Source organism: Nocardia sp. NPDC057440, from assembly GCF_042802915.1.
GTDB lineage: Bacteria > Actinomycetota > Actinomycetes > Mycobacteriales > Mycobacteriaceae > Nocardia.
In genome coordinates this window covers 128,322-185,830 of the sequence record NZ_JBHVDF010000010.1, presented here as the reverse complement: position 1 = coordinate 185,830, position 57,509 = coordinate 128,322, and the positions used below count along the sequence as shown (strand labels likewise).

Genomic DNA, 57,509 nt, shown 5'->3' with positions numbered 1-57,509 from the left:
GCGGCGATCGAGGCCAGCTGATCACCGGTGGTGCCAGGCGCGGCATCGGGCGTCGCCTTGCCGGGCGAGCCGGGGAACAGCGGGGCGCCGGGGTTGCGCGTCGGATCGCCGAACAGCGCGACCGCAGCCACCTTCTCGGCAGGCAATACCCCGCGCCCCTGGCCGATCTCCTGCGCGAACATCGATGCGACATGGGCGCCCTGGGAATACCCCACCACCGCGAACCGGGTGTCTCCGCACCGCTCGGCGACCGTCGCGGCCATGCTCCGCAACCTGGTCAGCCCGCCGGCGACGGACTCCGAATACGGCACCGCGCCACCGGCGGTCGCGCCGCCGAATCCGGATTCGTAAGGCACGTAGGCGCGATCGACCAGTCCGGGATCAGGAGCCTTCGCCAGCATCGGCCGGAAGACCGTCGACAGCATCCCGGTGTCGGTGGTCGGTGCCGCGTCGGGCGAGGATTCCCCCGTGCCCTGAATTCCCAACGCGTACAGCGCGGGGCAGCGATCGATCGGCACAGTCGTCGAGGGTCCTGCGGGATCAGACGGCGCCGCGGCCGCCGCGCCGGTCGTAGCGGTCGCCACAGCAACGGTGAACGCGACCAGCATTCCCGAGGTTCGTGCCGAGTACTTTGCCATAGCGATCCGCAATCATCCGTGTTGCCGCAGCCATCCTCAACGCCATGAAACGCACTAAACCGTAACAGAATCCGGCAAACATCGCTGAGCCCGCGAAAAGTTTCCGGGAACCGCCGGACGATCCCGGACACGGCGTGGCGTGGCGTGCCGGACCCGCCGACAACTTTCCGATCATGATCAGTCGAGGGCAATCCGGCGGCGACCCCCGCGGAGTCGAATCGTCAACCCGGACTTCGTATTCCGGCGAGCACCCGGCCCGCGCGAACGCTTGTGCCCGAAAAATAGCCAGGTCACCGGGGCAAACCCGGTGACCTGCAGCGATGTTCAGCTATCTTGACGAATACCGGTCACTCAAGTGGCCGAGGTGACGCGGTAGACGTCGTACACACCTTCCACATTGCGCACCACATTGAGCAGGTGGCCCAGATGCTTCGGATCGCCCATCTCGAAGGTGAACTTGCTGATCGCGACCCGATCGCCGTGCGTCGCCACCGAGGCGGACAGAATGTTCACCTTCTCATCGGCGAGCACCTTGGTCACATCCGACAGCAGACGGGTGCGATCGAGCGCCTCGATCTGGATGGCCACCAAGAACACCGACGACGGCGACGGCGCCCATTCCACGTCGATGATCCGCTCGGCCTGCTCGCGCAGCGAACCGGCATTGGTGCAGTCGGTGCGGTGCACACTGACCGCGCCGCCGCGGGTCACAAACCCCATGATCTCGTCGCCGGGCACCGGAGTGCAGCACTTGGCCAGCTTGGCCACCGTGCCGGGTGCGCCGGGAATCAGCACACCGGCATCGCCGGTAACGCGCTGCCTGCTGGGCGTGGTCGACGGGGTGGAGCGCTCCGCGAGCTCGTTCTCCACGTCGCCGATGCCGCCGAGCTGTGCCATCAGCCGCTGCACGACGTGATGCGCGGACACCTGGTGCTCGCCGACAGCGGTGTAGAGCATCGAGATGTCGGTGTAGTGCAGCTCGTGCGCGACCGCGGTCATCGCGTCCACGCTCATCAACCGCTGCAACGGCAGCCCGACCCGGCGAACTTCCTTGCCGATCTGCTCCTTGCCGCTCTCCAGCGCCTCCTCGCGGCGTTCCTTCGCGAACCACTGCCGAATCTTGGCCTTGGCGCGCGGGGACACCACAAAGTTCTGCCAGTCGCGGCTCGGTCCCGCGTTCTGCGCCTTCGAGGTGAACACCTCGACGACCTCGCCGTTCTCCAGCTGCCGTTCCAGTGCGACGAGCCTGCCGTTCACCCGCGCGCCGATGCACTTGTGCCCGACCTCGGTGTGCACCGCGTACGCGAAATCGACCGGCGTCGACTTCTGCGGCAGCGTGATCACATCACCCTTCGGTGTGAACACGAAGATCTCCGGCGACTTCAGATCGAAGCGCAGCGACTCCAGGAACTCGGCCGGGTCTGCGGCCTCCCGCTGCCAGTCGAGTAGCTGGCGCATCCACGCCATGTCGTCGACCTCGGTGGAGTCGTTGGAGTGTTTACCGCGTGTCTCCTTGTAGCGCCAGTGCGCGGCGATGCCGAACTCGGCGGTACGGTGCATGTCCTGAGTGCGGATCTGCACTTCCAGCGGCTTGCCGTCCGGTCCGACCACCGTAGTGTGCAGCGACTGATAGACGCCGTAGCGCGGCTGGGCGATGTAGTCCTTGAACCGGCCCGCCATCGGCTGCCACAGCGAGTGCACGACGCCGACCGCGGCATAGCAGTCGCGGACCTCGTCGCACAGGATGCGGATACCGACCAGGTCGTGGATGTCGTCGAAGTCCTTACCCTTGACGATCATCTTCTGGTAGATCGACCAGTAGTGCTTGGGCCTGCCCTCGACGATCGCATTGATCCGGGAGGCGGCCAGGGTGTTGACGATCTCCGCGCGCACCCGTGCCAGGTAGGTGTCACGCGAGGGCGCCCGGTCGGCGACCAGTCGCACAATCTCGTCGTACTTCTTCGGGTGCAGGATCGCGAACGCGAGGTCCTCCAGCTCCCACTTGACCGTGGCCATGCCGAGGCGATGTGCCAGCGGCGCGATCACCTCCAGGGTTTCCTTCGCCTTCTTCGCCTGCTTCTCCGGCGGCAGGAAACGCATGGTGCGCATGTTGTGCAGCCGGTCGGCCACCTTGATCACCAGCACACGCGGATCCCGCGCCATCGCGATGATCATCTTGCGGATCGTCTCGGCCTCCGCCGCGGCGCCGAGATTGACCTTGTCCAGCTTGGTGACACCGTCCACCAGATGCGCGACTTCGGTACCGAAATCCGTGGTCAGCTGCTCGAGCGAATACCCGGTGTCCTCGACCGTGTCGTGCAACAGCGCCGCGACCAGCGTGGTCGTGTCCATACCGAGCTCGGCCAGAATGTTGGCGACCGCGAGCGGATGGGTGATATACGGGTCGCCGGACTTGCGGAACTGATGCGCGTGCCGCTCGTCGGCGACATCGAACGCGCGCTGCAGCAGCGTGAGGTTCGCCTTCGGATACAGCTCCCGATGCACGCTGGCCAACGGCTCGAGCACCGGCTTGACCGCCGCGATACCGCGCTGGCCGGTCATCCGCCGGGCCAACCGCGCGCGAACCCGCCGCGACGCCGATGTGGGCACCGCCGCCGACGTTCCCGGCTGCCGCGCGGGAGCCGAATTACCGGCCGCAGGCGGCGCGGCGGGAGTGGCCGGTGTTGCCTTTCCCCCTGGGGCGGACGAGGCACCCTTCGTCGGCGAGGCCACCGCCGATTGCTCGACATTCGCCTCGCCTAGATGCTGAGTCATGCCACCACCTCTCCACGCCGCGGTCGGACCACCCTATCCGACCGCTGCAACCGCCCTCATCAACTGTAGTCCCGCCTCGACTCGTCCGTCCGTTTCGCGATTAGCGGGACAGTTTTCCTGTCACCCGCGGGGACCCGGGCTCGATTCCATCGGATAGCCGTGCGGGCAAATCGGCTGTGTGGGTGGCGCGGAATGCCGAGCGGAACCTCGCGACCTCCGCGGTGACGATCCGACCCGTACAACAGTTCAACCACCCCCGGATAATCCCAGCGTAGGTGGTGCAATCACATCTCCAAGAGCTGGTTGCGCGCCTCGATCGCACCGTATGGCGGCATCTGCACCGTCGGCGCCGACCTCGGTGCTGCTGTGGCATCGGTGCGCCGACATCGCGGTGAGCGGCGGCCGCCGCTTGATCGGATCGTGAGCCGCCTCGAGGGCTAGCGCACTCCTTGCGGCGCGAGGACCTCGACTACCCCGACTTCACCGCGTGGGCGCGCGAGCATGGAGCGCCCGTCGGAGCCAGGGTCGGGTGGCGCGCCGAGCAGGTCGAGCACGGTGGGGGTGATGTCGACCAGCGAGTAGCGGGTGTCGGTGGCGCCTGCTGGGAAATCTGGGCCGCGGGCGATCACGAAATTCGTTGTTTCATCAGGTGATTGGCCACCGTGACCACCCTCCGGCAGGTGCCCGTGGTCGGCGGTGACCAAGATCGTCCACGCCTCGGCCGGCTTCGCCCGCGCCCGCGCGTCGACGGCGGCGGCGATTCGGCCGACCAGCACATCGATGCGTGTGACGGCGTTGAGGTATTCCTGTGACGCGCCGCCGTGGCTATGGCCCGCCCGATCGACCTGATCGAGGTGGGTGAAGAGGAAATCGGGTCCGAAGCGGGTGATGGCGGTGACGACGGCATCGGCGGTGACGACATCGATGGTGGATTCGTCGGCGTCGTTCGGGACGGGTTGGGTGGAAACGACCACGTCGGCGCGCGGGTTGCCGCTCGCGGCCATGGTGGCGATCTGATCCCAGGTGGCGATCGAGTGGGTTTTCAATGCGGGGTTGGCGCGCGCGAGTTGCGTGAACACGGTCGGATACTTCGCGAACGGAGTGGCATCGAATTGGTTGTTCCTGATGCCGTGCTTGCGGTCCCACACTCCGGTCAACACGGTGGCCCACGAGGGGCCGGAGATGGTGATGTGCGGCGCTATGGACGTCCGGCTCAGCGCCCCTTCCGCGCTCAGCTGCAACAGATTCGGCGCCTGCACCTGCTGAATCTTCTTGTACATCAACCCGTCGAGCCCGATCAGCACGACTTTGCGCACGCGACCATCGGCGCGCGCCGTCCCGGCCGGCGTGGCGACCGGCAGGGCCGCGGCCGCCGCGACGGCAACCGCACCCGACAGCAACCGCCTACGGCTCACGGCGCCGCCCCACTGATGCCGACTCGCGCCATGCTCGGGAGGCGGCCTTCCGATGTCGCGTCGGACAACCGCGCGGTGGGGACATTCGGCTCCACAACGCCCCGCGAGCGCCCCGTCCACGACCGGCCCGACGACCGCGCCCCACCGGTGCCCGTGGCCGTCGGCGGCCGACGACACTGGGTCCATGGCCCGCTCGCTGCGTTCGCTCACAGTTCGAACCATGCGGGCCCGCGCGGCCTACCGGAAGGCCGCCGCGCCACTGTTCACAGACGTTTCATCGGTCACGCCACCGCGCGTTGCCTCGCTGAACGACCGCTGAACATTCCAGAGCCGACAGCTATTCCACCTGTTCACAGTGGTTAACCCGGATGAGGTGCGCGGGACACCGATTGACACCCGGCTGGTCATGTGGCTGGCTGACGGATATGCAGTACAGCGGGAATCGCAGCATCCGAGTCGCGGCTGTCGCAGACCTGCACATGCGCGACTCGGTATTCGGGGTGTTCCGTCCCGACTTCACCCGCCTGGCCGAGCGCGCGGATGTGCTGTTGCTGGCCGGCGACCTCACCGAGAGCGGCACCGTTCGCGAAGCCGATCTGCTCTGCGCCGAAATCGCCGCTCTCCCGGTGCCTGTCGTCGCGGTGCTCGGCAACCACGACCACGACCACAAGCTGGGCTACCGCATCGCCGCGATGCTCACCGCCGCCGGCATCCACCTGCTCGACGGCGACGCTGTCACCCTGGACCTGGCGGGCTCTCGACTCGGCATCGCCGGGGTGATGGGCGGCAGCGGCGGATTCCCCCGCTACCCCGGCACACCCGACGAAGGCACTCTCGAACACCAAGCCCGCATGCGCCGCGGCCCCCTCGACGCTCTCCGCCTGCGCCAGGCACTCGACACCCTCACCTGCGAAACCCGAATCGCTCTCATGCATTTCGCCCCCGTCATCGACACCCTGGTCGGCGAGCCACGAAAGATCTACCCGGGCCTCGGCTGCCACGATCTGGCCGAAGCCGTAGACGCGGGACGCGCCGTCCTGGCGATCCACGGCCATGCGCACGGCGGCACCGAATTCGGCCGCACCGCAGGCGGTGTCCCGGTCCGTAACGTCTCCTACCCCGTCATCGGCCGCAGCTACGTCGTCTACGACGTCGCGCCGACGTAGCGGCCGATTCCGGCAACCGACCCGACGGGCAACAGCGCGCCGGTCGGCGTATCCCAGCGAAGCGAGTCAGCGGCTGCGGCATGGCCGGGCCGGTAGGTTCGCGCCATGACCGTCGTCAAGTCGCTGCTGTTGTTCACTCTCGCCGCGATTGCCGAAATCGGCGGCGCCTGGCTCGTCTGGCAGGGGTGGCGGGAACACCGCGGCGTCTTCTGGATCGCGGCAGGCGTCCTCGCCCTCGGCGCGTACGGTTTCGTCGCAACCTTCCAGCCGGACCCCAACTTCGGGCGCATCCTCGCCGCATACGGCGGCGTCTTCGTCGCGGGCTCCCTTGCCTGGGGCATGATCGTCGACAAATTCCACCCCGGCCGCTGGGATTATGTGGGCGCAATCATCTGCCTGATCGGCGTGGCAATCATCATGTACGCGCCGCGCGGCTAGCCCAGCCACACGCAATCGAAATCCTTTGAGCCGCGGCCACTTCCACTTCCTTGCGGTCTGTAAGGCGCCACTTCCGGAAACCCCCGATAGTGCCCCGATCGTTCCAAATGAATAGATGCGCATATCCAAGTAGCACAATGTGATCTGAGTTCATCAGCGGCATCAACATTTGAGCAAACCTGCAGCCATCGGAGACTCGCCCGACAACCGCCGCGGCGGAATGGGCGGCACATGACTGCGGCAGAACGCAACCATGTGCCGGTCAGGCAGCCATCGATCGGCGGGCGGGGCTATGCGGTCGAGGTGAACGCCCAGACGGTGGCGGGGCGGCCGGTGGCTTTGACACGGCGGCGTTCGGTGGTGCGATGCAGGCCGGGGAAGGCCGCGAGGGTGCGGTTCAGGTTTGCCGGGTCCGGCTTGGTGCCCTGCAGGGTGGTACTGAGCGCAACGGCGCGGGTGGCGGGGAATTCGTCACCCGTGAGGGCACGGGTGAACGGAATGTCCTTCCAGAGCAGGCGGGCCAGCAAGCCCTGTGCGGCGTCGACGATCCGATTGTGGTCGAAGGCGAGCTGGGGCACAGCGTCGAACGACACCCACTGTGCCGGACCCTCGTGCGGGCCGACCACTGCCCACATCGCGATCGACAGGGTGGGGCCGCGTGGGTCGCGGTTCGGCTCGTCGAAGGTGACCAACTGCCCCACCGCCCCGATCGCGGCCTCGGACACACCCAACTTGGCTTGCACCGCCCGCCGCGCTGCCGCAACCAACCGCTCCCCCCGCCCCAGCAACACTCCAGGCAACGCCAACTCCCCGGTGAACGGCTCGAGCTCACGCGGCGCGACCCCGATCGTGACCCCCGCGTCCGCACCCCAGAATCGCAACGCCACCACATCCACCGAAACCACAGATTGCTCCACGCCGACCTATCCTGCCCCAGTCTCCGCACACGATCACGCCGGAGGGCCCGCCCGCCGAACGGGACAGGCGAACGCAGGCCGCACGACATCGGCCACCGCCGTGGACCGCCGCCGCACGGGTCGGCATTCATGCGATCGGCGACGGTGGAGTCGGGCGGTGTGCGTCGTAACGGATCCGACGTGCCGACAGAGCTGCGCATCGACACGACGACGGTCACCGCGTCGAACTCGCCGAGGTCTCTGGTGCCCGCAGCGCACGCAGTGGCATCCGATCGGTGCGATCGGGGCCGTCGGCAGTGAGCACGACGGGGGTGCCGAGTTGGCGTTCGAGCCAGGGCACCGGATCGGTCGGCATGGCGGCCAGTTCCGGGATCGCGGTGGTCAGGAGGTCGGTGAGGTGTTGCTGATGGTCGAGATCCTGCCAGGTACCCGGCGCGAGGTGGTCGACGATGCCGGTGGGGGTTGTGTATCCGGTTGCGGCATAGCGCGTTCCGGGCGCGTCCAGGTGGGTGACGACCAGCCCGTCGATACCGCCGGAGACCGCGATGGCGTAGCGGAGCAGGATCGGGTCGAAATGGCCGAGCCGGAAGGGTCCCTGGTAGGGGCCGGTCGTGTTGTGTTGCTCAGGGATCGCGAGGGTGGGGTCCGCCGTCGGCAGCGGGCCCGCACCGTGGCGGGTCAGGTAGGTGCGGGTCACGCCGAGCACATAGCCCTCGGCGCCGATGCCTGCGAGCATGGCGCGGGCATTACGTGGTTCGACGGTCGACCACGTGGTGTGGGGGTGGAAGCCGCGCCACTCGTCGAGCAGGACGCCTTGGGCGCCTTCGAAGATCAATCGCCCCTGTCGCGCGAAGCGTGCGAGGTGGGCGTCGTCGACGATCCGCACCGCGGCGGCGAACTCCCGATACATGTCGACAAGGTCGGCGATCGGCTCGAACCGGTGTCCGCTCGGCGCGATCAGCGACCCGTAGTGCGCGGCCAACGCCTGCAGCTTGTCGCGAAGTAGACGGGGGCGCAAGCAATCCGACACCGTCGGCGCGTTGTGTTCGAGCGCATACGAGGCCGTCTCCCCGATACCACGTCCGCACGAACCGTGCCGCGAGGAACCCCGCGCGTCCTCGCGAGCACGGTTGGCGGCGATGTGAATGGGCGTGGTGAGCAGCGCCCGCCCGTCCACGAACAGCAGCGAGAGCGGGTCCGGCACGCCGAGCGCCGCCAACCGCCGCGCCTCCCCCGCCAGCGCGATCGGCTCGACGAGCACGTGCCGCGACAGCAGCGTCGGCACACCCGCGAACGTCCCGGACCCGAACTGCGCGAAGGCGTGATGCGGCCCTTCGGCCACCACGTTGTGCGCCGCCTGCGCCCCACCGTTGAACCGCACCACCGCCGCCACATCCAACTCGGCATTCGGCGAACACAACCAGTCGACCGTCGCTCCCTTGCCCGCATCCCCGAACCCGAGGTCGACCACAATGATGTGCTCCTGAGCCATGCTGCACCCCTTCATGATTCGTCCCTTCGGTGACCGAGCGGCGACAACCTGTGCGCATGCGGCAGTCAGGCAGGCGATGCCGGGCACCACGGTGAGGCAGGCCGCGGCGGCGATGACCCGCTCGAACCGACTGCCTCAGTCGCGACCGCTGGGCAGCGCTCGAATACCGGGACTATTGGTGCCGAGCGCTTTTCCCACCGAGGCCGCTGCGGCGGTCGAGCCCACGTCCCGGAGGTCGGCCAGACCGGTGGGCAGGTCGACGCGGTCTTCTTCCAAGCCGATGGTGAGTGCGATGAGTTCGCAGACGGCGCGGGGATCGTCGAGCTTCAGGAAGTTCTGGCCGAGTAGGTCGCGCCAGTGGCCGGCGATTTCCTGGTCGTCGAAGTAGCTGGATCGGTTCGGCAGGATGTAGTAGATGTGCCAGCGTTCGGCGAGATCACGGTAGATGGATTCCACCGAAATGTCTCGGCGCACATGGTCACCGATGACTTCGCGAATATGCCTGCACGCCAGCTTCGGTTTGTTGAGTTCGTCGCCGATCAGAAAAAGGTAGCCGCGTTTTCGCCGCTTCTCCCAGGCATCGGTGACGATGTGGGTTGCCATGAAATATGCTGCCAGTTCGTAGCTTTCGGATTTCTGCCCACCACCACCGCCTTCCAGGAACACCGCGCGCAGCTGCTCGTCCATCCGATTGTCCGATTCGAACTGGCCGATCTGCAGCGGAACCCGATCACTATCGGCGTCACCGATGGCGCCGAACAGTAGTTGCGGATCCTCCGCATAGCCTTTGCGCCGCAATAGCCCGTGCAGTGTGCCGAGCTTGTCCTGCATGATGATCGGCACCTGCCCCATCGACCCGGTGACGTCGAACAATACCGCGATGGGCAGCGAGTTTCCGTGCTCGGCCGAATCCCGGCATTCCCGCACGTCGACCCCCAGCGGATCGAGGTCGGGGTGCGCGCGCCATCTCGTGGACGGTTCGCCGCGCATGGCTGCGGTATATCCGAAATCGTCGAGCCCCCGGCCGGCACGGTAGGTCTTCGCAGCACGGTAGGCGGTGTCGTCCCAATGTCCGTATCCCATGTCGTTCACTTCCTCTCGTGAGGTTGTTTTAGTGTATTCGACCAAAACAATCGTCGTCAAGAGCGCTTCTTACCGAACTGACCTCCATCGAGCAGACCGAAAAGTCGTCGAGGCACTGGCCTACGCTGACGGTGCGCGATGATCGGTTCCGACACCGGCCTCTACGCCCGTTTCCTCGACGAAACCGTCGCCAAAGAGATGTTCCCCAGCATCGACATGGTCACCGCGGGCCTGCTGTTCCCCACCGGTCGCGCCGAGCGGGCCTCCGGCGGCTTCCGTCTGACCGGCCGCTGGCAGTTCGGCAGCGGCATCACCCACGCCGACTGGGTGGTCTCCGGCGCGTTCATCCAACGCGATGGTCAGCCCGAACGCGACGCGGCCGGCGCACCCGATTCGCGCCCGTTCATGGTGCCGCGCGCCCAGGTCGAGGTCATCGATACCTGGCACACCACCGGTCTCGCGGGTAGCGGCAGCTGCGACTACACCATCACCGACATCTTCGTGCCCGAAGAGCACACGCTCGAATTCGCCACCGTCCGTGGGGAAACGGGCCCGCTCTCGCAGCCCGAGGTGCACATGCGCAATATGCCCGCGGTGCCGCTCGGCTTCGCGCGCGCCGCCTTGGATTACGCCAGGGCCGAGTCCGTCACGAAGGCCGACGACTACCGCCTGCAGGTCACCATCTCCGAATGTGAGGCCGATTTCCACGCCACCCGCGCGGGTGTCTATGCCGCGATGCGGCGGCAGTGGGAAATCTTGTCCACCGGCGGCACTCTCGACGCCCTCACTCCCGACGAGCGCGCGGCCCTTCCGCTGTCGCGACTGCACGCCTTCCACACCGAGCGCTCGATCGTCCAGCGCCTCTACGAACTGCGCCAGACCGCATCGATCTATCGTCCTTCGCCGCTGGATCGCTGGCTGCGCGACACCAACACCATGTGCCAGCACATCGTCGCCCAGGACCGGATCCTGCAGTCGGCGGGCGCCCACCTGATGGTCGGGGCCCCTGGCTTCGAACTCTGTCTCGGTCTCGTGCGTTAGCCCGCTGCCGCGACCACTCAGGTCTTATGGAGCGTCGACGCGATCGGGGTAGAACGCGATGTGGTTCTTGATCTCGGCGACAGCCGGGTACGGCGACTCGTACGCCCATCCCGCGTCGACGCTCTGTGCGCCGTCGACCGAAACGGTGAAGTAGCTCGCGTCACCCTTGTAGGGGCAGTACGTGGAGGTGTCGGTGCGCTCGAGCACCGATTCCTCGGCATCGGCCAACGGCAGGTAATAGACCGGCGGGTACGACGCTTCCTGCAGAAGCAGTGCATTCTGCGTGTCGATGACCACCTGACCGTGTACTCGAACGACAATCCGCTCCGGGTGCGGCGTCACGGTGATCGGATGATCCGGGCCCGGCTGCAGAACAGGTCTCGTCATGGTTACTACAACCGACTCCACCGATTGTTCTATTCCGACCCGCGCCGGGGGTTCACACGGCTCGACGCTCAGTCCTCATGGCCGCGCGGTCGCGCTGTTCCTCGAGTTCGAGGACCTCCTTGCCGAGCTTGTCCTGGAAGGCGCGAGTTCGTCGCGCAGCTGTTCGCCGTGTGGCGTGAAGTCGGTCCGATCGAAGACGGTCCAGATGCGCAGCACCGGAGTGACGACCTCTTCCGGGCCGGCAAGGGCCCCAGTCAGCTTCGCGCTGGAGCCGGTCCCTCAAATGGGCGAATAGCGCAGGGAACGCCACGTTTCGATCGCCCAGTTGATCTCCGCGTCGGGGACGCTGATGGTGACAAGGAGCAGTTCGCCGTTGCGGTGGCTGGCGATGCCCTGGACACCGGCTTCGTCGGTGTCACTGGAGGGCAACCACCAGCCGTCGCCGGGCCCGCCGAGTACCGGCTCGCCGCGGTGGCCTTCGGTCGCGTTCGCACCGTACTGCAACATGGCCGCGGGTGGTGGACCGGTCTTTTCGTCGTCCACCCGGAGCACGGTGATGTCGATCTGACGCTCGCCGTCCCATGCCCACCAGCGATCACCATCCCAGCCGTAGGTGAAATCGCCTGGTATACGCAAACTCCAGCCGGGCAGCAGCGAAGTGAACACCGGGCGGCGCCGATATCCAGGACGTGCCCCGAGATCGAGGGTTGCGCGTTCCGCCAGGTCCGCGGGCGCATCGTCGACGACCGGTTCCAGTGTGCCGAGCAGTCCGCGCAGCTCGTGCCAGGCCGCCCACGGCAATTCGAGTGCGTGGTCGAGCCGACTCGCCTCGGCGAGCAGAGTGTCGGCCTGACGCAATGCCGGTGCGTCGTCCTCGTCGGTGGGAACCCGCCAGCGCACGTCGTTCCACATGATGCCGAGTGCGGTGTCGCGGAAGGTTCGCGCCGTCCAGCCGTCCTCCCACCAGGGGAAGAATCGAACGGCGGCGGCTCGGTCGCCATCGGCGACGGCTCGGAACCAGTCGACGTCGCGCGGTCCGAGCCAGGTCGCGGCCAGGCCCTCATAATCGAATTGGTCACTGCCGAGGGACAATCCGAGCGACACCACGTTGCCTTCGATCGGTACCTGGGTGAGCACGGTGTGCGCGAGCGTCCGAATCCACGTCAGATAGTCCCGCTCGACCTCCGCGCGGTTATCCGCAAGCCCGAGCGGATCATCGGTCCCCTCGTCCCAGACGATGTCGAACTCCCTGCCCATATCGTGCAGGACGGCGGCGACGTGCCGGTGATAGCCGGGTCCGGCAGGCGCACACCCCGCGGTCACCACCACCTGACCGTGGGCCGCCCGCAGATCGACCGGTTCGGCCGCGGGATGCAACACGGCGAGCAATCGGTCGCCGGACACCTCGACCGGATTGCGGAACGGCGCCGACGTCGAGGTCCAATCTATCCGCGCATCCGCGGGCCCGGTCCGCAACCACCGCTCGACCCGTTGCAGAAAGTCTTCAGTGGGCGCGCGGCACACCCCCGCGACACTCAGCTCGATTCCCATGGATACATCCTTGTGTCCGCGGTCCAACGCCGAAAGTCGGGACGGCACACCGGGGCTCCACCACCACCGATCAGCCGGGGAGTGAGCGGAACATGGCGCAGGCAGAGGTCGAGCCGGAACACCGTCATGTCCGGCTCGACGTAGAGGGGGGCTGGAGGTAGTCGCCGATGAGCATGGTGCCCGAGGCGCGGTGGGCGCCGGGGCCCTGCCGCCAGTGGACGTTGTCGGCGGTCAAAGGGGTGTGGCAGTTGGTGCAGGTGACGACGCCGGAGGTGGTTCGGCCGCAGTCGTCGTGCACGACCAGCGCGGGGGGTCCTTCGGGGGCGAGCCATTTGTCGCCCCAGGTGATGAGCATGGTCAGGACCGGATAGAGGTCGCGGCCCTGATCGGTGAGCACGTACTCGTAGCGGACCGGATTCGATTGGTATGCGCGGGTTTCGACGATGCCGTGCTGCTGGAGGGTTTCCAGGCGGGCAGTGAGGACGTTGGTGGCGATGCCGAGGTCGCGGCGGATGTCTTCGAATCGGTTCAGGCCGACGAACAGGTCGCGCAGGATCAGTGGCGTCCACCGCTCACCGACCACGTCGAGGGTGCGCGCGATCGAGCAGACGATGTCGGACATGGCAGCCTTGGGCACCCGACCATCCTAGTCCATTGCTTTTTGCAAGCGACTCGGGAAGGATTCGCCTCGACCAACACCACGCACAAGAGGAGAACGAGGCCATGACAGATGCAGTGCCCCAGTTCCGCACAGCGACCGAGTCTGCCGACATCGACGCGCTGATGGAAACCCTCGCACCCGACGCCGAGCTGACCTCCCCGATCTCCGGGCGGCTGGTGTTCGGCGGGCAGGATGATCTTCGGATCCTGTTGACCACGGTGTACCGCAGTATCTCCATGATGCGGTGGACCGATCAGATCGGCGACGGCACGCACCGAGTCCTGTTGGGAGAGGCTTACATCGGGCCGTTCCGGATGACCGAGGCGATGGTCATCGAACTCGACGAGGATGGCCGCATCCGCAAGCTGAGCCCGCACATCCGCCCGTGGCCCGCACTCACCTTCCTCGCGGTGAAGCTGGGACCCCGGCTCATCCGGTACCCCGGCGTCATGCGGCGAGCCTCCGGCGCGCGCCCGCACACCCCTTGATGCGCGACACCCGCAGGGCACTGCGGGTGCGCGACACCGAGGAGCGCGCGGCGCTGCGCGGCCGCGCCCCAGGCCGCCGCATCAGCGGACCAGGGTCTCGACCAGGCCGTCAGCGGTGAGTTCCACACGACGGGTCACTCCGATGTCATCGAGGAACCGCGGGTCGTGGCTCACCACGATCAGCGCGCCCTCGAAACTCGCGAGCGCCTGAGTCAGATGCTCCAGGCTCGGCAGGTCGAGGTTGTTGGTCGGCTCGTCGAGCAGCAACAACTTCGGCGCCGGGTCGGCCAGCAGCAGCATGGCCAGCGCGGCACGCAAGCGTTCACCACCGGACAGTGCCGAGGCGGCGACATCGGCGTCGGCGCCCCGGAACAGGAACCGCGCCAACTGAGCCCGGATCTGCTCCGCCGACGCGTGCGGCGCCGCCGCCGCCACGTTCTCGAATACCGAGCGCTGCTCGTCGAAGACGTCGAGACGTTGCGGCAGCATCCGCCACGCGATCTTCGGCGATTCCTCGACGATCCGGTGCAGCAACGTGGTTTTGCCGACACCGTTACGGCCGGTGAGCGCGATGCGCTCCGGGCCGGTGACCCGCAGCGTCACCTTCGGTCCACACGCCAGCCCGACCTCGTCGAGGTCGATCACGTCCTGTCCCGGATACAACCGGGTGTCGGGCAGATCGACACGGATCTCCCTGTCGTCGCGCAACAACTCCTGCGCCTGCTGGAGCTGTTCCCTTGCGGTATCGACCTTTTCGATGTGGTTGTTGCGCAGTTTGCCCGCCGACACCTGCGCTTGCCGCTTCCGCTCGCCCATCACGATTTTCGGTTCGCGCTTGTTGTCCCACATCTTCTGCCCATAGCGCTGTCGACGATCCAGTTTGATCCGCGCCTCCACGAGTTCGCGTGCCTGCTTACGCACATCGCTGCGCGCATCGCGGATCGCCGCTCGCGCGGCCTGCTGTTCAGCCTCGATGATCCGCTCGTACTCGCTGAAATTTCCTCCGAACAAGCGCAATTCGCCCTGCCGCAGCTCGACGATCGAGGTCATCCGATCCAGCAGCTCACGATCGTGGCTCACGGTGAGCACCGTGCCGGAGAACTGGGCGACCACGGCGTAAAGTCGCTGTCTGGCAACATGATCCAGATTGTTCGTCGGTTCGTCCAGCAACAGCACATCGGGCTCGCGCAGCAGCTGTGCCACCAGTCCCAGCAGTACCGTTTCGCCGCCGGACAGGGTTTCCAGTCGGCGATCGAGCTGCTCGGTCGAATCGGCCAGATAGTGCAGACCGAGCCGGCCGAGCAGCGCGACAGCGCTCTCCTCGACGTCCCACTGGCCGCCGACGATCTCGAAGTCGGCGTCGGATGCCATGCCGGATTCGATGCGGTGCAGGGCTTTTCGCGTATCGGCGATGCCGAGCACTTCGTCCACCCGCTGGCCGTCGCCGAGCCCGAGATCCTGCCGCAGATAACCCAGGCGACCGGAGACCGTGATCGAGCCGCGCACCGTCGGCAGTTCATCGGCGATCAGCCGCAACAGTGTCGATTTGCCGACACCGTTGCTGCCGACCAGACCGAGGTGACCCGGACCGAGCACAGCGTCGAGCCCATCGAAGACGGGCGTACCGTCGGGCCACGCGAAAGTGAGATCGGAAATAGAAAGATTGGTCATGTGCCTACCCAGAGGTTGCAACGGAATGCGACGCGCGAGACGCGGGCCGCCCGAGTGGCTACCTCATGAGAGCAACGGCATGACTCCGATCAACGGGAATAAGACTCGTCCAGATTAAGCAAACCCGCACCGATCGCGCCAGTGATATTTGGATCACATCTTCTCCCGCAGGTCTGCCGGCCTGCCACGAGCGCCCGTGCGCGCAGTCGGTCGAGTGCTGGATCGACCCCGCTACTCCCTCGTCCACGGCTACGACGGGTCGGCTCCTCGGAGCGATCATCGCGCGGCAGAACCGCCGCGGCCGGGCACGAGGAAACCGCGCACCATCAGCTCGGAAGGCTGATGATGCGCGGCATTCTCCCGGCCGACGCCGCAGCGACGTCCTGACCGATTCCTCCGAATGACTAGACGCGAACCACCGAGGTCAGCGGGTAGTCGCCCTGCCGCTCACGCCCGCCGAGGAAGCCGAGCTCGAGGACCACCGCGGCGGCGACGACTTCGGCCCCCGCCTCAGCGAAGAGGGCCGCGGCGGCCGCGAGGGTACCGCCGGTGGCCAGGACATCGTCGAGGAGCAGCACGCGGCGGCCCTTCAGATCGATGCCGTCGGCGGGGATCTCCAGGGCCGCGGTGCCATATTCGAGACTGTATTCGCGAGTGATCACGGGCGGGGGCAGCTTGCCCGCCTTGCGGACCGCGAGGACGCCGGTGCCGAGGGTGGCCGCCACACCCGCGCCGATAATGAAGCCGCGGGCATCGACGCCGGCGACCAGGTCGGCCTGCGGTGCGCAATCCGCGAGGCAGTCGATGACGGCGCGGAATCCCTCCGGATCAGCGAATACCGGGCTGAGATCAGCAAAACGAACGCCAGGAGTGGGGAAGTCGTCGCGCCACCGGGTAAGACGCTCGACCAGCTCGGCGGCCTTTGTGGTCCGCTCGGTTGCCAGGTCGTCTGATTCGACCGCCGCGTGCTTGCTCATCGACACCTCTCCATGGTCCATCACCCACAACACCTTGTCACCGCTTCAACACCCAGCGGTCCATGTTCCAGCCGGTCCCGCCCTGCGTGGGGCCGGCGATGCCGTTCTGCAAACCGCTGCCGAAGGCGATGGTGCGGGGATTGGCGAACAGGGGGACGCTCGGCATCTCCGACCACAGCAAGTTTTCGGCCTCGGTCAGCAGATTCAGCGTTGTGGTCGAGTTGTCGTCGGCCGCAAGCTGATCGGTGATCGCATCGTATCGCCCGTTACCGAAGCGACCGAAATTGAGCCCGCTACCTGTGCGCAATGCGCTGGTCGCGGCGATCCCGGCCAGCGACCCGGCGGGACCGGGCGCCGACGCGGTGCTCGCAAGGACAGCGTCGACCTTGCCCTCGGTGAGCTGAGCGGGGGTGAAATCGGCCGCGCCCGCATCGACGACGGTAAGGCCGGCCGGTTTGCACGCCTCGGCGATCATCGCGACAGTCTGTGCGCGACGCTCATCGGGCTGCAGGTAACCGATGCGAACGGTGGGCTTGCCCGCGCCGGAGGAGGCCAGCGCAGTGGTAGCGGCGGGGACGTCGGCGCCGTGATACTTCTCGGCCGCGCCGGTCACGGCCGGGTAGTACAGCGAGTCCTGCTGCACGATGCGGGAATTCAGCGGTGCGGTGCCGAGACCGGTCTTCGGCGCGTCCTTCGCCTTGCCGAGTTTGTCGAACAGCGCCTGCCTCGGCACACACAGGGCGAACGCACGGCGCGCATCCACCGAACCGAATACTCCCCCGGTCCCGAGCAACAGCTGCTCGACACCGCGGCCCGGCACAGTACGCACCGAAAAGCCGTCCAGGTTCAGATCTTTCACCGATCCAGCGCCGACATCGACGACGCCGACAGCATTGTCGGAAACCTTGGCCCGCACATCGACGGTCTTGGGCCACACCACGATCCGTCCGGTCTCGGGCTTGTTGCCCCACCAGCGCTCGTTCGCGACGAGCACCAAACCGTCTTTGGCGGAATAGGATTCGATCCGGTATGGCCCGGACGACGGGAACCGGGACAGGTCAAGACTGCCCGAACCCATGGTCCATCCGTTGTTCCAGAAGTCGGCCAGCCGTTGGACCCCACCGGGATCACCGGTTTGCAGGGCCGACACCACATTCGGCAGGTTGGCCACCCGCGCCGCGACGTGTGCGGGCATCAGCTCGCCTGCGGTGAACAGGGTGCGCCACGGCAGGAAATGCCGGTCGGGCCGGAACACCACGGTGGCGTCCTTGGAGCCGGGCTGGCAGTCCACCCGCTCGATGTCGGCGTACCCGGCGCTGTTGGCGGCGTCGAACAGCGGTGCGGGGCCGCGGTCACCAGGTTTGGTGAACCGGCCGCTGCGCGCGGCCCAGGCCAGCACCAGGTCGTCACACGAGGTGGGCACGCCATCGGAGTACACACCGTCCGGGTTGAGCCGGTACTGCACGGTCTGCGCGTCGCCGGGAACCTCTTTCGCGGTGCCCGCGTCGGTGTCGGCGACCTGCTGACCGTCAGGCCCGGTGTAGAAGAACCCCGTCAGCACCCGCCCGAACACGGCCGCCGAGCCGCTGCTCACACCGAGTGTGCTGCCACCGTTGTAGCTGGCGATCACGGCATCGACGGCGTAGCCGATGGACGGCACCTGGTTCTGACCGGAGCACCCGGCGACCATCCCGGCCGCCAGGGTGCCCGCAGCCACCGATCCGATCAGACGCGCCAGTGACTGCTTACCCATGAAGGAAACCCCTGCCTGTAGGTCAGTGCCTCTTCTTGTACCGTTTCCCGCTCGGGCGTGCGCCGGGCCGGGGAGCATCGCCCGGTTCCCGCGCCCGCCGCGGCGCTTCGGAGTAGCCCCGGCCGGTCGCGGCCACCGCGCGCCGCTCGGCCTCGGCGCCCGCACGGGCCGCGGCCACGCCGGACCGTTTGTTCTGCACCTTCTTGGTGTGCGCCGCGACCGGACCCCAGCGTTCCTTGATCGACACCAGCAGCGGGGTGGCGAAGAAGATCGAGGAGTAGGTGCCGACCAGCAGACCGACCAGCTGCACGAGCGCCAGGTCCTTGAGCGTGCCGACGCCGAGCATCCACACCGCGATCACCATCAGACCGACGATCGGCAGAATACCGATCAGCGCGGTGTTGATCGAACGCATCAGGGTCTGGTTCACCGCGAGGTTGGCCTGCTCGCCGTAGGTCCGACGATTCAAATGCAGGATGCCCCTGGTGTTCTCCTCGACCTTGTCGAAGACGACGACCGAGTCGTACAGCGAGAAGCCGAGAATGGTGAGTATGCCGATCACGGTGGCCGGTGTGACCTCCAGGCCGACGATCGAGTAGACGCCCGCCGTCACCGAGACATCGAAGCCCAATGCGGCAAGGGCGGCGATCGCCATGTCCCGCTCGAACCGGATGGTGATGTAGATGGCGACCAGCACGAGGAACACCGCGAGTGCGATGAGGGCCTTGCGGGTGATCTGGCTGCCCCAGGTTTCACTGACGTCGGAGGTGCTGATCGCGGCCCGGCTCGGGTTGCCCTCCCGGTCCTTGGGTTGGAACTTGCTGAACAGCGCGTTGTTCAGCGCTTCCACTTGATTTTTGTCGAGCGCCTCGGAGCGGATCAACATGGTGGACGACGCGCCCGTGCCCACCGTCTGCACCGACACCGGGTCGGTACCGATGGCGCTGCGGTAGATGTCCTCCACCTGGCTGGTCGTCGCGTTACCCGCGGGGAACTGGATCCGCGAGCCGCCCTCGAAATCGATGCCGAGGGTGAAACCGCGAAAAACGATGCTGCCCAACGAAATCAGCACAATGGCCGCAGTGATGAGGTACCACATCCGGCGCTTGCCGATGACGTCGATGGCGCCGGTGCCGGTGTAGAGCCGGTTGAGGAAGCTGTGCTTGGGCTGTGCGGCGTACCGCACGTCATCAGTTTCGGGGTCGTCCTCGTGCCTGTGCAGCGAGGGCGTGGTCTGGCTGTTGGTCATCGCGTCCTCACGCCTTCCCGAGTGCGGCATCGGCCGCCTTGCGCTCACGGGCGACCTGCTGGATCGCACCGAGACCGTTCACCGACGGGCTCGACCAGAAGGCCGTCCTGGAGGCCAGCAACACCAGCGGCGCGGTCACCAGGAACACCACGACCACGTCGAGCACGGTGGTGAGACCGAGAGTGAACGCGAAGCCGCGCACCTGACCGACGGCCAGCGCGTAGAGCACCGCCGCCGCGATGAAACTCACCGCGTTACCGGACAGGATCGTCCGGCGGGCACGCTGCCAGCCGCGCGGCACCGCCGAGCGGAAGCTGCGGCCCTCACGCATCTCGTCCTTGATGCGTTCGAAGAACACCACGAACGAGTCGGCGGTCATGCCGATACCGATGATCAGACCGGCGATACCGGCCAGGTCGAGGGTGAAGCCGATCCACCGCCCGAGCAGCACCATGATGCCGTATACCGCGAGACCGGACGCGACCAGCGACAAGCCGGTCAGGAAACCGAGCATCCGGTAGTAGGCCAGGCAGTAGAGCAGCACCACGACGAGACCGACCGCGCCCGCGAGCAAACCGGCCTTCAACGAGGAAAGACCCAGCGTCGCCGAGACGGTTTCGGCTTCCGAGATCTGGAACGACAGCGGCAGCGAACCGTACTTCAGCGTGTTCGCGAGTTCCTTCGCGCTGGTGGCGGTGAAATTGCCGCTGATGGTGGTGCGGCCGCCCTGCTGCGGACCCGCCTGCACGACCGGAGCACTGACGACCTTCGAGTCGAGCACGAACGCGACTCGCTTGTAGAGGTATTCGCCGGTGAGCGTGGCCCAGGCATCACTGCCGCCGGACTTGAACTCGAGGTTCACCTCATGCCGCGCCTGCTGCTGGTTGAGCCCCGAGCTGGCGTTCTTGATCTCCTGGCCGTCGATCCGGCTCTTGTCGAGCAGGAGCACCTCGGTGCCGTCGGTGGAGCAGGCGACCAGCGGCAGGTTCGGATCGTCATTGCCTGCCAGCGGGTCGGGCTTGCTGCAATCCAGTGCGGCGATCGCGGCCTTCTGGATGGTCGGGTCGGTGCTCTGCCGGACGGCCTTGGCGGTGGCGATTTCCTGCTGTGCCTGTTCCTGCGGGGAACCGGGCGGCGCAGGCGGCTCGGTCGGCGCCTGCGCGGGGAACACCCGCTGCTGCGGCGCGGGCTCCGGCGACACCTCTTGCGGCGTTTCCGGCTCGGGGCTCGACGGCGTCGCGGCGGGCGACTGCACCGGCTGTTGCGCCACGCCACGGCTCGCCACCGATTCGGCTTGCAGCACCGGCCGGATGTAGAGCTTGGCGGTGGTCGCCAGCGCACGTGCCTGCTGACCGTCGTCACCGGGCACCGTGATGACGATGTTGTCGCCGTCGATCACGACCTCGGAGCCACCGACGCCGAGTCCGTTGACCCGGTTCTCGATGATCTCCTGCGCCTTGCGCAGGCTGTCCTGGCTGGGCTTGCTGCCGTCGGGGGTGCGCGCGGTCAGCGTGACCCGGGTGCCACCCTGAAGGTCGATGCCGAGCTTGGGGGTCGGGTCTTTGTCACCGGTGAAGAACACCAACGCATAGATCACGGCCAGCAGCGCGGCGTAGACGCCGAGCAGCCGGAGCGGATGCGCCGATCCTTGGGAAGGTGGCACAGTACGTCATCTCCTAGGCGGGAAGTCGAGGTGGAACGGACGGGCACGCACCAGCGGCGCCGGGTACCCGGGAGTGCGGCCCGCGGCATCATCCGGCACGCGGGCTCACCGATAGCCGGTCGGGCCGGTCAGTCCTTGGTCAGCCGGGTCTCGGTCTGTTCCGCGGACTCTTCGACGCCACCGTCGACGGCCTTGTCGGTCACGGTCTCATCCGTGGCCTCGTCCGTGGTCTCGTCCGTGGTCTCGTCCACGGTGCGCACCTCACGGATGGCCAGGCGCAGCCACGTGGTGACAACCTCTTCAGCGATCTCGAGGTCGACGGTGGTGTCGTCGAGATCGACCACGGTGCCGTACAGCCCCGACGTGGTGGTGACCTGATCGCCGACCTTCAGGCTGCCCTGCATGTCGGCGACCTTCTGCGCCTCGCGCTTCTGGCGGCGAGACATCAGGTACATCGACACGAACAGGCCTACCAGCACTAGCGGAAACAGAAGTTCCATCGTCGAAGTCAGTCCCTAGTCTGTGGGTGGGTTTGGACAGGTATCTCAACAGTCTGCCAGCTCGTGTCACCACTGCCACACCGGCACACCCTTGACGTCCCGATTCGCGCTCCGACGGGCGATTGGGCGCATCGACATCGTGTTGCTCGGCTTCGACACCAGGCACGACTATGTGCAGGTGAAGCCGGAGTCGCGCGGGCGTGCGTCGCATTCGGAGCACTCCGCGGTAACTCCGGTACTCGCGGAATGGGTGCTGGGCATGATCGCCGAGTAGGGATGCGCGAGCCCTCGGCCGAAATGCTCGACCGCGGGCTCGCGCAACGGGGCGTCGCTAGGCGGACTTGCCGTAGGTGTAGTCGTCGAGCGGGAAGCTGACCGCCTCACGGTGGGCGTTGAGGGTGCTGGTCGGGCGCAGCAGCGCGGCCTCGCCGTGCTGGTTGAAGTAATAGCTGCGCGCGGTCGAGCAGTCGCCGCCGTAGAACACCGAGGAGCCGAGCTTGTCGGTCACTCGGTCCAAGAAGTGTGCGTTGGCCTGCTCGGTCACCTCGAAGGTTGTCTGACCGCGACGGAAGGTCTCCTTCAGCAGCCTGGCCATGTGCTTCATCTGGGCCTCGATGGTGGTGAAGTAGGACAGGCCGCTGTAGGAGTACGGGCTGTTGAGGCTGATGAAGTTCGGGAACTTGGGCACGGTGATGCCCTCGTAGGCCTGGAAACGGTTGTCGCGCCAGAACTTTCCGAGGTCGATGCCCTCGCGGCCGATGATCTCGATGGCCGGGAAGTTCACATCCCACAGGTTGAAGCCGGTGGCGAGGATCAGGGTGTCGATCTCGGTCTTGTGTCCGTCGGCGGTCACGATGCCGTCGGCCTCCACATGATCGATCGAATTGGTCTCGAGGCGCACGTTCGGCCTGTTGAACGTTTTGAAGTACAGGTTGGAGAAGGTCGGGCGCTTGCAGCCGAAGTCGTAGTGCGGTGTCAGCTTCTTGCGCGTTTCCTTGTCGCGCACCTGCGCACGCAGGTGCGCCTTCGCGAGCAGGCTCGCGGCCTTGTTCAGCGGCTTGGCCTGCTTGAAATGCAGCACGCCGACCACCATCAAAGCCTCGAGCATGCCGGTGTTCACCAGCCGGGCCGCCTTCTGAGTGGCGGGCACTCGCGCGAACAGCTTCTGCACCGGGCCGGGGATCGCGGTGTCGACCTTCGGCACCACCCAGATCGGGGTGCGCTGGAAGACGGTGAGCTCCGCGACCTTCTCGGCGGCCTCCGGCACCAGCTGCACGGCGGTCGCGCCGGTGCCGATGATCGCCGCCTTACGACCGGTGAGGTCGAAGTCGTCCTCCCACGCCGTGGTGTGGATGATCTTGCCCGCGAAAGAGTCGATGCCGGGGAATGGCGGGGTATAGGGCTGGGAGAGGAAGCCGGTGGCGGTGAGAAGGTAACGGCCGGTGATGGTTTCGCCACCCGCGACGGACACCACCCAGTGCTGGTGCTCCTCGTCCCAGCGGGCGCCGTCGACCACGGTGCCGAAACGCATCCTGCGGCGCAGGCCGTACTTGTCGGCGACGAACCCGGCGTACTTCTTGAGCTCCTTGCCGGGCGCGAACAGGCGCGTCCAGTAGGGATTGGGCTCGAACGAGTACGAGTAGGTCACCGAGGCGATGTCGACCGCGAGACCCGGGTAGTGATTGACGTGCCAGGTGCCGCCGAGGTCGTCTTCGCGTTCCAGGATGACGAAATTGCTCAGACCGAGCCGGTCGAGCTCGATGCCCGCACCCATTCCGCCGAAACCTGCACCGACAACGACCGCATCGAACTGAGGCGCCACGTCGAACCTCCTGCTGATAGAACCATTCCCTCATGGAATGTGAATCAATCCTCACGGAATGACACATCATTCCGTTTGTGAACACAGTATCATCGTGAGGGTGACGAAGCCATCCACGCGTGCCGAGCGACGCAAAGCCGAACTGCGCCAGGACATCATCGACACCGCCTTCGTCTGTTTCGCGGAGAAGGGCTATCACGCCACCGGAATCGCGGACATCGCCGGCGTCCTCGGCATCGGGCACGGCACCTTCTACCGATACTTCACCAATAAGCGCGACATCATCGATCACGTCATCGACGACCTCGCCGGGCGCATCGTTGCCGCACTCGGCACCGAGAACGCCCCCGACGCCGCGACCTCGCTCGACGACTACCGCGCCCAACTCGACCGCATCGGCGTCGCGCTCAACCACATCCTCGTCGAGGACCGCAGGGTGGCTCAGCTACTGCTGTTCCACGCGACCGGCATCGACGACGAACTCACCGCCCGGCTCTACGGCCTGCTCGACATGGCCGACGCGCTGACCGCCGGCTACCTCTCGCACGGCGTCGAACTCGGGTACCTGCGGGCCGATCTGGACACCACCAACACCGCGAAGGCCGTCACCGGCATGCTCATCGCAGGCATCGTGCACGGACTGCGCAGCCCCGACCCCGCTGCCGTCGAGGGACTCAACGAGGCGATCCGCAGGCTACTCATCGATGGTGTCCGCAAAGACTGATCGCGGTCGCCACACCGCAATGCGGTGTGGCGCAAAGACACTCGACCGCCATCGGTCATCCGTAGGCAGCCGGCCGAATTTCACCGGATACGAGCGCGGTTTCGGAGGCTAATGTGAACACTGATCGACGGTGTCCACATGGGGGTCGCACGTGTTCGCAAGAGACCGCGGAGTTCGAAGAAGTGATATTCGACCGGAGCAGGGCAATGACCCTGACAGAATGTCGCGCGTGACCCCCGAGGACGTGAGCCGGACCCATTTCCCTATGCCTCCGGTCGGACACCGCGGTTATCACGCCGATGAGGTCGACGCCTTCCTGGAGCTCGTCGCCGCCACGCTCGACGGACGCGGCACCCTCACCGCCGACGACGTCCGGCACGTGGCCTTCGACGCACCCCGGTTCGGCGGGCGCGGCTACCAGGCCGACGAGGTCGACGAATTCCTCGATCAGATTCGGATCGAGCTGGAGTTCCGGCAGCTGGGCGCCCGGCCGGTGCCCGCGTCCGGCAACGGCTCCGGGCCACTGCTGACACCCGACGACATCCACCGGATGCGATTCACCCAGGCGCCCATCGGTCGCCGCGGCTACGACACCGACGAGGTCGACGCGTTCCTCGACCTCGTCGCCGCGACCCTCGCCCACGGCGGTCCCAGCAGCCTCACCGTCACCGATGTGCGTGCTGTGCGGTTCACCGAGGCCAGGCTCAGCACCCGTGGGTACGAGCACGGCGAGGTCGACGCGTTCCTCGACCTCGTCGTCACCGCACTCGAGCACGCGGCACACCACCACCGCTGAATGTTTACCCGCCGCGCCGGTTCGTCAGGGTCGTATCACGCTGTGTCACAACGTCAGTCGAAGGCATCCGAGGTCGATTGTGGTTCGCGGCCACGGACTTCGATCGAGCCGAAGACCAGGTCCGGTGGCGGGACGAGGCCCAAGTGCTCCCATGCCGTAGCAGTGGCGACGCGGCCTCGCGGCGTACGGGCGACCATGCCCGCGCGGACGAGGAACGGTTCGCAGACCTCCTCGACGGTGGCCGCTTCCTCCCCTACCGCGACGGCCAGCGTCGACACACCGACCGGACCGCCGCCGAAGCTGCGGACCAGCGCGGCGAGCACCGCGCGGTCCAGGCGGTCGAGGCCGAGCGTGTCGACGTCGTAGACCTCGAGTGCCGCCCGCGCGATCGGCAGAGTGATCAGACCGTCGGCGCGCACCTCGGCGTAGTCACGGACGCGGCGCAACAGCCGATTCGCGATGCGGGGCGTACCGCGTGAACGGCCCGCGATTTCGGCGGCCGCCTCGGGTTCGATGGTGACGCCGAGAATGTGCGCCGAGCGCTGCAGAATGCGCAGCAGCTCGCCGGGCTCGTAGAAGTCCATGTGGCCGGTGAAGCCGAAGCGGTCACGCAGCGGGCCGGTGAGCGCGCCCGAGCGGGTGGTGGCGCCGACCAAGGTGAAGGGCGCGATATCGAGTGGGATCGAGGTCGCGCCGGGGCCCTTGCCGACGACCACGTCGACACGGAAGTCCTCCATGGCCAGGTACAGCATTTCCTCGGCGGGCCGCGCGATGCGGTGGATCTCGTCGATGAACAACACATCGCCTTCGACCAGGTTGCTGAGCATGGCGGCGAGGTCACCCGCCCGTTCCAGCGCAGGGCCGGAGGTGATGCGCAGTGCGGTGCCCAGTTCACCCGCGATGATCATCGCCATGCTGGTCTTGCCGAGACCGGGCGGACCGGACAGCAGTACGTGATCGGGGGTGCCGCCTCGTTGTTTGGCGCCGCGCAGCACCAGCGCGAGCTGTTCGCGCACGCGCGGCTGACCGATGAAATCGTCGAGCGATTTCGGGCGCAGGCTGGCCTCGATCTCACCGTCGGACCTGAGATAGCTTGCGGTGACCTGGGATTCGTCATCCAGGTCGGATTCGACGTCGTCGTAGTCCATGCCGCGCTACCGGTTCTTGCCGAGCGAGGCGAGGGCCGCGCGCAGCGCGATGGCGGTGTCGGCGGCGGGCTGTTCGGCCAGCACCGCCTCGACCGCCTGCTCGGCCTGCCTGAGCGGGAAGCCGAGCCCGGTCAGCGCCTCGACGACCTGCTCACGCACCGGCGTGAGCACCGGTGTCGGAGTGGCGCCGGGCGGACCGGACTGCACAGGAACGAGATTCACCTTGTCACGCAATTCGACGACCATGCGTTCGGCGCCGCGTTTGCCGATGCCGGGAACGCGGGTCAGTGCGGCGACATTGCTCTCCGCGAGCGCCTTGCGCAGCGCCTCCGGTTCGAGCACGGCCAGCACGGCCATGGCAAGCCGGGGCCCGACTCCGGACACCGTCTGCAAAAGCCCGAACAGGTCACGGGATTCGGTGTCGGCGAAACCGAACAGCGTCATCGAGTCTTCACGCACGATCATCGCGGTGTACAGCCGGGATTCCCCGCCGCGAACCAGCGTGGACAACGTCGCCGGGGTGACGTTGAGCCGGTATCCGACGCCCGCCGCCTCGATCACCACATGATCGAGGGCGATCTCCAGCACCTCACCGCGTACCGACGCGATCACCTGCGCACCGCCTTCCGTTGTTCAGCAAGCTTTTCCGCATACCGCCGCTGCGCCTGTGCCGCCTGTGCCTCGGCTTTGGCCATCCGATCCATCAGCGGCGCGCGCCAGCAGTGGCAGATCGCCAAGGCCAGTGCATCGGCCGCGTCCGCGGGTTTCGGCGCGACCTGGAGGCCGAGGATACGCGTCACCATCGCCGTCACCTGAGCCTTGTCCGCCGTGCCGTTGCCGGTGACGGCGGCCTTCACCTCGCTGGGCGTATGGAAGGCCACCGGTATTCCCCTGCGGACCGCCGCGAGCGCGATCACACCGCCCGCCTGTGCGGTGCCCATAGCGGTGCGCACATTGTGCTGCGCGAACACCCGCTCGATCGCCACCGCCTCGGGTTTGTGGGTGTCCATCCAGCGTTCGGCCGCATCCGCGACGCCGAGCAGGCGGTGCGCCAAATCCATGTCCGGCGGCGTACGCACCACATCGACGGCCAGTGCGGTCACCTTCCGGCCGAGCCCGCCCTCCACGATGCTGAGGCCGCACCGGGTGAGCCCGGGATCGACACCCATCACCCGCACGAAAACACCCCTTCGGAGACGCGAACAGTTGTTCGAAGTCTAGAGGACATCGCATGCTGCCTGCGACAGCGACACGGGGTGCGGGGTGATCGGGAGAAGCGAGTCAGGGCGCCACAGGCGCGAGGCCGAGCAGCGCCGGTTCGGTGGCGCGCGAGGCCCATTCGTGCGCGGGGTTCGCCACCAGGCGGCGCGCCTGCAGGTCGAGCAGTCCGCTGACGAAGGTGATGGTCGCCGACAATGCACCGTCGGATCGGGTGAAGGTGTGCTCGACGCGGTAGGTCTTGCCATCGCCCCACACCCACGAGCACGACACGTCCACCGAATCGCCCGCACGCAGTTCGCGGTGGTATTTGATCACCGTCTCGAGATTGACCGGGCCGAGGCCCGAGCTCAGCAGGTCCTCGACGGATATCCCCGCCGCCTGCACGCAGGCGAACCGCGCGTGGTCGGCGAACTGCTGGTAGGCGGAGCCGGTCACGTGCTGCTGCAGGTCCAGGTCCGACACGCGAACGTCGATCCGAACGCGAAACGGCTCTTGGGTATTCATCACGGCACCACCATGGCAGAAGCCACCGACACGTTTCGGCTTGCAGACCGCACTCGGCCGGTCCGATCGCCGAGCTAACGCGCCGCGACCGCTGCGGCGAACGCCGTGTACGCACGCTCGTCGAACAGGACGAACCGCACCTCGCGCGCAGCGGTGACCGCCGTGGACACGGTCTCGACGGCGATCCGGGCGCCGTCCTGCAGCGGCCAGCCGAAGATACCGGTGGAGATGGCCGGGAACGCGACCGTGGCCGCACCCAATTCATCGGCCACCCGTAACGATTCGCGATAGCAGGAGGCCAGCAGATCCGAGCGATCCTCGGTCGCCGACCACACCGGACCGACCGTGTGGATCACCCAGCGCGCCGGCAGTAGACCCGCCGTCGTCGCCACCGCCTGCCCGGTGCGCAGGCCCTTGCCGTAGTGCGACGCACGCAGCGTGCGACACGCATCGAGAATCTCGGGCCCGCCCTTGCGATGGATCGCGCCGTCGACTCCCCCACCGCCGAGCAACGACGAATTCGCGGCGTTGACCACGGCGTCCACCGTTTGCTCGGTGATGTCTCCCCGCACGAGTTCCAGCGCGACCATGACCGAATTCTGCCATCGCAGCGGCACGCCGGTGGCCGGTGGTTTCCTGGAATTGTCTGATTCGCTCTGGCTATGCCCCTACGATCCGAAGATGAGCAACTCTGTTAAGGCAGTCCTCGAGGGCGGGCCGGAGGACTTGCCGGCCCGCATCGTTCCCATCACGCCACCGGGGATCGAGCTCAAGGTCGCGTTCAAGGGCGGCTACGAGCATTTCAAGGTCACCGCCAGGCATAAAGACACACCCGAGGGCAGTCTGCCCGTCTACGAGTGGACGGTGCGCACCGAGAACGCGCAGTGAGCCCCGGGCGGTCACAGTGTCACCGGAGCGGATTCACAGCTTGTCTCGAGCAATGACCTCGACAATGCCATAGGTGCCCGTCCTTCGAGCTCCCCTCGCCGCGCCGGCCGACCCGGCGCCGCCTCCGCCGCAACTTCCATCGGCGGATCTGAACCCCAACTACCAGAACACCTTTCATCACGGACTATCGGTGCTGCACGGCTGGCTGCCATCAACCATCGAGTTGGTGGCAGTCGCCGTGCTCATCGCGGCCGTCGGATGGCGCACGCGCCGTTGGCGTCTCGTCGGCGTACCGGCGTGCGTGGCGGCGGGTATCGCCGCCGCGGTCGCCGCGGGGGCCTATGTGAACGACCAGGGGCTGGCGTCGGATCCGGCCCCGCTGCTGCTTTGGGTGTGCGTCGGCGCGACCGGCGCGGCGATCGCAGTGGCGATGCTCGGCTGGCGCGGCGCACGATGGTGGCGACGCGGGATATCGATTCTCGCGATTCCGCTGGCACTGCTGAGCACCGGCATCGTGCTCGATCAATGGGTCGGCTACTACCCGACCGTGCAATCCGCGTGGAGCGCGCTCACCGCGGGCCCGCTGCCACAGCAGACCGATTTCGACGCGCTGCTCTCGCTGCGCGGCACCGACGTCGGCGGCGGCAAGATCGTGCCGGTCCGGATCCCCGACGCGGGCAGCGGTTTTCCGCATCGCACCGAATACGTGTATCTGCCGCCCGTCTGGTTCGCCGGGCCGACTCCACCCGCGCTGCCGGTGGTGATGATGATCGGCGGCGAATTCAACACCCCCGCCGACTGGGTTCGCAGCGGCCAGATCATGCCCGCCGTCGACAAGTTCACCGCGGCCAACAGCGGCCGCGCGCCGATCCTGGTCTTCGTCGATTCCAGCGGCAGTTTCAACAACGACACCGAGTGCGTGAACGGCCCGCGCGGCGATGCCGCCGATCACCTCACCCGGGATGTGCCCGGCTATGTCGAGTCCAGGTTCGGCGCGTCGGCGGATCCGGCGCAGTGGGCGGTGGTCGGCTGGTCGATGGGCGGGACCTGCGCGGTCGATCTGGCTGTGATGCATCCGGAGCTCGTGCGCACCTTCGTCGATATCGCGGGCGACATCGGTCCGGTCTCGGGCACCAGGGAGCAGACCATCGCCCGCCTGTTCGGCGGCGACGCCGAACAGTGGGCGGCCTTCGACCCGCTGACCGTCATGGTGAAACACGGCCCGTACACCGGCACCGCCGGACTCTTCGACGATCTGACCCCGCCACCGCATGCCAGGACGGGTGGACATTCCCGGCCACCCGCCGACGACTCTTCGGCCGGCATGGGCGGCCACGACGGTGTGCCCGACACAGGCGAGGTCGGCGCGGCCGAGAAGCTGTGCAAGCAGGGCCATGAGGTCGGCATCGACTGCACGATCCACACCACGCAGGGCGGGCACACCTGGCAATTCGCCTCGGCGGCCTTCACCGCATCGTTCCCGTGGATCGTCGCCCGCGTCGGTCTTCCGGTACCTGATGCCCCGTGACCTATCGCATCACCCCGCAGGCGCGCACCACCCCGGAGTACTCGAGGTGGTCGCGCGCGGCGCACGGTCGGGGCGCCACCGTTTGTCACCTCCCTCGTATGCCGCGGACAGTGCGTGCTCCGCCTGCGCGGAGATGCTGTTGCGGGTCGGTTGTTACGGGGTCGGGGCGACTTCTCGGGGAGAGTCGGGGCGGAAGGTGCGGCGGTAGGTTCGGGGGGAGACGCCTATTGCTTCGTGGAGGTGCTGGCGGAGTGAGCCGCCGGTGGCGAAGCCGACTTCGCCTGCGATCCGGTCGATCGGGAGGTCGGTGGATTCCAGGAGGTCGCGAGCTCGGAAGACGCGCTGCTGGATGAGCCAGCGGCCGGGGCTCATGCCGACCTCGTCGCGGAAGCGGCGAGCGAAGGTGCGCTTGCTCATGCGGGCGCGGGCGGCGAGATCGTCCATGGTCAAGGGCAATCCGAGGTTTTCCAGCGCCCAATGGCGGGCGGCGGCGGTGCCGGTGGAGGTCGATGGCGGCACCGGCTGTTCGATGTATTGGGCTTGGCCGCCGTCGCGCCAGGGCGGGATGACACAGCGGCGGGCCACCCTGTTGGCGACTTCGCTGCCGTGGTCGCGACGCACCAGGTGCAGGCAGACGTCGATGCCCGCTGCCGCGCCCGCCGAGGTGAGGATGTCACCGTCGTCGACGTACAACACGTCCGGGTCGAGACGCACCCTCGGAAAGGAGCGGCGGAACAGGTCGGCTTGATGCCAATGCGTCGTGGCGTGCCTGCCGTCCAACAAACCGGCGGCCGCGGCGACGAACGCACCCGTGCAGATGGACACGATTCTGGCCCCCGGTCGAATCCGCGCGAGCGCGTCCGACACCGTGGGCGGCAGCACGCCATCGAGGGTCATCGCGATATCGCACGCCGGAATGACCACGGTGTCCGCGGTGGCCAAAGCACTGCTGTCGAGTTCGACGGCAATCGCGAAATCGGCGCGGGTCGCCACCGGCCTCCCGTCGATCGAGCAGGTCATGACCTCGTACCGGTCCGGGGCGGTACCGAAGACCCGGCTCGGAATTCCCAGCTCGAAGGGATACACGCCGTCCAGCGCCAATACGACAACGCGGTGCCGGACCGAATCATCACGCACCGAGGCATCCGTCACCATGGCACGATCATATCGAAGAATGGCAATCGTGCCATTTTCTCGACCGGATGCGGCAGGCATCGTCGAGCGCATGAGCGAAGACAAAACAATGCGTGCGATCAGCCAGGACATTCTCGGCGGGCCCGACGTTCTCATCGAGACGCAACTGCCACGTCCGGTGCCCGGGCCCGGCGAGATTCTGGTTCGCGTTCGTGCGGCGGGACTCAACCCGACCGACTGGCGACACCGCGCGGTGCCCGGCCTGTTCCTCGCGGAGCCGCCGTTCGTACTCGGCTGGGACGTGTCCGGCGACGTGGTCGCCACCGGCATCGGCGTGACACTCTTCGCGCCGGGCGACGAGGTCTTCGGCATGCTCCCCTACCCGTACGGTCACGGCGCACTCGCCGAGTACACCACCGGACCGGCACGCGCCTTCGCACGGAAACCGCCCGGGCTGGACCACATTCGAGCCGCCGCGATCCCGCTCGCCGCTCTCACCGCCTGGCAGGCGCTCGTCGATACCGCGGGCCTCACCGCAGGACAGCGCGTCCTGATCCATGCCGCCGCGGGCGGTGTCGGACACTTCGCCGTCCAAATCGCCAAGGCCCGTGGCGCATACGTGATCGGCACCGCGAGCGCGGCCAATCACGAATTCCTGCGCGCCCTCGGTGTCGACGAGGCGATCGATTACCGGACAACAGATTTCGCCGACGCGGCCCGCGATGTAGACGTGGCGCTCGACTCGATCGACGACGAGAACAGCCTCCGCTCCCTGCGCACCCTGCGCCCCGGCGGCCTGCTGATCTCCCTGCGTGCCTTCGGCCCTGCCGATTTGGCGGCCGAGGCCGCCGAATTGGGCGTGCGCGCGGTCCGCATGCTGGTGGAAGACGACCACGCCGGCATGACCGCGCTCGCACAACTCGCCGAAACCGGCGCGCTGCGCCCGACAATCGCCGGGACCTTTCCGCTGTCGGACGCCGCAAAGGCACACGCACTCGGCGACACCGGCCGCACCGTAGGCAAATTGGTGCTGACGATGCCATAGCCCAAGCAGACCGCAGGCACAGTCATGTCCGAATGCGTAACCGATAGGGCTCGAGTCCGTGCGCTACCGGCCGAGCGAGAACCCGGTCGGACGATCGGCCGGTAGAGATCGCGTATGCGACCGACATGTCGGGGCGACTACATTCCGGGCCCGGCGATAGTAGACCAGCACACGTTTCGGGGCGGCCCGCATAATCGCGGACCGCCCCGACTACGGCGGCTACTGCCTGCCGTGCAGCACTGCGAAAACGGACTACTCGTCGTCGAGTTCCGCGAGAACCTCGTCGGACAGGTCGACGTTGGTGTAGACGTTCTGCACGTCGTCGCTGTCTTCGAGCGCGTCGACCAGCTTGAACACCTTGCGGGCGCCGTCCACGTCGACCGCGACCGACACCGACGGCTGGAAGCCCGATTCGGCGGAGTCGTAATCGATTCCGGCGGACTGCAGCGCGGAGCGCACGGCGATCAGATCGGACGGGTCGCTGATGATCTCGAAGGTGTCACCGAGGTCGTTGACCTCCTCGGCGCCCGCGTCGAGCACGGCCATGAGGACGTCGTCCTCGGACAGGCCGTTCTTCTCCAGCGTGACGACGCCCTTGCGGTGGAACAGGTACGAGACCGAACCCGGGTCGGCCATATTGCCGCCATTGCGGGTCATCGCGACACGCACCTCGCCCGCGGCGCGGTTGCGGTTGTCGGTGAGGCACTCGATCAGCACCGCGACACCGTTGGGTCCGTAACCCTCGTACATGATCGTCTGCCAGTCGGCGCCACCGGCTTCTTCGCCGCCACCGCGCTTACGGGCGCGCTCGATGTTGTCGTTGGGCACAGACGACTTCTTCGCCTTCTGAATGGCGTCGAAAAGCGTCGGATTACCGGCCGGGTCACTGCCACCTGTGCGGGCCGCCACCTCGATGTTCTTGATCAGCTTGGCGAAGAGCTTGCCACGCTTCGCATCGATCCCAGCCTTCTTGTGCTTGGTGGTGGCCCATTTGGAGTGGCCGCTCATTCCCTACTTCCTCCAGGTCGACTGCACGTCTGATTGTGCGCACGGTACCCGTTCCGGCCGGGTAGACAACTCCCCCAGCCTACTCGGCCTGTCACCGCGCCTTCTCCAGGCTCATACCGGGGCGGGATTCGCACCGCGCGCGAGCCCGGCCCGAGCTGCGGCTACGCCTCGCGCACCAGGTCCACGAACATCCGATGCACCCGCAGGTCGCCGGTGACCTCGGGGTGGAACGACGTCGCGAGGACCTTCCCCTGCCGCACCGCGACGATACGTCCGGCGAACGGACCGCTCGGCACCGTGGCAAGCACCTCGACGCCCTCGCCCGCACGCTCCACCCACGGCGCCCGGATGAACACCGCGCGGATCGGGCCGTCGTCGAGGCCCGCGAAGTCCAGATCGGTCTCGAAAGAGTCGACCTGACGGCCGAAAGCATTGCGGCGCACCGTCATATCAATGCCGGACAGGTGCTTGGCGTCCGGACGGGTGTCGAGCACCTCGGAGGCGAGCAAGATCATCCCGGCGCAGGAACCGAAGGCGGGCATGCCAGCACGCAGCCGGGCGCGCAGCGGTTCCAGCAGGTCGAAGACCTCGAGCAGCTTGCTGATAGTGGTCGACTCGCCGCCGGGCAGCACCAGCGCGTCGACGGCGGCGAGCTCGGATTCGCGGCGCACCAGAACAGATTCCGCACCGCACAGCGCGAGCGCCGCGACATGTTCGCGCACGTCACCCTGCAGCGCGAGCACGCCGATGGTCGGCCGGGAAGGGGCCTGCTGCGCGCCTGCGGCCGGCGAGGCTACCGAGGATGCGTTCACGATCGAGAGCTTACGAGCCGCTGCGGTGTGGCCCTGCTCACGGTGGCCGTCAAGGTTCCGTCAACGCCGGTCCGGACGACCAGGAACAGGTCGACACTCGCATGGTGATTGCTGTCTTGCCACGCCGGGCGCCAGAGCCGCGCGGAGATGCGGGGGCTACCCCGAACCGCCGCGGGCTGACCGTATCGACCGGATTGGCGGGCCTGTCCCTCGACGCCATGGCGTCGGTGTCCTACGGTCCGGAAGCGATCGTGCTGGTACTGGCGACCGCCGGTGGCGCCGGGCTCGGCATGACCTTGCCGGTGACGCTGGCGATCGCCGGACTGCTCGCCGTGCTGGTCGCCTCCTACCGGCAGGTGATCGCGGCCTTCCCCGACGGCGGCGGCGCGTACGCCGTGGCGAAGAAGCACCTCGGCCACCGGACCAGCCTTGTCGCCGCCGCCTCGCTGATCGTCGACTACGTGCTCAACGTCGCGGTGTCCGTCGCCGCCGGTGTTGCCGCACTGACGTCGGCATTTCCCGCACTGCACGACTACACGGTGTGGATCTGCCTGGCGATCCTGGTCGGCATCACGGCATTGAACCTGCTCGGCATCACCGAGAGCGCCCGCGCGTTCATGATCCCCACTGTTGTCTTCGTCGGCGGCATCTTCACGGTCATCGCCGGTGGCCTGCTACGTGCGGAACCCGCCGACGTCGCCACCGGCGCCGCGGCGGTCTCGGATCTGCACACTGTCGGAGTTCTATTGCTGCTCAAGGCATTCTCCAGCGGCTGCGCGGCATTGACCGGCGTGGAAGCGATCGCGAATGCGGTCCCCAGTTTCGCGGCACCGAAAGTCGCTCGCGCGCAACGCGCCGAGGTGGTCCTCGGAGTATTGCTCGGCATCATGCTGATCGGCCTCGCCGTGCTCATCGAGAAGTTCTCGCTGCGGCCCATCGAGGGCACCACTGTCCTCTCGCAGCTCACCGAAGCGGCGCTCGGACACGGAATCGGTTACTACATTGTGCAATTCGCGACAGTGATCCTGCTGGCGCTGGCGGCGAACACCTCCTACGGCGGGCTGCCGACGCTTACCAGAATCCTGGCCGACGACAACTGCCTGCCGCATCGATTCGCGGTGAAGTCGCAGCGTGAGGTGTATCGGTACGGCGTGCTCACGCTGGGGCTGAGCTCGGCGGTGCTGCTGGTCGCGGCGGGCGGCAACATGAACGCGCTCGTCCCGCTGTTCGCTATCGGGGTGTTCGTCGGATTCACCATCGCGCAGACCGGCATGGTCCGGCACTGGTTGCTGACCCGCGCCGCCGGCTGGCGGTGGCGCATCGCGCTCAACGGCTTCGGCGCACTCCTGACCTTCCTCGCCGCGATCGTCACCACCGCAATGAAATTCACCGAAGGCGCCTGGCTGATCGTGCTGGTCCTGCCTTTGCTGGTTCTCGGAATGGAGCGAATTCGCAACGCCTACCACCGGATCAGCGGATGCCGCGGCAGCGGTGCGGTGCCCGCACAGCCGCAGGCGACCGGCACGGCCATCATCGTCCCGATATCGGAGGTCTCCGAACTCAGCCGCGAGGCGCTCTCCGCGGCCATGTCCATCGGCAAAGACATCGTCGCCGTGCATGTCTGCCTGCCCGGCGAATCGGCCAGGGCGTTCACCAAGGCCTGGGCGGCCTGGCATCCGGAGGTACAGCTGGTGCTGCTCGAGGACAGCGACTCGACGGTGGGCGGCCCGGTCGCCCACTACGTCCGGGAGAACTTCACCGGACGGCGCAAGGTGGTGGTGATCGCCGAGATCGATCCGCCGATGGGCTGGGAGCGAGTGTTACCCAGCCACCGCAGCGACGAGCTCGAACGGGAACTGCGCCGGATGACCGACACCGTGGTCTGCCACCTGCGCGTCCAAGTGGTGTGAGCCTGATCGAGTTCAGGCCGGGTAGTGCCGAGCAGTTCGGTCAGTGCTCCCGCAGGGTGCGGATCAAACCTTCCTGTACGACCGCAGCGACCAGTTGGCCCTCGCGGTTGAAGATCTTGCCGCCGGTCAGCGCACGGCCGAAGCCCGCCGACGGCGAAGACTGGTCGTAGAGCAGCCAATCGTCGGCGCGAAACGGGCGCAGGAACCACATGGCGTGATCGAGCGACGCGTTCTGGGTCTCTTCGTCGGGGTGGATGACCTTGGAGGAGCCCAGCAGCGTCATATCGCTCATGTAGGCGAGCGTGCAGACATGGAACAGCGGGTCGTCGGGCAGCGGATGCCGGTAGCGGAACCACACCTGCTGCTGGGACACCACACCGTCACGGCGGGCCAGGCTGTCCTGCGGCACCGTGCGGATATCCCAGTGCTCCCACTCCCGCATCGCCCACAGCCGCTCCGGGCTCATCGTGGTGCTGGCATCCGGCAGGTCGTCGGGCGGCTGCACGGCAAGCATCTCGTCCTGATGCTCCGGGCCCTCGTCGCCGATGTGGAACGACGCCGACATCGTGAATATCGCCGCGCCATCCTGAACGCCGGTAACCCGGCGGGTGCAGAAGGACCGGCCGTCACGAATCCGCTCGACCAGGTACACCGTCGGCTGATCCGGATTGCCCGGCCGCAGGAAGTACCCGTGCAGCGAATGCACCTGATACCGCGGCTCCACCGTGCGTACCGCCGACACCAATGCCTGGCCGGCAACCTGTCCGCCGAATGTGCGCGGGAGCTGGGTCTTCGTGGAAGCACCACGGAAGATGTCCCGCTCGAGCCGCTCGATTTCCAGCGCCTCTTCGATTGTCGCCATGGGCTGACATTATCCCGCCGCCGCCCACCGCCCCCGCCCGGCCGTCCGGTCGCTCCGGCCGGGCTGACCGGCCGCTCCTGTGCAACTCCGTCGCTCCGACCGGCCTGACCGGCCGGTGGCGGCCTCGCCACACTATCGGTCGGTCGGCCGCGACCACCGGATCCGGGTTTGCTGTGATTGACGGGTGCCACAGTTCGCAGCGATCACCCGAGACGGCCTCGTCGAGCTGGTGACCCACCGTCTCCTCGAACTGCCCGGCCGCCTGGTGATCGCGATCGACGGAGCCGACGCCGCCGAACCGGTCCCGCTCGCAGACCTCGTCGCCGCCGCCTTGCGCGCCACCGGCCGCGCCGCCGACGTGGTCTCCCTGCACGATTACGTCCGCCCGGCATCGCTGCGCATGGAGTACGGCCGTGACGACGAACTTTCCTATCGCACAGCATGGTTCGACTACGAAGCCCTCCGTCGCGAGGTCGTCGACGCCCTCCATGACTCCGCCCGCTGGCTGCCCGCCCTCTGGAACGAAAACACCGACCGCTCGGCCCGCGCAGCCATTCGCCCCGCGGCCCCCGACACCGTCGTCCTCATCGCGGGCCCCATGCTCTTGGGGCGAACCCTCCCTTTCGACGTGACCCTGCGCCTCGACATGTCCGAACCGGCCCTGCGCCGCAACACCCCACCCGAACACCGATGGACCATCCCCGCCCTACTCCACCACCATCACGAAAACCCCGACCCCCCAACCTTCTTCATCCGCTGGGACCACCCCCACCGCCCGGCCGTCCGCACCGGAACACCCCGATGAGCCGCCACACCACAGTGGTCACTGCACGAACGGGACACGGTGTCGAACTTCCTCGCGCCATGCCGCCCCAGCGGGCTGGCGTGGAGTGCCTTATCCCTTGTGCCACAGCCTAATTAGGGCAGTCATGAAGGACGGGCTCGATGCGACCACGAGCCCCGGATAGCTCGCACCGTGCGCGCGAGTGGCGCATGGTGGAGAGCGTTCGCAATCGTTCACCACAACGATGCGCCACTCGCCGTTTGCTAGGTGAGGCGGTGGCCGCCGTCTATGTGGAGAACGGTGCCGGTGATGAAGGGGTTGTGCATGAGAGTGAGCATTGCTTGGGCGATGTCGTCGGGGTGGCCGATTCGGCCGACCGGGAGGCGGGCGGCCATTTGCTGGTGGCGTTCGGTTTTGGCGGGGCCTGCGATGGTGTCCCAGATGGGGGTGTCCACCCAGCCGGGTGAGATGACGTTGACGCGGATGGGGCCCATTTCGACAGCGAGTGCGTAGGCGAGGGAGGCGAGAGCGCCATTGACGGCCGCGACGATGGAGGCGCCGGGGGCCGGGCGGTAGGCGGCGACGCCGGAGGTGAAGGTAAGGGAGCCGCCGGGCGCGATGCGGGCGTGCTTGGCGACAAGGGTTGGGCCGATCACCTTGGCTTCTACGAATTTTCGGCCGATCTCGGCGTCGAAAGAACCAATGGGCTGGTATGCGCCGTTGGCGTCCGCTGCGGTGGTGACCACGTGGTCGACCGGACCGGCCTCGGTGAACAATCGTTCGAGATCGCTCTCGCGGGTGATGTCGGTGACGACCGAACGCACGGTGCCGGGGCCTTCGGGCAGAGCGCGTTCGGCGTCGGCGAGCCGGGCCGACGATCGGCCGGCGATGGTGACTTCTGCACCCCGGCCGATCAGGGCGGCCGCCAGCGCGAGTCCCATGCCGGAGCTGCCGCCGACTATGACGACGCGTTCGGGGATTGTCGTGGTTTGTGTCATGACTCCACCCGACCATCGGCAGCACCGAGTGTCCATGTCGCGCTCTCGAACTCGCGTTAGATCGGAACTAACACCGCAGGCCGCGGCTGGCGATCATGGCCGCGGCCGGTCGTTCTGGAGCGGCTAGCCGCAGGCCACCGACTGCTGGCCGAAGTTCGTCAGCAGTGTGCAGGCCCACGTCTTCTGCACCTTCCACTTGCCGTCCTCGGCGACGAACGGAACGTCGACAATGTTCTCCTGGCCGTTCACGATGAACTTTGCCTTGGCGGTCACGCTGTCACCGAAAGCGGTCACGCCGGTGACCGCGATCTGCGCGTTCGCGGCCCTGGCGGCCTCGGCCAAGCGGCCGGGCAGTTCGGGGTCGGCCTGCGCGCCCTGCACCAGTTCGAGCTTGTCGGCATTCGGCAAGGAGGGATCCAGCGCCCGCGTCAGCGCCGTGTTCAGCTCGTCGGCGCTGGGGATCGGCGGAAGATTCGAACTCGCTGCCGCGGAGGTCGACGTGCGGGTCGTCCTCGGCGGGTCCTTCGGATCATCGCTGCCACATGCCGTCAGGCTCAACATTGCCGCGATCGCCACGGCGCCGATAGTGATCTGCCCGGTCTTACGAAGCCTCAACTGCTCGTCCTTTGCGTTCGATGGGTCGCGTGTCACCCGACACTGATGCGGCGCGAACGCCCGCATCGGGGGGCAGACGGGCATCGAATCCCTAAGCTATCCAACAACTCTGTGGCAGTGATAAGACAATGATGTGGTCCACCGAAGGCTCCCGACGGCGCCTCAGCCCGAGCCGGTGAGCGGCCGCCGGGCCAGCACATCGACCAGCACCCGCACCGCCGGGTTCCTACTGGCCGAACGCCATGCGGCGACATACGTGACCACCAGCGGTGCGCCGCGCACCCGACGCCACACGAGGCCGGGAAGGTCGGCGGGTCGGGCCGAGCTCAAGCCGATCACGTCCGGACGCAGCGGGAGAACGCCCAGCATCTGAGCGTGGCCCATGGCGCTGTCGCTGAGGCGGACCTCGGCGCCGCGTGCACGGAGCTCGCGCAAGAGCGCATCGTGGAGGCCGGTGGCGGAATCGCGTGCGAAAAGAATGAGCTCCTGGCCTGCGAGGTCCGACGGCTCGATCTCCTCGGCGGCGGCGAGCGGGTGAGCCGCCGACATCAGGACACCGAGTTCCTCGCCCGCGACCGGTTGCTGGTCGAAGCGGTCCGGCAAGGTCACCGGCGCGCGGACGAGCGCGAGGTCGACCTCGTCGGCGTCGAGCAGCCGGACCTGGTCGGCGGTGGTACCGCCGGTGAGCACCATCCGGGTGCCGGGCAGCCGGGCGCCGAGCAGCTCCTCGATGCGCGCCGGAATCCACGGCGGCACCCCGTTCAACAGCCCGAACCGCAGGACCGACGCACCGGCGTTCGCCGCGCGCCTGGTTTCCCGGATCGCCTCGTCCACCGAGCCGAGCACGTCCTTGCCGGTCCGGAACAACACCGCGCCGGCAGGCGTCAACTCGACCCGCGGCTCCCTGGTGAGCAATGGCCCACCCATCTCCCGCTCCAACACCCTGATCTGCTGGCTCAACGTCGGCGTCGAGATGAACAATCGCTCCGCGGCCCGACGAAAGTGCAATTCCTCCGCCAACACCACGAAGTACCGCAGTTGCCGCAACTCCACCACCCCGACGTTACTGCGCAAGCACCCGAACCGAGCCTCCAGCGACCGGGAAGCCGACACCGCCCACACCCATCGGGACGGCAAACGGGAAAACCGACGGAGACGGACCGCGAGGCGGCGGTGGCGGCTACCGCCTGCCGCCCACGACTGGCGATGGTCGGCGGCGAAATGCGAATTACCACCGGCCCCACGGGAACACCGCTCCTCGCCGCAGTGTCGGCGGCAGCGCGATGACAGAGCCGCGACAAGGGCCTGCGCTGCACCCCGATCTATGCTGGAATCCTTTGGGCACCAGCCGATCTCAGACATCCACGACGGCAGCCGACGAAACTCGGCGACGTTGGGGGCGATCCGCGAGGCCTGGCTACTCACCACGATCACGGACGTGGTGCGCGTGACGATTGCCGACGATGAGCGGCTCGTCCGCGACGGCATTGCCGCGCCGCTCGCATTGCAACCGGGGATCGAGGTGTGCTCGGGACTGCGGAAAATGGTTCGGAGGCGAGCTGACCGAGCGCGAAACCGAGGTACTACGGCTACTTGCCGCCGGGTCGGCCAATCGGGAGATCGCGCGCACCCGCTACCTCAGCGAGGGCACGGTGAAGAATCACGTGTCGAGCATCCTGAGCCGCCTCGGTGTGCGCGATCGCACCCAAGCCGCCATCTACGCGCACGAGCGGAGACTCTTATGAGTCCCCGCTCGTTGCGAGAGATCGACCCGCGTCCCGCAGTCCGGTCAGCGATGCCGAACGGAAATCACCAACCGCGCTCGGCCAGCCGGTGGTCGACCGGCAGCTCCTCGACATTGATGCCGACCATGGCCTCGCCGAGGCCGCGCGAAACCTTCGCCAGCACGTCGGGGTCGTCGTAGAAGGTGGTGGCCTTCACGATGGCGGCCGCGCGCTCGGCCGGGTTGCCGGACTTGAAGATGCCGGAACCGACGAACACGCCCTCGGCGCCGAGCTGCATCATCATGGCGGCGTCGGCAGGGGTGGCGATGCCACCCGCGGTGAACAGCACGACCGGCAGCTTGCCGGTCTGGGCGACCTCACGGACCAGCTCGTAGGGGGCCTGCAACTCCTTGGCGGCGACGAACAACTCGTCCTCGGGCAGCGACGACAGCCTGCGGAGTTCACCGCGGATCTTGCGCATGTGGGTGGTGGCGTTCGAGACGTCACCGGTGCCCGCCTCACCCTTCGAGCGAATCATGGCCGCGCCCTCGGTGATCCGGCGCAGCGCCTCACCCAGGTTGGTGGCGCCACAGACGAACGGAACGGTGAAGTTCCACTTGTCGATGTGGTTGGCGTAGTCGGCGGGAGTCAGCACCTCGGACTCGTCGATGTAGTCGACGCCGAGGCTCTGCAGGATCTGCGCCTCCACGAAGTGGCCGATGCGGGCCTTGGCCATCACCGGGATGGAGACGGCGGAGATGATGCCGTCGATCATGTCCGGGTCGCTCATGCGGGACACGCCGCCCTGGGCGCGGATGTCGGCCGGAACTCGTTCGAGCGCCATCACAGCGACCGCACCGGCGTCCTCGGCGATCTTGGCCTGCTCGGGAGTGACGACATCCATGATCACCCCGCCCTTGAGCATCTCGGCCATACCGCGCTTCACGCGGGCGGTGCCGATGGTGTTGGTGGTCTCGGGCGTGGTCACGGCAAACTCCTGAGTCATGTGCGCCAATCGGGTCGCATGGATGGAACGCCACTGATTCTAGGCGGGCCCATCAGGCCACTTGATAGCCAGTTGAGCACCACTGGCCTTGCCGCGACCAGGACGTCTCACCTCGAACCGGCTGGACTGGACCGCTACCTCACGGGTGCGAAAACGGATTCGCCGGGCCGACGAGAGGTTTCGTCGACCCGGCGAATTCCGAGCTCATCATCAGATCGGGTTGACGACCAGCAACTGCGCCCAATACTCCGCGGCGGTGGGGCCGATCAACGGCAAGAGGAAATCGAACAACAGGTAGGACATCTACTACTTACCTCCACGCACGAATGGTTCATCCCACCTCGATGGGATCGCGACACCGGGTTCCCGAGCGTCTCCCGATAAGCACTACCCCGGCCGCGTCAATCCAGTCGCGACGCTATCACGATCGTGAAATACATCACAGGACAAGGTGATCGGCGGCGCACCGCCCCGCCGCGTGACCGGACGCTAGCGAATCGAACGGACCGCGGGATCGGTGCCGGTCGACACGACTCTCGCGGCCTCGGACATCAGTTGGTCCAGGTGGTACGGGTACACCGTTTCGCCGGATTGGTCCAGCGCGACGATGTCGGTGGCCGTGCACCACTTGTTGGCGGTGATGCAGCGACGCTCCACCGCCGTCAGGTTGCCCGGCTGCGGTTCGAAGGCGTGCACGCGGAGTGCGAAGAACAGCTCTTCGGCGCGGATCAGGTCGCCGTCGAACGGAAACACCGCGACGCGTCGCCAAATCGGCCCGCGCAGGCTGTCCGGATCCGCCCGGTGACCGGTCTCCTCCCACAGTTCACGGATTGCCGCGGCACGCAGGGTCTCCCCCGGGTCGACACCGCCGCCGACGGTGAACCAGAACGAAATGTCCGGCGTCTTGGGGTCGTGACCGCGCATCAACAGCACGCGATCGTCCTCATCGAGCAGCACCACCCGCGCCGAAGTGCGAATGGTGTCCACGTCGAGTCCGGTCGACGCGGCGGGGGTGGCGCGCTCGGTGATCTCGAAGTAGATCGGCAGCGGCGCGGTACCGCCGAGATGCAGGATGCGGACCGGACGCCGGGTGCGCAGGGCGAGGGTGTCACGGACCGCGTCGTTGTGGAACCGGCGGGCGATCAGCACCCGCGCTTCGGCATCGGCGAGTTCGGCCACCTGCTGTGGGCGCAGCTGGGCGATATCGATCGCGGAAAGTGCCGCCGAGAGCTGGTTTTCGACGGTTTCACGGTCGGCTCGGCTAGTTCGTTCCGCCCGATCGGCCAGCATCGACAGGAGTTTGGCCCGATCGGCCGATGCCGGATCCGACGTCGGACCCGCGATCGCAATCGCGACCGACCTGGCAACCACCGCCCGCCGGGCCAGCGCCGAATCCAACGCATGCCAGGACTGGTCGGAACGCACATGCAACCGGTCGAGCCGGTTGGCCGTCGAGTAGGCCCAGATCCCGATCGCGACAATCACCGCCGCGATCAGCGCGAGTACGAGGACCGTTGTCGCGGAGAAAGTGATCATCCCGCGGCCCGCACTCGGACGTCGCCGACGGTCACGGTCTCGTAGACCCGCAAGATCTGTTCGGCGACCACCGGCCAGTCGTACTCGCCGACGACCTGGGTCGCGGTCTGCACCAGCGCACTCCGGCGGGCATCGTCGGTGAGCAGTCCATCGATCGCGGCGGCGAGCCGAGCCGAATCACTCACCGGCACGAGCACGCCCGCGGATCCGTCACGCAGCACCCGGCGGAAGGCGTCCAATTCGCTTGCCACCACGGCAGTTCCGGCGGCCATCGCCTCGATCAGGATGATGCCGAAGCTCTCGCCGCCGAGATTGGGCGCGCAGTACACATCCGCGCTGCGCATCGCCGAGGCCTTCTCTTCGTCGGAGACCTGACCGAGAAAACGCACATGGTCGGCCAGCGAGCCTGCCTCGCGGCGCAGCCGCTCCTCGTCGCCGCGCCCGACAATGAGAACCTGCAGGTCAGGATGCTTACCCACCAGCGCGGGCAACGCGCCGAGCAGTACCTCCATCCCCTTGCGTGGCTCGTCGTAGCGGCCCAGAAACAGCACCGTTCCGCCCGTCCGCGGATAGCCGGGCAGCATCGGCGCGCGGGCGAAAGCAGGCACGTCGACGCCGTTCGGGATTTCCACCGCGTCGGACCCGAGCGCCTCGACCTGCCAGCGGCGCGCCAGTTCGGAGACCGCGATCCGACCGCTGATCTTCTCGTGATACGGCCGGAGCACACCCTGAAAAGTGCTGAGCACCAGCGATTTCGTCGTCGAGGTGTGGAAGGTTGCGACGATCGGGCCCTCGGCGATCTTCAGTGCGAGCATCGACAAGCTCGGCGCGTTGGGCTCGTGGATGTGCAGCACGTCGAAGTCGTTACCGTCGATCCAGCGGCGAATCCTGGTGTAGGCCATGGGGCCGAACGACAGTCGCGCCACCGACCCGTTGTACGGGATCGCGACCGCGCGACCGGCCGAGACGACGAAGTCGGGCAGGGGTGTGTCTTCCGAAGCGGGAGCGAGCACGCTCACTTTGTGACCGCGTTCGATGAATACCCGCGCCAGCTCCACGACATGCGCCTGCACCCCGCCGGGAACGTCGAAAGAATAGGGGCAGACCATGCCGATTTTCATGGTGTGTCGTCTCCCCTGCCGTTGTCCCGGAACGCGGCCTGCGCAGCGGCGATCCTGGCGCGTCGCTCCGGCGAAAGGTCGCTCTCCCATTGTGGCTGCAGCATGTGCCAGTCGGCGGGATGCTCGGCGATATTCGCCGCGAACCGATCGGCCAATGCCTGCGTCGCCGCCGCAACACCGCCCGAAACATCCAGTGGAGCTTCGGTTTTCATGCCCCATCCCTCGCGGCCGTCGGCATCGACGGTGAACCATAGGTGCACCGGGATCAACGCCGCGCCGGTCTCGATGGCCAGTTTCGCCGCACCGGCAGGCATCCAGGTGGTCTCCCCGAAGAAGGTCACCGGGACACCGCGGCCGGTGAGGTCGCGCTCGCCCATCAGGCAGACCGCTGTGTTCTCGCGCAGCCGCGCCGCCAGTTCGACGAACGGCGGCTGCTCGCCACCGGTCAGCGGAAACACCTCGAAGCCGAGGCTTTCCCGATAGGCGACGAAGCGCTCGAACAATGATTCCGGCTTCAGCCGTTCCGCGACGGTCGCCAGACCACCGTGGTTCTGCACCAGCCAGACCCCGGCCATGTCCCAGTTCCCGGAATGCGGCAGCACCAGGACCGCGCCGCGCCCCTGCGCCAGCGCCGCTTCCAGGTTCTGCACCCCGTCCACCGTCAGTTGCGCACCGAGCGCCGCATGGTCCATCGACGGCAGCCGGAAGGCCTCGCGCCAGTACCTGGCGTAGGAGCGCATGCTCGCCCTGAGCAGCTCGTCGGGCACCTGCTCTGGCGCGACGCCCGTGACCCGGGCGAGGTTGCGCCGCAACTGGTCCGGACCGCCTTTGCGTGTCGCCCGGTCGGCGCCCCGATCGAACAACCTGCGCGCGGTCGAATCCGGCAATGCGCGCACCAGCCGCCACCCCGCCGCATACCCCGCCGCGCCGATCCGTTCCCCGATACTCACAACCACCCCTGTACTGCTCCGACACCTGCGATTGTGCGACCGAACGTCATGCCGCGGTTGATCATGCGGGTTCCTGGGATTCCGCGCTGGGACGGGCCGGTGGGATCACGTCCCGTGCGCCCGGCGAGTTGCGCACTGCCAAGATTCGCTGGAACACAGTCACGATGCTCAGCACCGCGAGAATCCACATCGCCACATGCACGGCCCAGGTCAGCCATTCGATGCCCCAGTAACCGCCGATACCGGTCAATCCGGCGCCGACCAGCACGATGATCAGCCGATCCGGCCGCTCGATGAGCCCGCCGTCCGCGGAAAGCCCGCTCGCCTCGGCGCGCGCCTTCGCATACGAGATCACCTGCGAGGTCACCAGCGTCACCAGCGTCACCACAAACAGCGGCTTGCTGTTCTCGTGGTAAACCGCCCACCAGGCCAGCCCGGCGAAGATCGCGCCGTCGGCGACCCGATCACACGTGGCGTCCAGGACCGCACCGTATTTCGTGCCGCCGCCGCGCGCACGGGCCATGGCGCCGTCGAGCATGTCGAACATGACGAACAGCCAGATCACCATTGTTCCCCAGAACAGATGTCCGGTCGGGAACAGAGTGACCGCGGCCGCGATCGAGGCGACCGTGCCGATCACGGTCACCGCGTCGGGCGTGAGCCCGGTCTTCACAAGCGCCTTACCCAGCGGCGCGGTCGCTTTGGAGAACGTCTCGCGGCCGAAGAAGCTCAGCACTTACTCGACCTCTTTCCACGCTTCGGCAAGCAGGGCCCATGTGTCTCGCAGCAACTGGGGCATCACCTTCACCCCGCCGACAATGGTGATGAAATTCGCGTCCCCGCCCCAGCGCGGCACGATGTGCAGGTGCAGATGGTCGGCAAGCGAACCGCCCGCCACTCCACCGAGATTCAGGCCGACATTGAAACCGTGGGGCCGCGAGACCTGCTTCATAACCCGGATCGCCTGCTGGGTGAATGCCATGAGCTCGGCGCTCTCCGCGGGCGTGAGGTCCTCGAGGTCTGCCACCTTGCGGTAGGGCACAACCATCATGTGCCCGGGGTTGTACGGATACAGGTTGAGCACCGCGTAGACCACTTCACCGCGCGCGATGACAAGGCCGTCCTCATCCGACATCTTCGGGATATCGGTAAATGGGTGTCCGGTAGCGTCTTTGGGGGTCGTCGCGGCGGCCTCCGCGATGTAGGACATCCGATACGGCGTCCAGATCCGCTGCAACCGGTCCGGTTCGCCGGCCCCGGTGTCCACGATGCTCCCCTGCTCGGTCGATTCCGCGAGCTCATCCGGCACCGTACGCTCGCTCATGCCGGGTCCTTCTCCGTCAGTACCTCGAAGCCTTCGACAGTCGGTGAAGCGTTCTCCCGGTTGGCGATCCACGCCACGATGGTGGCCACCGCATCGGCGACCGGCACCCCGTTGACCTGGGTGCCATCGCGGAACCGGAAGCTCACCGCGCCGGCGTTCACATCGCGCTCGCCCGCCAGCAGCATGAACGGAATCTTCTGCGCGGTGTTGTTGAAGATCTTCTTCTGCATCCGGTCGTCGCTGCGGTCGACCTGTGCACGGATACCGGCGTCCTGCAGCTGCTCGATCACTCGATCCAGGTGCGGCGCAAAGGCTTCCGCCACCGGGATGCCGACAACCTGCACCGGCGACAGCCACGCGGGGAAGGCGCCCGCGTAATGCTCGGTGAGGACACCGAAGAAACGCTCGATCGAGCCGAACAGCGCGCGGTGGATCATCACCGGCCGCTGCTTGGTCCCGTCGGAGGCGGTGTATTCGAGGTTGAACCGCTCCGGCAGGTTGAAGTCGAGCTGGATGGTCGACATCTGCCAGGTGCGCCCGAGCGCGTCCTTGGCCTGCACCGAGATCTTGGGTCCGTAGAAGGCGGCGCCGCCGGGGTCGGGCACCAGATCCAGCCCGGAGGCCGAGGCCACCTTGGACAGGGTCTCGGTCGCCTCTTCCCAGATCTCTTCGGAGCCGACGAACTTCTTCGGATCCTTGGTCGAGAGCTCCAGGTAGAAGTCGTCGAGGCCGTAATCCTTCAGCAGGTCCAGCACGAATTGCAGGGTGCTGGTCAGCTCGGCGTGCATCTGCTCTTTCGTGCAGTAGATGTGCGCGTCGTCCTGGGTCATGCCGCGGACCCTGGTGAGGCCGTGCACGACACCGGACTTCTCATAGCGGTACACCGAACCGAATTCGAACAACCGCAGCGGCAGTTCGCGGTACGAGCGGCCGCGGGCCCGGAAGATCAGGTTGTGCATCGGGCAGTTCATCGGCTTGACGTAGTAGTCCTGGCCGGGCTTGCGGACGGTGCCGTCTTCGTTGTATTCGGCGTCCAGGTGCATGGCGGGGAACATGCCGTCGCGGTACCAGTCGAGGTGCCCGGAGACCTCGAACAGATGGCCCTTGGTGACGTGCGGGGTGTTGACGAATTCGTAGCCCGCGGCCACATGGCGACGTCGCGAGTACTCCTCGAGCTCCTTGCGGATGATGCCGCCCTTGGGGTGGAACACCGGCAGTCCGGAGCCGAGCTCGTCCGGGAAGCTGAACAGGTCCAGCTCCAGACCGAGCTTGCGGTGGTCACGGCGCTCCGCCTCCGCGAGCAGGTGCATGTGCTCGTCGAGGGCTTCCTGCGACTCCCATGCGGTGCCGTAGATGCGCTGCAGGTCCTCGCGGCTCTGATCGCCGCGCCAGTAGGCGGCGGAACTGCGGGTCAGCCTGAACGCGGGGATGAACTTGGTGGTCGGGATGTGCGGGCCGCGGCACAGGTCGCCCCACACCTTCTCGCCGGTGCGCGGATCGAGGTTGTCGTAGATGGTCAGCTCTTTGCCGCCGACCTCCATGACCTCCGGATCGTCGATGCCGGACTTGTCGCTGATCAGCTCGAGTTTGAACGGCTCCTTGGCCAGCTCGACGCGCGCCTCGTCGATCTCGACCACGCGACGTGAAAAGCGCTGTGCGCCTTTCACGATCTTCTTCATCCTGGATTCCAGCTTGGCCAGATCCTCGGGGGTGAACGGCTTGTCGACCTGGAAGTCGTAGTAGAAGCCGTCCTTGATGAAGGGACCGATACCGAGCTTGGCGCCGGGGAATTCCTGCTGCACCGCCTGGGCGAGCACATGCGCGGCGGAATGCCGGATGACGCTGCGGCCGTCTTCGGTATTGGCGGCGACCGCCTCCACCTCGACGTCGGTGTCCGGAATCCAGGCCAGATCCTTGAGACCTTCGGCGTCACGGACGACGACGATGGTGTCGGGACCTTTGGTCGGCAGGCCCGCTTCGCGCACCGCGGCGCCCGCCGTCGTCCCGGCCGGCACCCGGACGAGGGCGGCAGGGCTGATAGGGGCTGAGGTGGTCACGGCAGCGGACTCCTTGGCGTGTGGTGGGCGGGCTTGTTCCCGCGTTTCATCGGCCGGACACGAATTTGCTCCGGCGCGACCATGCTAGCTAGCCCGGCTCCCGGCGTCTTCCGCCGGTCGTCGGGCGCGTCAATACTTGCATTGCGGGCCGACGGTCGCGTAGTTGACCGAATCGCGGACTCCCCGCGACAACGTGTCAGCTTTCCGCGGCCAGCTTCTCCAGGAGGGCTTTGCGCTCGGCAGCGGGGCGTTTGGGACAGCTGGTGCACATTGCGCAGCCTGGGACCTCGAAGACCAGGCAGCACGAGATGCGGCGCACGAAGGTGCGCCCGCCGATCTCGACGAAGCGAGGCGTCGGCAGCTTGTCACCGATCTCCGCGGCCAGACGCGTACCCGCCGAGGCCACACCGGCGTCCAGCGCCCGGTTGCCGATCGCGTCGGCCACGATCGCCCAGAGCGACGGCACGCCAGCGCCCGACACCTCGGCGACCGGAGCGATCACGGCGGCAAGGGTTTCCCGCAGGGCTGCGCCGCATCCGACAGAGTCGTCGCCCGGGGCGGCGACCTTGATGTGGTCGACCCCACCATCGGGTCGGACCTCACAGGCGATCCGGTCCAGTACCGGCGCGGCTGCGGTTTCCTCGTGCGCGTAGGCGCGCGCGATCTGCTCGACCAGCGCGGAGGCCACCATGCACCACCACAGGGTGCCCGCGATGCGCAGCGAGGTGGTGCCCCAGGACTGGCCCATCTCCGCGATTCGCGCGGCAAGCCAGTCCGGTTGGGTGAGGGTCCGACCTTGGACGGTGTTCACCGAGCGAGGGGACTGTGCAACCACTGCCATTCGACTCCGATCCAGCCGCCGACCAACCCGAATGTTCCCAATATCCATAATGTCGCGACGACCAGCGCAAAGGTAGCCGCCGCCGCGAACACCCGCATAGCCAGACCGCGGCCGGAGTACCAGGCCATTCCCTGCCGGTACTTGCCGCGCAGCCAACCCAGCGCCCGGCGCGCCCACGCGAATTCGGTCGCCAGGATGCCGAGGCCGGCGAAAACGATCGCCCAGCCCGGACCGGGATAGGGAATCGCCAGAATGCCGAGCACCAGCACCGCGGCGCCGATCACCGCGACCCCGATCCGGTAGGCGAGATTCAGAGTAGGTCGCCTGGCCAGTCCGTTGCGGAAGGCGCGCCAGCGGGTCGGGTCGGGCGGCGAATGCGGTTCGAGCTCGGTGGTCACCCCGCCAGCCTACGAGCGACGCGGCGGCACCCGATTCGGCTCCGGCCCTGGTGAACCCGCCCTGGCCATGGCCAGGGCGGGTTCGAGGTGTTCGACAACTCAGACCAACTCGGGTGTGCTGCGCTGCTCGGCGTCATCGATCTCGACAAGCCCGTCGATGGTGATCCCGATGACGCGCGCGCTGGCGATGTCGAAGAACAGACCCGACACCGTCACACCGCGCTGGGCGATGGCCGCCTGCACCGCCGGATGCCGGTGCAGAGTCTCCAACTGCACCGCCACGTTCACCATGCTGAGCTGGTCGACGGCACCGAACCCGGCCGCCGCTGCCGCCGCGGCGACCGGGTGCCCCAGGCGGAAGCGTTCGAGGCTCGGGTCCGCGTGCGCCAGCCAGGGGCCGATCCCGGGGCCGGTATCGGCCCCGGAGTACAACGCCTTCATCGCACCGCATGAGGAGTGGCCGCAGACCACGACAGAGCGCACATCGAGCTCCTGCAGCGCGAAGATCAACGCCGCCTCTACCGACGCGTCCCCGGATACCGGAACCAGGTTGCCCACATTGCGGACGGTGAACATGTCGCCGGGACCGCTGTTGGTGATGATGTTGGGCACGATCCGCGAGTCCGAGCAGGTGAGGAAGAACGAATGCGGATCCTGTGAGTCGTGCAGGTCATCCAGGTGCGGGCGCACCACATGCGCGTGGCTGCGGTGGTATGCCGCAATGCCCGAGGTGACCGAATCGATGCGCTTGTCGTCGTGGCGCCAAGGACCGAGGATCTCGTCCATGACCGCCCGGCCGAAGCCGCGCGCGGGCGGGCCCGCCGTCACCGCGGCCATTCGCGCACTACCGATCTCCACGAATTCGACAGAGCCGCCGCTGCTTTCCTGCTGGCGCACCCATTCCTCGATCGCCTCGAAGGCAGCGTGATCCAGGAAATCCACAGTCATTTCGACAGTGACGTCCGCACCAGCGGGCACCTTCGCAAACTCCGTCGACAACTTCGGCAAGGCCAGGAAGGTGCAGGAACCGTCGATGGTGACCAGCCACCGCTGCGAACCCGGGACCTGCATAGCGTCGACGGCCACTCGCACCACGCGCCACAGCAGCAGGCCGAAGGCCAGCGCCAGACCGATGATCACGCCTTCCAGCAGGTTCAGGAACACGACGGCGACCACGGTGACCGCGTAGACCAGCAGATCACCGGTGCGCCGGGCGAGCTTGATGTGAGCCAGCTTGACCAGTTGGACGCCGATCACGATCAGCAGACCCGCCAGCGCGGCCTTCGGAATCTGCTGCACGAGTCCGGCCAGCGCGACCGAGAACAGCAGAATCCAGAATCCGTGCAGCACCGCCGAGGCCCGGCTGCGCGCGCCCGCCTGCACATTGGTGGCACTGCGGACGATCACGCCGGTGATCGGCAGGCCGCCGAGCAGACCGGAGACGACGTTCGCGGAGCCCTGGCCGATGAGTTCCCGGTCGAAATTGGTGCGCTGACCGGTGTGCATCTTGTCGATGGCCACTGCCGAAAGCAGGCTCTCGACGCTGGCGATGAGTGCGACGGTCAGCACCATGATCGCCACCGCGGACCAATCGCCGCTCGGCAGGCTCGGCAGCTCGATCGCGTCGAACAGTGAGCCGCTCAACACAATTCGCTCGGCGCCCGTCGGCAACACCAAGGAAAGGACGGTGCCCGCGAACACCGCGACCAGCGGTCCGGGAATGGCGCGCAGCCGAGCAGGAACATAACGCCACCCGAGCATGATCGCGATGACCACCATGCCGATGAAGGCACCGCCGCCGTGCAGGTTCATCAACTGACCGGGCAGCTCCACGATGTTCTTCCACGCCGAGCTGTGGGAGGAACCGCCGAGCAGCACATGGATCTGCTGCAGCGCGATGGTGATGCCGATGCCGGCAAGCATCGCGTGCACCACAACGGGCGCGACGGCGAGCGCCGCACGCGCGATGCGACTGAGCCCGAACAGGATCTGCAACAGACCCGCCGCGACCACGATGAAACAGGTGACACGCCAACCGAATTCACTGATGGACTCGGCGACGACCACGGTGAGGCCGGCGGCGGGGCCACTCACCTGGAGCACAGAACCGCCGACCGTGCCGGCGACGACACCGCCGACAACGGCGGCGATGAGCCCGGCGGCCACAGGCGCGCCGGAGGCAAGGGCAATGCCGAGCGACAGCGGCAAAGCGACCAGAAATACAACGATCGACGCAGGCACATCGTGGCGTAGGACAGACGCCAAGCGGCCGGATCGCGATCCAGAATCATCCCCCGATTCAGCAGGCGGTGACGGTGATGTGGCTACATCGTTCTCGACGGCCATTGAACTCTCCTTCGCCGAACTCGGCAGGTGCCGAGGTCGGTTGACGATCAACATGTCCAGCAGGGCATAAGACCGCGAACCGGCATCTCGCGGTGAAGCAGTTCCCAACCCGGCAACGGGTCGAGATGTAAATCCCAACAAGGGTATTGGTAAAGACTTAGCAAAGCCTGAGAAGTTGCCCCTGAAGTGCCAGACTCCATCCTCGAACCACACCGTGACGTTCAGCACATCCGTCCCGGCCGACCGGAAAGGTCGGCCGACACCGCCACCGCTACACAGGTTCCGCGGCGACACGGCTGCCCGCATCGTCGAACGCGGCGATCCCGTCGACAGTGACCTCGATGACGCGGGCAGTAGCTATATCGAAAAACAGCCCCGACACCGCGACACCGCGTTCCTCGATCCCATAACGCACCGCAGGGTGCGCGTATAGCCGTTCCAATTGCAGCGCGACATTCACCATGCCGAGCTGATCCACCTCGCCGAAACCGGCGAAGGCCGCGGCGTCGGCCACCGGATGCCCGAGCCGGAACCGGTCCAGGCTCGGCCATGCATGCGCGAGCCAATCGCCCAGCTCTGGCCCGGTCTGCACCTCGCGGTGCAGCGCCTCCATCGCGCCGCACCCGGAATGCCCGCACACCACCACCGCGCGCACGTCCAGCTTCTCCAGCGCGTAGATCAGTGCGGCCTCCACCGAGACATCGCTGCCGCCTGCCGGGACCAGATTGCCGACATTCCGGACAGTGAACAGGTCACCAGGACCGCTGTTGGTAATGACGTTGGGCACGATACGAGCATCGGCGCAGGTCAGAAAGAAGGAATCGGCGTCGGGACGGTTACGCAATCCATCCAGGTGCGGGCGCATGAGATGGGCGTGGCCACGGTGGTAGGCCGCGATGCCCGCGGCGATCGGATCCTCCCGGTTGCCGGTGCGCCGCCACGGCCCGATCACCTCGTCGATGACCTGCCTGGAACGGCCGCGCTCCGGCGGACCTGCTTGTGCCCTTGCCATCCTCGCGCTCCCGATTTCGACGAATTCGACTATCCCGCCTTCGGATTCACGCTTGGCAGCCCAGTCGGTGATCAGCTGATAGGAGGCGTGATCGAGGAAGTCGACGGTCATCTCGATGGTGACCTCGGCGCCTGCGGGCACCTTGGCCAGTTCGGCGGTGAGTTTCGGTAGCGCGAGGAAGGTGCAGGTGCCGTCGATGGTCACCACCCAGCGCTGGGCGCCGGCCACCGACTCGGCGATGATCGTCACCCGGACCACCCGCCACAGCAACAGCGCGAACGACAGCAGCAGGCCGATCACCATGCCCTGCAACAGATTCAGGAACACCACGCCGAGCACTGTCGCCACATAGACATACAGCTCGCCGGTGCGGCGGGCCAGCCGGATGTGCGCCAATTTCACCAGTTGCACGCCGATCAGGATGAGCAGCCCGGCCAGCGCCGCCTTGGGGATCTGCTGGACAACCCCCGCCAGCGCGACCGCGAACAGCAGGATCCAGACACCGTGCAGCACGGTCGCTGCCCTGGTCTGCGCCCCCGCTTGGGCATTGGTGATGCTGCGCACGATCACCGCGGCGACGGGCAACCCGCCGAGCAGGCCGGACACCATGTTCGCCGAACCCTGTCCGATGAGTTCACGATCGAAGTTCGTCGGCTTGTCCGGACGCGACTTTTCCACCGCGACGGCCGACAACAGGCTCTCCACGCTGGCGATCAGCGCGATCGTCACCATCGTCACCGCGATGGCCGACCAACCGCCGGAGGGAATCACGGGCAAGCCGATCGAATCCAGCAGCGACCCGTTCAACACGATGCGCTCGACATGCGTCGGCAGCACCAGCGACAGGACCGTTGCGACGACGACCGCGACCAGCGGGCCCGGCACCACACGTACCGGGCGCGGCACGAACTTCCATGCGATGAGAATCGCGATGACGACCACACCGATGGCCAGGTCACCGCGATGCACCGACATCAGTTGCTGGGGCAGGGCCGTGAGGCTGGCAAATGACGAACTCAACGAGTTGCCGCCGAGGAGCACATGGACCTGCTGCAGCGCGATGATCACGCCGATGCCCGCCAACATCGCGTGCACCACCACCGGCGCGATCGCCAGCGCACCGCGCGCAACCCGGCTCACGCCGAACAGGATCTGCAGCATCCCCGCGCCCATGGTGATGAAACACGTTGCTGCCCAGCCGAATTGGTGCACGCTCTCGGCGACGATAACGGTGAGACTCGCGGTCGGCCCGCTCACCTGCACCGCCGAGCCGCCGAGCAACCCGGCGACAACACCGCCGACGACCGCCGCGATGAGGCCCGCGGCGACGGGCGCGCCGGAGGCCACCGCGATACCCAGCGAAAGCGGTAGTGCGACAAGGAAAACCACGACCGAAGCGGGCAAGTCGTGACGGCCGATGACGGCGAGACGATCGGGAATACCTGCGCGGAACGGCGACGTCCGTGGTGCGGGATCGGTGTCGGTGGACATAATTCTCCTTCGCCGAATCGGCGGGAAGCCGATCCGGTTCATCGGTCGAACATGTACTGGCATCGAAAGCGAGCGGCGGGCGAAGCAGTTGCTTCGTGGAGCAGCGACCCGATGACGCGAAGGTCAGGCAAATAGTAAAGACTTCGCAAAGCGTATGGAAAGCTTTTGAGCATAAACACGGCCAACTGCTATCAAACCGTGACGTAGGTCACAGTACGTACCATGGTTCGCCCTCGGACTCGATGCGGAGAGAGCCTGCGGGTCAGGTCGAACGCGCCTGATCCGATCAGCTCAGATCAGACCGCTTCGACGGACGGCGCGGAAAGGGCCGTGCAACCTGAACCCCACCAACTCAGCCCGCAGGCTGACGTGGCGGCGGAGTGGTCAAGGCGGCGTCGAGGAGGCCCTGGATCCCGGCGGCAGCTTCGGAGATGGGGCGGTCGGCCGCGAGGGAGTCGAAGACCTCGAAGCTGGTCAGCGTGTACAGAATGGGCCCGAAGTCCGGCCCGGCGTCGAGCCGTGTGGCAAGAACGGTGGCCCCGGCGCGGCGCCGATCATCACGCGCCGCGATGACCTGGCCGACGTCGGGATCCAGAGCGGCCAGCCCTCGCAGGCGGCGTGTGCAGTCGCGGTCCACCGCCCAGAAGTCCGCGATGACCTCGACGAAGAGCCGCAGGCTCGCGCGAGCGTCAGGCAGACCGAACGTCTCGGCGAGACGCTCCATGCGTCCGCGCTCGGCGAGATCGTCACACAGCGCTTCCAGCAGGCCGATCTTTGTACCGAACTGGTAATAGACGGTGGCCCGCGAGACATCGGCCCGGCGAGCGATCGCGTCCACCGCGACCGCCCCTTTGGCTACCAGCAGATCGCGGGCGGCCGCGAGGACGCGGGCGCGGGTATCGTCCACCGATTCGCGTCGGCGGCCCATTTCGTAGGGCCTTGGACTCATCTCCACCTCTCACCTGCTCGGCCGGTCGCCGGGCGCGGGCAGCCTTCCGAGCAGTATCGCCTACGTTGCTTCCGGTCGACCGCCGCCCGGCCACGGCGTAGACCTGCGAGCGGATTAGTCACACCATGACCCGGCCGCCGCTGATATCGATCGTCTGACCGGTGATCCACGAGGACTCGTCCGACGCAAGAAAAAGCGCGGCCTGCGCCACGTCGGCGGGCTCGCCGAGCCGACCGAGTGGGTGCGCCGCGGCGACCTACAGCTGGATATCGACCGGCACGTGCGCGGCAGTGCGTTCGGTGCGGACCGCGCCCGGGGCCAGGCAGCGTGGCGGCCTCAGCGAGGTCGTCCTCGTCGGCGCCATCCGGGTATTGCGCGCCCATGAGGTCTCCCTGGGTTCGAAGGTGTTCGAGGTTGCGCTCTGGATGCCAGGAGCATGGTGCCCTATACTTTATTTGTACAGACTGTCTGACGAAATAAATTCTGGCAGCGCGACGGGTGCGCCGGACAAGGGAGAGGTGCGTTCATGAAGGTTCTGGTAGTGGGGGCCGCGGGTCGCACCGGCGGCCTGCTGACCGAACGGGCACTGCACGACGGCCACGCCGTCACCGCGCTGGCCCGCGACCCGAACCGGGTAACCACACGCCCCGGCCTCGCCGTTGTGCGCGGCGACGTACTGGTTTCGGCCGATCTGGCGACGGGCATGACGGGGCAGGACGCGGTCGTGGTGGCGCTCGGCGTGCGCGGGCGCGGCGCGACCACCGTGTTCTCCGAAGGCCTCGGCAATATCGCGAGCGCCGCTCGGACGGCTGGAACGAGGCGGCTGATCGTCATGTCCTCGGCGGGCCTGTCGACCGACCAACTGCCGTTCTTCCAGCGCCAGGTCACCCGGCTCGTGGCAACGCGTATCTACGGCGAAATCCACGCCGACCTGGCCCGAATGGAAGCAGTGGTGGCCGACTCGGGGCTCGATTGGACGATCGTGCGGGTGCCGATGCTGAAGGACGGCGAGCCGACTTCCATCTACCAGGTATCGGTCGGCGGCCATCTCGGCCAGGCGGCCACGGTGGTGCGTGCCGACGTCGCGGAC

At 67.1% G+C, this 57,509-nt stretch carries 54 protein-coding genes and 1 pseudogene (2 of these 55 cut by a window edge); 14 read left to right on the top strand and 41 right to left on the bottom strand.

The window, feature by feature from the left end; all coding sequences use genetic code 11:
* The 3 genes from ACFU4Z_RS21880 to ACFU4Z_RS21870 form a co-directional block, all read right to left on the bottom strand.
* Positions 1-638, bottom strand: the start of a protein-coding gene (locus ACFU4Z_RS21880; protein WP_379065761.1) for a cutinase family protein. The gene continues 997 nt to the left of window position 1, outside the view; 638 of the gene's 1,635 nt are visible here — the first part of the coding sequence; it begins with the start codon at positions 636-638; its stop codon lies off the left edge, out of view.
* Between the two features lie 351 nt (positions 639-989).
* The gene (locus tag ACFU4Z_RS21875; RefSeq protein WP_379065759.1) at positions 990-3,413 is read right to left on the bottom strand and encodes a RelA/SpoT family protein; all 2,424 of its coding nucleotides are present in this window, start codon (positions 3,411-3,413) and stop codon (positions 990-992) included.
* 437 nt (positions 3,414-3,850) lie between these two features.
* Positions 3,851-4,828, bottom strand: coding sequence for an alkaline phosphatase family protein (locus ACFU4Z_RS21870; RefSeq protein ID WP_379065757.1), 978 nt, complete (start codon positions 4,826-4,828; stop codon positions 3,851-3,853).
* A gap of 425 nt (positions 4,829-5,253) precedes the next feature.
* Between ACFU4Z_RS21870 and ACFU4Z_RS21865 the strand changes: the two genes are divergently transcribed.
* Both ACFU4Z_RS21865 and ACFU4Z_RS21860 read left to right on the top strand, forming a co-directional pair.
* On the top strand, positions 5,254-5,994 hold the full coding sequence (locus ACFU4Z_RS21865) for a metallophosphoesterase (protein WP_379065755.1): 741 nt from the start codon (positions 5,254-5,256) through the stop codon (positions 5,992-5,994).
* A gap of 105 nt (positions 5,995-6,099) precedes the next feature.
* A complete protein-coding gene (locus tag ACFU4Z_RS21860; protein ID WP_379065753.1) occupies positions 6,100-6,432 on the top strand; it encodes a YnfA family protein in 333 nt (110 codons plus the stop codon).
* Positions 6,433-6,722: 290 nt separating this feature from the next.
* Here ACFU4Z_RS21860 and ACFU4Z_RS21855 read toward each other — a convergent pair whose 3' ends face one another.
* From ACFU4Z_RS21855 to ACFU4Z_RS21845, 3 genes are all read right to left on the bottom strand, one after another.
* A complete protein-coding gene (locus ACFU4Z_RS21855; protein ID WP_379065751.1) occupies positions 6,723-7,349 on the bottom strand; it encodes an NUDIX hydrolase in 627 nt (208 codons plus the stop codon).
* 214 nt (positions 7,350-7,563) lie between these two features.
* The gene (locus tag ACFU4Z_RS21850; RefSeq protein ID WP_379065749.1) at positions 7,564-8,841 is read right to left on the bottom strand and encodes an adenylosuccinate synthetase; all 1,278 of its coding nucleotides are present in this window, start codon (positions 8,839-8,841) and stop codon (positions 7,564-7,566) included.
* Positions 8,842-8,976: 135 nt separating this feature from the next.
* Positions 8,977-9,924, bottom strand: a complete 948-nt coding sequence (locus tag ACFU4Z_RS21845) for a hypothetical protein (protein ID WP_379065747.1) — start codon at positions 9,922-9,924, stop codon at positions 8,977-8,979.
* Between the two features lie 138 nt (positions 9,925-10,062).
* Between ACFU4Z_RS21845 and ACFU4Z_RS21840 the strand changes: the two genes are divergently transcribed.
* Complete coding sequence (locus ACFU4Z_RS21840; RefSeq protein WP_379065745.1) at positions 10,063-10,965, top strand: acyl-CoA dehydrogenase; 903 nt, start codon at positions 10,063-10,065, stop codon at positions 10,963-10,965.
* Positions 10,966-10,989: 24 nt separating this feature from the next.
* Here the strand turns inward: ACFU4Z_RS21840 and ACFU4Z_RS21835 are convergent, their stop codons facing one another.
* From ACFU4Z_RS21835 to ACFU4Z_RS21825, 3 genes are all read right to left on the bottom strand, one after another.
* Positions 10,990-11,352: a DUF427 domain-containing protein gene (locus tag ACFU4Z_RS21835; RefSeq protein ID WP_379065743.1), complete on the bottom strand. Its 363-nt coding sequence runs from the start codon at positions 11,350-11,352 to the stop codon at positions 10,990-10,992.
* A gap of 279 nt (positions 11,353-11,631) precedes the next feature.
* Entirely contained in the window at positions 11,632-12,903 is a 1,272-nt protein-coding gene (locus ACFU4Z_RS21830; RefSeq protein ID WP_379065741.1) for a hypothetical protein, read from the bottom strand.
* A 124-nt stretch (positions 12,904-13,027) separates the two neighbouring features.
* On the bottom strand, positions 13,028-13,540 hold the full coding sequence (locus ACFU4Z_RS21825; RefSeq protein ID WP_379065739.1) for a winged helix-turn-helix transcriptional regulator: 513 nt from the start codon (positions 13,538-13,540) through the stop codon (positions 13,028-13,030).
* Positions 13,541-13,626: 86 nt separating this feature from the next.
* Between ACFU4Z_RS21825 and ACFU4Z_RS21820 the strand changes: the two genes are divergently transcribed.
* Positions 13,627-14,052, top strand: a complete 426-nt coding sequence (locus tag ACFU4Z_RS21820) for a nuclear transport factor 2 family protein (RefSeq protein ID WP_379065737.1) — start codon at positions 13,627-13,629, stop codon at positions 14,050-14,052.
* Positions 14,053-14,133: 81 nt separating this feature from the next.
* Here the strand turns inward: ACFU4Z_RS21820 and ACFU4Z_RS21815 are convergent, their stop codons facing one another.
* The 6 genes from ACFU4Z_RS21815 to yajC form a co-directional block, all read right to left on the bottom strand.
* The gene (locus ACFU4Z_RS21815; protein ID WP_379065735.1) at positions 14,134-15,723 is read right to left on the bottom strand and encodes an ABC-F family ATP-binding cassette domain-containing protein; all 1,590 of its coding nucleotides are present in this window, start codon (positions 15,721-15,723) and stop codon (positions 14,134-14,136) included.
* 404 nt (positions 15,724-16,127) lie between these two features.
* Positions 16,128-16,700: an adenine phosphoribosyltransferase gene (locus ACFU4Z_RS21810; RefSeq protein WP_379065979.1), complete on the bottom strand. Its 573-nt coding sequence runs from the start codon at positions 16,698-16,700 to the stop codon at positions 16,128-16,130.
* Between the two features lie 37 nt (positions 16,701-16,737).
* Positions 16,738-18,453, bottom strand: coding sequence for an ABC transporter substrate-binding protein (locus tag ACFU4Z_RS21805; protein WP_379065733.1), 1,716 nt, complete (start codon positions 18,451-18,453; stop codon positions 16,738-16,740).
* A gap of 22 nt (positions 18,454-18,475) precedes the next feature.
* The gene (gene secF, locus ACFU4Z_RS21800; protein WP_379065731.1) at positions 18,476-19,702 is read right to left on the bottom strand and encodes a protein translocase subunit SecF; all 1,227 of its coding nucleotides are present in this window, start codon (positions 19,700-19,702) and stop codon (positions 18,476-18,478) included.
* 7 nt (positions 19,703-19,709) lie between these two features.
* On the bottom strand, positions 19,710-21,365 hold the full coding sequence (gene secD, locus ACFU4Z_RS21795; protein WP_379065729.1) for a protein translocase subunit SecD: 1,656 nt from the start codon (positions 21,363-21,365) through the stop codon (positions 19,710-19,712).
* A 128-nt stretch (positions 21,366-21,493) separates the two neighbouring features.
* Positions 21,494-21,865, bottom strand: coding sequence for a preprotein translocase subunit YajC (gene yajC / locus ACFU4Z_RS21790; protein WP_379065727.1), 372 nt, complete (start codon positions 21,863-21,865; stop codon positions 21,494-21,496).
* 91 nt (positions 21,866-21,956) lie between these two features.
* Here yajC and ACFU4Z_RS21785 point away from each other — a divergent pair, with 91 nt between their 5' ends.
* Positions 21,957-22,139: a hypothetical protein gene (locus ACFU4Z_RS21785; RefSeq protein ID WP_379065725.1), complete on the top strand. Its 183-nt coding sequence runs from the start codon at positions 21,957-21,959 to the stop codon at positions 22,137-22,139.
* Positions 22,140-22,196: 57 nt separating this feature from the next.
* On the opposite strand, the gene ACFU4Z_RS21780 is transcribed toward ACFU4Z_RS21785, so the two are convergent.
* Complete coding sequence (locus ACFU4Z_RS21780) at positions 22,197-23,687, bottom strand: flavin-containing monooxygenase (protein WP_379065723.1); 1,491 nt, start codon at positions 23,685-23,687, stop codon at positions 22,197-22,199.
* Positions 23,688-23,745: 58 nt separating this feature from the next.
* Here ACFU4Z_RS21780 and ACFU4Z_RS21775 point away from each other — a divergent pair, with 58 nt between their 5' ends.
* Positions 23,746-24,411, top strand: a complete 666-nt coding sequence (locus ACFU4Z_RS21775) for a TetR/AcrR family transcriptional regulator (RefSeq protein WP_379065721.1) — start codon at positions 23,746-23,748, stop codon at positions 24,409-24,411.
* Between the two features lie 220 nt (positions 24,412-24,631).
* Positions 24,632-25,207 carry a DivIVA domain-containing protein gene (locus ACFU4Z_RS21770; RefSeq protein WP_379065719.1) on the top strand — a complete coding sequence of 192 codons (576 nt, stop codon included), beginning with the start codon at positions 24,632-24,634 and terminating at the stop codon, positions 25,205-25,207.
* Between the two features lie 53 nt (positions 25,208-25,260).
* Here the strand turns inward: ACFU4Z_RS21770 and ruvB are convergent, their stop codons facing one another.
* The 5 genes from ruvB to ACFU4Z_RS21745 form a co-directional block, all read right to left on the bottom strand.
* Positions 25,261-26,355: a Holliday junction branch migration DNA helicase RuvB gene (ruvB, locus tag ACFU4Z_RS21765; protein WP_379065717.1), complete on the bottom strand. Its 1,095-nt coding sequence runs from the start codon at positions 26,353-26,355 to the stop codon at positions 25,261-25,263.
* A gap of 6 nt (positions 26,356-26,361) precedes the next feature.
* Complete coding sequence (gene ruvA / locus ACFU4Z_RS21760) at positions 26,362-26,967, bottom strand: Holliday junction branch migration protein RuvA (RefSeq protein ID WP_379065715.1); 606 nt, start codon at positions 26,965-26,967, stop codon at positions 26,362-26,364.
* The gene (ruvC, locus tag ACFU4Z_RS21755; protein WP_379065713.1) at positions 26,964-27,533 is read right to left on the bottom strand and encodes a crossover junction endodeoxyribonuclease RuvC; all 570 of its coding nucleotides are present in this window, start codon (positions 27,531-27,533) and stop codon (positions 26,964-26,966) included. The genes ruvA and ruvC overlap by 4 nt, the downstream gene beginning before the upstream one ends.
* 103 nt (positions 27,534-27,636) lie before the next feature.
* On the bottom strand, positions 27,637-28,080 hold the full coding sequence (locus ACFU4Z_RS21750; protein WP_379065710.1) for an acyl-CoA thioesterase: 444 nt from the start codon (positions 28,078-28,080) through the stop codon (positions 27,637-27,639).
* 74 nt (positions 28,081-28,154) lie between these two features.
* Complete coding sequence (locus tag ACFU4Z_RS21745) at positions 28,155-28,670, bottom strand: O-acetyl-ADP-ribose deacetylase (RefSeq protein WP_379065708.1); 516 nt, start codon at positions 28,668-28,670, stop codon at positions 28,155-28,157.
* Positions 28,671-28,761: 91 nt separating this feature from the next.
* On the opposite strand from ACFU4Z_RS21745, the gene ACFU4Z_RS21740 reads away from it, so the two are divergent.
* Both ACFU4Z_RS21740 and ACFU4Z_RS21735 read left to right on the top strand, forming a co-directional pair.
* Positions 28,762-28,968: a DUF5988 family protein gene (locus tag ACFU4Z_RS21740; RefSeq protein ID WP_379065706.1), complete on the top strand. Its 207-nt coding sequence runs from the start codon at positions 28,762-28,764 to the stop codon at positions 28,966-28,968.
* A 73-nt stretch (positions 28,969-29,041) separates the two neighbouring features.
* Complete coding sequence (locus tag ACFU4Z_RS21735) at positions 29,042-30,496, top strand: alpha/beta hydrolase (RefSeq protein ID WP_379065704.1); 1,455 nt, start codon at positions 29,042-29,044, stop codon at positions 30,494-30,496.
* A gap of 153 nt (positions 30,497-30,649) precedes the next feature.
* On the opposite strand, the gene ACFU4Z_RS21730 is transcribed toward ACFU4Z_RS21735, so the two are convergent.
* A complete protein-coding gene (locus tag ACFU4Z_RS21730; RefSeq protein ID WP_379065702.1) occupies positions 30,650-31,651 on the bottom strand; it encodes a GlxA family transcriptional regulator in 1,002 nt (333 codons plus the stop codon).
* Between the two features lie 28 nt (positions 31,652-31,679).
* Here ACFU4Z_RS21730 and ACFU4Z_RS21725 point away from each other — a divergent pair, with 28 nt between their 5' ends.
* Positions 31,680-32,675, top strand: coding sequence for an NADP-dependent oxidoreductase (locus tag ACFU4Z_RS21725; protein ID WP_379065700.1), 996 nt, complete (start codon positions 31,680-31,682; stop codon positions 32,673-32,675).
* A gap of 252 nt (positions 32,676-32,927) precedes the next feature.
* Here ACFU4Z_RS21725 and ACFU4Z_RS21720 read toward each other — a convergent pair whose 3' ends face one another.
* Both ACFU4Z_RS21720 and pdxT read right to left on the bottom strand, forming a co-directional pair.
* A complete protein-coding gene (locus ACFU4Z_RS21720) occupies positions 32,928-33,683 on the bottom strand; it encodes a YebC/PmpR family DNA-binding transcriptional regulator (protein WP_379065698.1) in 756 nt (251 codons plus the stop codon).
* Positions 33,684-33,844: 161 nt separating this feature from the next.
* Positions 33,845-34,495: a pyridoxal 5'-phosphate synthase glutaminase subunit PdxT gene (pdxT, locus tag ACFU4Z_RS21715; RefSeq protein ID WP_379065696.1), complete on the bottom strand. Its 651-nt coding sequence runs from the start codon at positions 34,493-34,495 to the stop codon at positions 33,845-33,847.
* 101 nt (positions 34,496-34,596) lie between these two features.
* Here pdxT and ACFU4Z_RS21710 point away from each other — a divergent pair, with 101 nt between their 5' ends.
* Positions 34,597-36,405 carry an APC family permease gene (locus ACFU4Z_RS21710; RefSeq protein WP_379065694.1) on the top strand — a complete coding sequence of 603 codons (1,809 nt, stop codon included), beginning with the start codon at positions 34,597-34,599 and terminating at the stop codon, positions 36,403-36,405.
* A 40-nt stretch (positions 36,406-36,445) separates the two neighbouring features.
* On the opposite strand, the gene ACFU4Z_RS21705 is transcribed toward ACFU4Z_RS21710, so the two are convergent.
* On the bottom strand, positions 36,446-37,267 hold the full coding sequence (locus ACFU4Z_RS21705) for an acyl-CoA thioesterase (protein WP_379065692.1): 822 nt from the start codon (positions 37,265-37,267) through the stop codon (positions 36,446-36,448).
* A 184-nt stretch (positions 37,268-37,451) separates the two neighbouring features.
* Between ACFU4Z_RS21705 and ACFU4Z_RS21700 the strand changes: the two genes are divergently transcribed.
* Positions 37,452-38,072 (top strand): hypothetical protein, encoded by a 621-nt coding sequence (locus ACFU4Z_RS21700; protein WP_379065690.1) that lies wholly within the window; start codon positions 37,452-37,454, stop codon positions 38,070-38,072.
* Positions 38,073-38,314: 242 nt separating this feature from the next.
* On the opposite strand, the gene ACFU4Z_RS21695 is transcribed toward ACFU4Z_RS21700, so the two are convergent.
* The 3 genes from ACFU4Z_RS21695 to ACFU4Z_RS21685 all read right to left on the bottom strand — a co-directional run bounded on the left by ACFU4Z_RS21695 (position 38,315) and on the right by ACFU4Z_RS21685 (position 40,717).
* Positions 38,315-39,049 carry an SDR family oxidoreductase gene (locus tag ACFU4Z_RS21695; RefSeq protein ID WP_379065688.1) on the bottom strand — a complete coding sequence of 245 codons (735 nt, stop codon included), beginning with the start codon at positions 39,047-39,049 and terminating at the stop codon, positions 38,315-38,317.
* 123 nt (positions 39,050-39,172) lie between these two features.
* Positions 39,173-39,664 carry a hypothetical protein gene (locus ACFU4Z_RS21690; protein WP_379065686.1) on the bottom strand — a complete coding sequence of 164 codons (492 nt, stop codon included), beginning with the start codon at positions 39,662-39,664 and terminating at the stop codon, positions 39,173-39,175.
* A gap of 162 nt (positions 39,665-39,826) precedes the next feature.
* Positions 39,827-40,717 carry a LysR family transcriptional regulator gene (locus tag ACFU4Z_RS21685; RefSeq protein ID WP_379065684.1) on the bottom strand — a complete coding sequence of 297 codons (891 nt, stop codon included), beginning with the start codon at positions 40,715-40,717 and terminating at the stop codon, positions 39,827-39,829.
* A gap of 410 nt (positions 40,718-41,127) precedes the next feature.
* Here ACFU4Z_RS21685 and ACFU4Z_RS21680 point away from each other — a divergent pair, with 410 nt between their 5' ends.
* Entirely contained in the window at positions 41,128-41,409 is a 282-nt protein-coding gene (locus tag ACFU4Z_RS21680) for a response regulator transcription factor (RefSeq protein WP_379065682.1), read from the top strand.
* Between the two features lie 64 nt (positions 41,410-41,473).
* Here ACFU4Z_RS21680 and pdxS read toward each other — a convergent pair whose 3' ends face one another.
* The 13 genes and pseudogenes from pdxS to ACFU4Z_RS21615 all read right to left on the bottom strand — a co-directional run.
* Positions 41,474-42,394: a pyridoxal 5'-phosphate synthase lyase subunit PdxS gene (gene pdxS, locus ACFU4Z_RS21675; RefSeq protein WP_328403282.1), complete on the bottom strand. Its 921-nt coding sequence runs from the start codon at positions 42,392-42,394 to the stop codon at positions 41,474-41,476.
* A gap of 489 nt (positions 42,395-42,883) precedes the next feature.
* Complete coding sequence (locus ACFU4Z_RS21670) at positions 42,884-43,927, bottom strand: NUDIX domain-containing protein (RefSeq protein WP_379065977.1); 1,044 nt, start codon at positions 43,925-43,927, stop codon at positions 42,884-42,886.
* The gene (locus tag ACFU4Z_RS21665) at positions 43,927-45,051 is read right to left on the bottom strand and encodes a glycosyltransferase family 4 protein (RefSeq protein WP_379065680.1); all 1,125 of its coding nucleotides are present in this window, start codon (positions 45,049-45,051) and stop codon (positions 43,927-43,929) included. Before ACFU4Z_RS21665 ends, ACFU4Z_RS21670 begins: the two co-directional genes overlap by 1 nt.
* The gene (locus tag ACFU4Z_RS21660; RefSeq protein WP_379065678.1) at positions 45,048-46,001 is read right to left on the bottom strand and encodes a phosphatidylinositol mannoside acyltransferase; all 954 of its coding nucleotides are present in this window, start codon (positions 45,999-46,001) and stop codon (positions 45,048-45,050) included. The genes ACFU4Z_RS21665 and ACFU4Z_RS21660 overlap by 4 nt, the downstream gene beginning before the upstream one ends.
* Before the next feature lie 61 nt (positions 46,002-46,062).
* Positions 46,063-46,737, bottom strand: coding sequence for a phosphatidylinositol phosphate synthase (gene pgsA / locus ACFU4Z_RS21655; protein WP_379065676.1), 675 nt, complete (start codon positions 46,735-46,737; stop codon positions 46,063-46,065).
* Complete coding sequence (locus tag ACFU4Z_RS21650) at positions 46,738-47,325, bottom strand: HIT family protein (RefSeq protein WP_379065674.1); 588 nt, start codon at positions 47,323-47,325, stop codon at positions 46,738-46,740.
* Positions 47,322-49,382: a threonine--tRNA ligase gene (gene thrS, locus ACFU4Z_RS21645; protein WP_379065672.1), complete on the bottom strand. Its 2,061-nt coding sequence runs from the start codon at positions 49,380-49,382 to the stop codon at positions 47,322-47,324. The genes ACFU4Z_RS21650 and thrS overlap by 4 nt, the downstream gene beginning before the upstream one ends.
* 196 nt (positions 49,383-49,578) lie before the next feature.
* A complete protein-coding gene (locus ACFU4Z_RS21640) occupies positions 49,579-50,193 on the bottom strand; it encodes a (2Fe-2S)-binding protein (RefSeq protein ID WP_379065670.1) in 615 nt (204 codons plus the stop codon).
* Positions 50,190-50,621 (bottom strand): TIGR02611 family protein, encoded by a 432-nt coding sequence (locus tag ACFU4Z_RS21635; RefSeq protein ID WP_379065668.1) that lies wholly within the window; start codon positions 50,619-50,621, stop codon positions 50,190-50,192. The genes ACFU4Z_RS21640 and ACFU4Z_RS21635 overlap by 4 nt, the downstream gene beginning before the upstream one ends.
* Before the next feature lie 99 nt (positions 50,622-50,720).
* Positions 50,721-52,967, bottom strand: a complete 2,247-nt coding sequence (locus tag ACFU4Z_RS21630) for a SulP family inorganic anion transporter (protein ID WP_379065666.1) — start codon at positions 52,965-52,967, stop codon at positions 50,721-50,723.
* 271 nt (positions 52,968-53,238) lie between these two features.
* Positions 53,239-55,470, bottom strand: coding sequence for a SulP family inorganic anion transporter (locus tag ACFU4Z_RS21625; RefSeq protein WP_379065664.1), 2,232 nt, complete (start codon positions 55,468-55,470; stop codon positions 53,239-53,241).
* Positions 55,471-55,822: 352 nt separating this feature from the next.
* Positions 55,823-56,419 carry a TetR/AcrR family transcriptional regulator gene (locus tag ACFU4Z_RS21620; protein ID WP_379065662.1) on the bottom strand — a complete coding sequence of 199 codons (597 nt, stop codon included), beginning with the start codon at positions 56,417-56,419 and terminating at the stop codon, positions 55,823-55,825.
* Between the two features lie 118 nt (positions 56,420-56,537).
* Positions 56,538-56,660 (bottom strand): annotated as a pseudogene (locus ACFU4Z_RS21615) (SDR family oxidoreductase); the annotation flags it as partial.
* Positions 56,661-56,945: 285 nt separating this feature from the next.
* Here ACFU4Z_RS21615 and ACFU4Z_RS21610 point away from each other — a divergent pair.
* Positions 56,946-57,509, top strand: partial view of an NAD(P)-dependent oxidoreductase gene (locus ACFU4Z_RS21610; protein WP_379065659.1) — the 5' portion only. 63 nt of this gene lie beyond the right edge of the window; only the first 564 of its 627 coding nucleotides appear in the window; its start codon is at positions 56,946-56,948; its stop codon lies beyond the right edge, outside the window.

Coding starts and splice junctions, on each gene's coding strand:
- ACFU4Z_RS21875 (WP_379065759.1), bottom strand. CDS start 3,413: ATGACTCAGCATCTAGGCGAGGCGAATGTCGAGCAATCGGCGGTGGCC.
- ACFU4Z_RS21865 (WP_379065755.1), top strand. CDS start 5,254: ATGCAGTACAGCGGGAATCGCAGCATCCGAGTCGCGGCTGTCGCAGAC.
- ACFU4Z_RS21860 (WP_379065753.1), top strand. CDS start 6,100: ATGACCGTCGTCAAGTCGCTGCTGTTGTTCACTCTCGCCGCGATTGCC.
- ACFU4Z_RS21850 (WP_379065749.1), bottom strand. CDS start 8,841: ATGGCTCAGGAGCACATCATTGTGGTCGACCTCGGGTTCGGGGATGCG.
- ACFU4Z_RS21845 (WP_379065747.1), bottom strand. CDS start 9,924: ATGGGATACGGACATTGGGACGACACCGCCTACCGTGCTGCGAAGACC.
- ACFU4Z_RS21840 (WP_379065745.1), top strand. CDS start 10,063: ATGATCGGTTCCGACACCGGCCTCTACGCCCGTTTCCTCGACGAAACC.
- ACFU4Z_RS21835 (WP_379065743.1), bottom strand. CDS start 11,352: ATGACGAGACCTGTTCTGCAGCCGGGCCCGGATCATCCGATCACCGTG.
- ACFU4Z_RS21830 (WP_379065741.1), bottom strand. CDS start 12,903: ATGGGAATCGAGCTGAGTGTCGCGGGGGTGTGCCGCGCGCCCACTGAA.
- ACFU4Z_RS21820 (WP_379065737.1), top strand. CDS start 13,627: ATGACAGATGCAGTGCCCCAGTTCCGCACAGCGACCGAGTCTGCCGAC.
- ACFU4Z_RS21815 (WP_379065735.1), bottom strand. CDS start 15,723: ATGACCAATCTTTCTATTTCCGATCTCACTTTCGCGTGGCCCGACGGT.
- ACFU4Z_RS21810 (WP_379065979.1), bottom strand. CDS start 16,700: ATGAGCAAGCACGCGGCGGTCGAATCAGACGACCTGGCAACCGAGCGG.
- ACFU4Z_RS21805 (WP_379065733.1), bottom strand. CDS start 18,453: ATGGGTAAGCAGTCACTGGCGCGTCTGATCGGATCGGTGGCTGCGGGC.
- secF (WP_379065731.1), bottom strand. CDS start 19,702: ATGACCAACAGCCAGACCACGCCCTCGCTGCACAGGCACGAGGACGAC.
- yajC (WP_379065727.1), bottom strand. CDS start 21,865: ATGGAACTTCTGTTTCCGCTAGTGCTGGTAGGCCTGTTCGTGTCGATG.
- ACFU4Z_RS21775 (WP_379065721.1), top strand. CDS start 23,746: ATGACACATCATTCCGTTTGTGAACACAGTATCATCGTGAGGGTGACG.
- ACFU4Z_RS21770 (WP_379065719.1), top strand. CDS start 24,632: ATGTCGCGCGTGACCCCCGAGGACGTGAGCCGGACCCATTTCCCTATG.
- ruvB (WP_379065717.1), bottom strand. CDS start 26,355: ATGGACTACGACGACGTCGAATCCGACCTGGATGACGAATCCCAGGTC.
- ACFU4Z_RS21750 (WP_379065710.1), bottom strand. CDS start 28,080: ATGAATACCCAAGAGCCGTTTCGCGTTCGGATCGACGTTCGCGTGTCG.
- ACFU4Z_RS21745 (WP_379065708.1), bottom strand. CDS start 28,670: ATGGTCGCGCTGGAACTCGTGCGGGGAGACATCACCGAGCAAACGGTG.
- ACFU4Z_RS21740 (WP_379065706.1), top strand. CDS start 28,762: ATGAGCAACTCTGTTAAGGCAGTCCTCGAGGGCGGGCCGGAGGACTTG.
- ACFU4Z_RS21730 (WP_379065702.1), bottom strand. CDS start 31,651: ATGGTGACGGATGCCTCGGTGCGTGATGATTCGGTCCGGCACCGCGTT.
- ACFU4Z_RS21720 (WP_379065698.1), bottom strand. CDS start 33,683: ATGAGCGGCCACTCCAAATGGGCCACCACCAAGCACAAGAAGGCTGGG.
- ACFU4Z_RS21710 (WP_379065694.1), top strand. CDS start 34,597: ATGGTGATTGCTGTCTTGCCACGCCGGGCGCCAGAGCCGCGCGGAGAT.
- ACFU4Z_RS21705 (WP_379065692.1), bottom strand. CDS start 37,267: ATGGCGACAATCGAAGAGGCGCTGGAAATCGAGCGGCTCGAGCGGGAC.
- ACFU4Z_RS21695 (WP_379065688.1), bottom strand. CDS start 39,049: ATGACACAAACCACGACAATCCCCGAACGCGTCGTCATAGTCGGCGGC.
- ACFU4Z_RS21680 (WP_379065682.1), top strand. CDS start 41,128: ATGAGCGGCTCGTCCGCGACGGCATTGCCGCGCCGCTCGCATTGCAAC.
- pdxS (WP_328403282.1), bottom strand. CDS start 42,394: ATGACTCAGGAGTTTGCCGTGACCACGCCCGAGACCACCAACACCATC.
- ACFU4Z_RS21665 (WP_379065680.1), bottom strand. CDS start 45,051: ATGAAAATCGGCATGGTCTGCCCCTATTCTTTCGACGTTCCCGGCGGG.
- ACFU4Z_RS21650 (WP_379065674.1), bottom strand. CDS start 47,325: ATGAGCGAGCGTACGGTGCCGGATGAGCTCGCGGAATCGACCGAGCAG.
- ACFU4Z_RS21630 (WP_379065666.1), bottom strand. CDS start 52,967: ATGGCCGTCGAGAACGATGTAGCCACATCACCGTCACCGCCTGCTGAA.
- ACFU4Z_RS21625 (WP_379065664.1), bottom strand. CDS start 55,470: ATGTCCACCGACACCGATCCCGCACCACGGACGTCGCCGTTCCGCGCA.
- ACFU4Z_RS21620 (WP_379065662.1), bottom strand. CDS start 56,419: ATGAGTCCAAGGCCCTACGAAATGGGCCGCCGACGCGAATCGGTGGAC.